The sequence below is a fragment of the Streptomyces sp. NPDC056738 genome (assembly GCF_042790435.1).
In the GTDB taxonomy this organism is placed as follows: domain Bacteria; phylum Actinomycetota; class Actinomycetes; order Streptomycetales; family Streptomycetaceae; genus Streptomyces.
The window spans coordinates 1-57,523 of the sequence record NZ_JBHTZF010000009.1 but is presented as its reverse complement, the minus strand read 5'-3'; the positions used below and the strand labels follow the sequence as shown (position 1 = coordinate 57,523).

At 71.1% G+C, this 57,523-nt stretch carries 50 protein-coding genes and 1 tRNA gene (1 of these 51 cut by a window edge); 41 read left to right on the top strand and 10 right to left on the bottom strand.

Annotation, left to right across the window (positions count from 1 at the left end; genetic code table 11):
• A protein-coding gene (locus tag ACFRIC_RS23690) for a Tat pathway signal sequence domain protein (protein WP_382788907.1) crosses the window boundary here: on the top strand, positions 1–2,665 show its 3' portion. 74 nt of this gene lie to the left of the window's left edge; the window shows 2,665 of its 2,739 coding nt (coding positions 75–2,739); its start codon lies beyond the left edge, outside the window; its stop codon occupies positions 2,663–2,665.
• A 22-nt stretch (positions 2,666–2,687) separates the two neighbouring features.
• Here the strand turns inward: ACFRIC_RS23690 and ACFRIC_RS23685 are convergent, their stop codons facing one another.
• Positions 2,688–5,087: an SCO7613 C-terminal domain-containing membrane protein gene (locus tag ACFRIC_RS23685; RefSeq protein ID WP_382788904.1), complete on the bottom strand. Its 2,400-nt coding sequence runs from the start codon at positions 5,085–5,087 to the stop codon at positions 2,688–2,690.
• Between the two features lie 124 nt (positions 5,088–5,211).
• Between ACFRIC_RS23685 and ACFRIC_RS23680 the strand changes: the two genes are divergently transcribed.
• Together ACFRIC_RS23680 and ACFRIC_RS23675 are read left to right on the top strand one after the other, a co-directional pair.
• The gene (locus ACFRIC_RS23680) at positions 5,212–5,658 is read left to right on the top strand and encodes an SRPBCC family protein (protein ID WP_382788901.1); all 447 of its coding nucleotides are present in this window, start codon (positions 5,212–5,214) and stop codon (positions 5,656–5,658) included.
• A gap of 39 nt (positions 5,659–5,697) precedes the next feature.
• Positions 5,698–5,769, top strand: a tRNA-Val gene (locus tag ACFRIC_RS23675).
• A 95-nt stretch (positions 5,770–5,864) separates the two neighbouring features.
• On the opposite strand, the gene ACFRIC_RS23670 is transcribed toward ACFRIC_RS23675, so the two are convergent.
• On the bottom strand, positions 5,865–6,590 hold the full coding sequence (locus ACFRIC_RS23670; protein ID WP_382788898.1) for a 3'-5' exonuclease: 726 nt from the start codon (positions 6,588–6,590) through the stop codon (positions 5,865–5,867).
• A 170-nt stretch (positions 6,591–6,760) separates the two neighbouring features.
• On the opposite strand from ACFRIC_RS23670, the gene ACFRIC_RS23665 reads away from it, so the two are divergent.
• The 3 genes from ACFRIC_RS23665 to thrS all read left to right on the top strand — a co-directional run bounded on the left by ACFRIC_RS23665 (position 6,761) and on the right by thrS (position 10,651).
• Entirely contained in the window at positions 6,761–7,327 is a 567-nt protein-coding gene (locus ACFRIC_RS23665; RefSeq protein ID WP_037621207.1) for a DUF4365 domain-containing protein, read from the top strand.
• Positions 7,324–8,541, top strand: coding sequence for a hypothetical protein (locus tag ACFRIC_RS23660; protein WP_382788895.1), 1,218 nt, complete (start codon positions 7,324–7,326; stop codon positions 8,539–8,541). The genes ACFRIC_RS23665 and ACFRIC_RS23660 overlap by 4 nt, the downstream gene beginning before the upstream one ends.
• 133 nt (positions 8,542–8,674) lie before the next feature.
• Positions 8,675–10,651, top strand: coding sequence for a threonine--tRNA ligase (thrS, locus tag ACFRIC_RS23655; protein WP_382788892.1), 1,977 nt, complete (start codon positions 8,675–8,677; stop codon positions 10,649–10,651).
• Between the two features lie 52 nt (positions 10,652–10,703).
• Here thrS and ACFRIC_RS23650 read toward each other — a convergent pair whose 3' ends face one another.
• Entirely contained in the window at positions 10,704–11,360 is a 657-nt protein-coding gene (locus ACFRIC_RS23650) for a potassium channel family protein (RefSeq protein ID WP_382788889.1), read from the bottom strand.
• 67 nt (positions 11,361–11,427) lie between these two features.
• On the opposite strand from ACFRIC_RS23650, the gene ACFRIC_RS23645 reads away from it, so the two are divergent.
• Positions 11,428–11,988 carry an HIT domain-containing protein gene (locus ACFRIC_RS23645; RefSeq protein WP_103547824.1) on the top strand — a complete coding sequence of 187 codons (561 nt, stop codon included), beginning with the start codon at positions 11,428–11,430 and terminating at the stop codon, positions 11,986–11,988.
• A gap of 54 nt (positions 11,989–12,042) precedes the next feature.
• Here the strand turns inward: ACFRIC_RS23645 and ACFRIC_RS23640 are convergent, their stop codons facing one another.
• Both ACFRIC_RS23640 and ACFRIC_RS23635 read right to left on the bottom strand, forming a co-directional pair.
• Complete coding sequence (locus ACFRIC_RS23640) at positions 12,043–13,710, bottom strand: hypothetical protein (protein WP_382788885.1); 1,668 nt, start codon at positions 13,708–13,710, stop codon at positions 12,043–12,045.
• Between the two features lie 181 nt (positions 13,711–13,891).
• Positions 13,892–16,087 (bottom strand): elongation factor G-like protein EF-G2, encoded by a 2,196-nt coding sequence (locus ACFRIC_RS23635; RefSeq protein ID WP_382788882.1) that lies wholly within the window; start codon positions 16,085–16,087, stop codon positions 13,892–13,894.
• A gap of 215 nt (positions 16,088–16,302) precedes the next feature.
• Here ACFRIC_RS23635 and pgsA point away from each other — a divergent pair, with 215 nt between their 5' ends.
• From pgsA to ACFRIC_RS23560, 15 genes are all read left to right on the top strand, one after another.
• Positions 16,303–17,025 carry a phosphatidylinositol phosphate synthase gene (gene pgsA, locus ACFRIC_RS23630; RefSeq protein ID WP_382789580.1) on the top strand — a complete coding sequence of 241 codons (723 nt, stop codon included), beginning with the start codon at positions 16,303–16,305 and terminating at the stop codon, positions 17,023–17,025.
• Positions 17,022–17,972, top strand: coding sequence for a phosphatidylinositol mannoside acyltransferase (locus tag ACFRIC_RS23625; RefSeq protein WP_382788879.1), 951 nt, complete (start codon positions 17,022–17,024; stop codon positions 17,970–17,972). The genes pgsA and ACFRIC_RS23625 overlap by 4 nt, the downstream gene beginning before the upstream one ends.
• The gene (locus ACFRIC_RS23620; protein ID WP_382788876.1) at positions 17,969–19,129 is read left to right on the top strand and encodes a glycosyltransferase family 4 protein; all 1,161 of its coding nucleotides are present in this window, start codon (positions 17,969–17,971) and stop codon (positions 19,127–19,129) included. The genes ACFRIC_RS23625 and ACFRIC_RS23620 overlap by 4 nt, the downstream gene beginning before the upstream one ends.
• 170 nt (positions 19,130–19,299) lie before the next feature.
• Complete coding sequence (locus ACFRIC_RS23615) at positions 19,300–19,845, top strand: hypothetical protein (RefSeq protein WP_382788873.1); 546 nt, start codon at positions 19,300–19,302, stop codon at positions 19,843–19,845.
• 122 nt (positions 19,846–19,967) lie between these two features.
• Positions 19,968–20,882, top strand: coding sequence for a pyridoxal 5'-phosphate synthase lyase subunit PdxS (gene pdxS / locus ACFRIC_RS23610; protein WP_037621192.1), 915 nt, complete (start codon positions 19,968–19,970; stop codon positions 20,880–20,882).
• 4 nt (positions 20,883–20,886) lie between these two features.
• Positions 20,887–21,492 carry a pyridoxal 5'-phosphate synthase glutaminase subunit PdxT gene (gene pdxT / locus ACFRIC_RS23605; RefSeq protein WP_382788870.1) on the top strand — a complete coding sequence of 202 codons (606 nt, stop codon included), beginning with the start codon at positions 20,887–20,889 and terminating at the stop codon, positions 21,490–21,492.
• Between the two features lie 76 nt (positions 21,493–21,568).
• Positions 21,569–22,321, top strand: a complete 753-nt coding sequence (locus ACFRIC_RS23600; RefSeq protein WP_382788867.1) for a YebC/PmpR family DNA-binding transcriptional regulator — start codon at positions 21,569–21,571, stop codon at positions 22,319–22,321.
• Positions 22,322–22,453: 132 nt separating this feature from the next.
• A complete protein-coding gene (gene ruvC, locus ACFRIC_RS23595) occupies positions 22,454–23,050 on the top strand; it encodes a crossover junction endodeoxyribonuclease RuvC (RefSeq protein WP_382788865.1) in 597 nt (198 codons plus the stop codon).
• Entirely contained in the window at positions 23,047–23,658 is a 612-nt protein-coding gene (gene ruvA / locus ACFRIC_RS23590; protein ID WP_382788862.1) for a Holliday junction branch migration protein RuvA, read from the top strand. The genes ruvC and ruvA overlap by 4 nt, the downstream gene beginning before the upstream one ends.
• A 97-nt stretch (positions 23,659–23,755) precedes the next feature.
• The gene (gene ruvB, locus ACFRIC_RS23585) at positions 23,756–24,850 is read left to right on the top strand and encodes a Holliday junction branch migration DNA helicase RuvB (RefSeq protein ID WP_382788859.1); all 1,095 of its coding nucleotides are present in this window, start codon (positions 23,756–23,758) and stop codon (positions 24,848–24,850) included.
• A 175-nt stretch (positions 24,851–25,025) separates the two neighbouring features.
• Positions 25,026–25,544, top strand: a complete 519-nt coding sequence (gene yajC / locus ACFRIC_RS23580; protein ID WP_382788856.1) for a preprotein translocase subunit YajC — start codon at positions 25,026–25,028, stop codon at positions 25,542–25,544.
• A gap of 141 nt (positions 25,545–25,685) precedes the next feature.
• Positions 25,686–27,446 carry a protein translocase subunit SecD gene (secD, locus tag ACFRIC_RS23575; RefSeq protein WP_382788853.1) on the top strand — a complete coding sequence of 587 codons (1,761 nt, stop codon included), beginning with the start codon at positions 25,686–25,688 and terminating at the stop codon, positions 27,444–27,446.
• A gap of 1 nt (position 27,447) precedes the next feature.
• A complete protein-coding gene (gene secF / locus ACFRIC_RS23570; RefSeq protein WP_382788851.1) occupies positions 27,448–28,566 on the top strand; it encodes a protein translocase subunit SecF in 1,119 nt (372 codons plus the stop codon).
• Positions 28,563–29,102 (top strand): adenine phosphoribosyltransferase, encoded by a 540-nt coding sequence (locus tag ACFRIC_RS23565; RefSeq protein ID WP_382788848.1) that lies wholly within the window; start codon positions 28,563–28,565, stop codon positions 29,100–29,102. The genes secF and ACFRIC_RS23565 overlap by 4 nt, the downstream gene beginning before the upstream one ends.
• Before the next feature lie 230 nt (positions 29,103–29,332).
• Positions 29,333–31,897, top strand: a complete 2,565-nt coding sequence (locus ACFRIC_RS23560) for a RelA/SpoT family protein (protein WP_382788846.1) — start codon at positions 29,333–29,335, stop codon at positions 31,895–31,897.
• A gap of 89 nt (positions 31,898–31,986) precedes the next feature.
• Here ACFRIC_RS23560 and ACFRIC_RS23555 read toward each other — a convergent pair whose 3' ends face one another.
• Complete coding sequence (locus tag ACFRIC_RS23555; protein ID WP_382788843.1) at positions 31,987–33,216, bottom strand: DUF349 domain-containing protein; 1,230 nt, start codon at positions 33,214–33,216, stop codon at positions 31,987–31,989.
• A gap of 135 nt (positions 33,217–33,351) precedes the next feature.
• Entirely contained in the window at positions 33,352–34,170 is an 819-nt protein-coding gene (locus tag ACFRIC_RS23550) for a peptidylprolyl isomerase (protein WP_382788841.1), read from the bottom strand.
• Between the two features lie 180 nt (positions 34,171–34,350).
• Here ACFRIC_RS23550 and ACFRIC_RS23545 point away from each other — a divergent pair, with 180 nt between their 5' ends.
• Entirely contained in the window at positions 34,351–35,064 is a 714-nt protein-coding gene (locus ACFRIC_RS23545; RefSeq protein ID WP_382788838.1) for an MBL fold metallo-hydrolase, read from the top strand.
• A gap of 10 nt (positions 35,065–35,074) precedes the next feature.
• A complete protein-coding gene (hisS, locus tag ACFRIC_RS23540) occupies positions 35,075–36,337 on the top strand; it encodes a histidine--tRNA ligase (protein WP_382788836.1) in 1,263 nt (420 codons plus the stop codon).
• Positions 36,338–36,437: 100 nt separating this feature from the next.
• On the opposite strand, the gene ACFRIC_RS23535 is transcribed toward hisS, so the two are convergent.
• Positions 36,438–37,283: an ABC transporter permease gene (locus ACFRIC_RS23535; RefSeq protein ID WP_382788833.1), complete on the bottom strand. Its 846-nt coding sequence runs from the start codon at positions 37,281–37,283 to the stop codon at positions 36,438–36,440.
• Positions 37,280–38,146 (bottom strand): ATP-binding cassette domain-containing protein, encoded by an 867-nt coding sequence (locus ACFRIC_RS23530; RefSeq protein WP_382788830.1) that lies wholly within the window; start codon positions 38,144–38,146, stop codon positions 37,280–37,282. Before ACFRIC_RS23530 ends, ACFRIC_RS23535 begins: the two co-directional genes overlap by 4 nt.
• Positions 38,147–38,282: 136 nt before the next feature.
• On the opposite strand from ACFRIC_RS23530, the gene ACFRIC_RS23525 reads away from it, so the two are divergent.
• The 3 genes from ACFRIC_RS23525 (at position 38,283) to rpsD (ending at position 41,350) form a co-directional block, all read left to right on the top strand.
• A complete protein-coding gene (locus ACFRIC_RS23525) occupies positions 38,283–38,927 on the top strand; it encodes a vitamin K epoxide reductase family protein (protein WP_382788827.1) in 645 nt (214 codons plus the stop codon).
• Between the two features lie 112 nt (positions 38,928–39,039).
• Positions 39,040–40,395 carry a replication-associated recombination protein A gene (locus ACFRIC_RS23520; RefSeq protein ID WP_382788824.1) on the top strand — a complete coding sequence of 452 codons (1,356 nt, stop codon included), beginning with the start codon at positions 39,040–39,042 and terminating at the stop codon, positions 40,393–40,395.
• A gap of 340 nt (positions 40,396–40,735) precedes the next feature.
• Complete coding sequence (gene rpsD / locus ACFRIC_RS23515) at positions 40,736–41,350, top strand: 30S ribosomal protein S4 (RefSeq protein ID WP_037621164.1); 615 nt, start codon at positions 40,736–40,738, stop codon at positions 41,348–41,350.
• A 39-nt stretch (positions 41,351–41,389) separates the two neighbouring features.
• On the opposite strand, the gene ACFRIC_RS23510 is transcribed toward rpsD, so the two are convergent.
• Positions 41,390–43,558, bottom strand: a complete 2,169-nt coding sequence (locus ACFRIC_RS23510) for an ATP-binding protein (protein WP_382788822.1) — start codon at positions 43,556–43,558, stop codon at positions 41,390–41,392.
• 161 nt (positions 43,559–43,719) lie between these two features.
• Between ACFRIC_RS23510 and ACFRIC_RS23505 the strand changes: the two genes are divergently transcribed.
• From ACFRIC_RS23505 to nusB, 14 genes are all read left to right on the top strand, one after another.
• Entirely contained in the window at positions 43,720–44,154 is a 435-nt protein-coding gene (locus ACFRIC_RS23505; RefSeq protein ID WP_382788819.1) for a DUF948 domain-containing protein, read from the top strand.
• Positions 44,155–44,161: 7 nt separating this feature from the next.
• Positions 44,162–44,518, top strand: a complete 357-nt coding sequence (locus tag ACFRIC_RS23500) for a DUF6167 family protein (protein ID WP_382788817.1) — start codon at positions 44,162–44,164, stop codon at positions 44,516–44,518.
• A complete protein-coding gene (alaS, locus tag ACFRIC_RS23495; protein ID WP_382788814.1) occupies positions 44,518–47,190 on the top strand; it encodes an alanine--tRNA ligase in 2,673 nt (890 codons plus the stop codon). Before ACFRIC_RS23500 ends, alaS begins: the two co-directional genes overlap by 1 nt.
• Before the next feature lie 11 nt (positions 47,191–47,201).
• On the top strand, positions 47,202–47,666 hold the full coding sequence (gene ruvX / locus ACFRIC_RS23490; RefSeq protein ID WP_328454536.1) for a Holliday junction resolvase RuvX: 465 nt from the start codon (positions 47,202–47,204) through the stop codon (positions 47,664–47,666).
• A 123-nt stretch (positions 47,667–47,789) separates the two neighbouring features.
• Positions 47,790–49,688, top strand: a complete 1,899-nt coding sequence (gene mltG / locus ACFRIC_RS23485) for an endolytic transglycosylase MltG (protein WP_382788810.1) — start codon at positions 47,790–47,792, stop codon at positions 49,686–49,688.
• Positions 49,669–50,517, top strand: a complete 849-nt coding sequence (locus tag ACFRIC_RS23480) for a shikimate dehydrogenase (RefSeq protein WP_382788807.1) — start codon at positions 49,669–49,671, stop codon at positions 50,515–50,517. Before mltG ends, ACFRIC_RS23480 begins: the two co-directional genes overlap by 20 nt.
• Before the next feature lie 42 nt (positions 50,518–50,559).
• Entirely contained in the window at positions 50,560–50,934 is a 375-nt protein-coding gene (locus tag ACFRIC_RS23475) for a hypothetical protein (RefSeq protein WP_382788804.1), read from the top strand.
• A gap of 174 nt (positions 50,935–51,108) precedes the next feature.
• The gene (gene aroC, locus ACFRIC_RS23470; protein WP_382788801.1) at positions 51,109–52,293 is read left to right on the top strand and encodes a chorismate synthase; all 1,185 of its coding nucleotides are present in this window, start codon (positions 51,109–51,111) and stop codon (positions 52,291–52,293) included.
• A complete protein-coding gene (locus tag ACFRIC_RS23465) occupies positions 52,290–52,805 on the top strand; it encodes a shikimate kinase (protein WP_382788799.1) in 516 nt (171 codons plus the stop codon). The genes aroC and ACFRIC_RS23465 overlap by 4 nt, the downstream gene beginning before the upstream one ends.
• Positions 52,802–53,893 carry a 3-dehydroquinate synthase gene (aroB, locus tag ACFRIC_RS23460; RefSeq protein ID WP_382788796.1) on the top strand — a complete coding sequence of 364 codons (1,092 nt, stop codon included), beginning with the start codon at positions 52,802–52,804 and terminating at the stop codon, positions 53,891–53,893. The genes ACFRIC_RS23465 and aroB overlap by 4 nt, the downstream gene beginning before the upstream one ends.
• 192 nt (positions 53,894–54,085) lie before the next feature.
• The gene (locus ACFRIC_RS23455) at positions 54,086–55,009 is read left to right on the top strand and encodes a Pro-rich N-terminal domain-containing protein (RefSeq protein WP_382788793.1); all 924 of its coding nucleotides are present in this window, start codon (positions 54,086–54,088) and stop codon (positions 55,007–55,009) included.
• A 281-nt stretch (positions 55,010–55,290) separates the two neighbouring features.
• Positions 55,291–56,397: an aminopeptidase P family protein gene (locus tag ACFRIC_RS23450; RefSeq protein ID WP_382788789.1), complete on the top strand. Its 1,107-nt coding sequence runs from the start codon at positions 55,291–55,293 to the stop codon at positions 56,395–56,397.
• Between the two features lie 59 nt (positions 56,398–56,456).
• Complete coding sequence (gene efp, locus ACFRIC_RS23445) at positions 56,457–57,023, top strand: elongation factor P (RefSeq protein WP_351862521.1); 567 nt, start codon at positions 56,457–56,459, stop codon at positions 57,021–57,023.
• A 2-nt stretch (positions 57,024–57,025) separates the two neighbouring features.
• Positions 57,026–57,460: a transcription antitermination factor NusB gene (gene nusB, locus ACFRIC_RS23440; protein ID WP_361679097.1), complete on the top strand. Its 435-nt coding sequence runs from the start codon at positions 57,026–57,028 to the stop codon at positions 57,458–57,460.
• The last annotated feature ends 63 nt before the right edge of the window (positions 57,461–57,523 follow it).

The following is a 57,523-nucleotide window of genomic DNA, read 5'->3' as shown; positions in this document are numbered from 1 at the left end:
TCTCGGAACCCCGGACGCGCGGGCCGCCTCGGAAGCGCGGGCCGCCGACGCGGACCCGGTCCGCCTCGACTGGCTGGAGGACGGCGGTCTCGGCGCCGCCCCGGGCTCCACCGTCGGCGTGCCCTGGCCCAGGGGCGCGTACCGGCCGGACCAGACGTTCGCGCTCACGGACGCCGACGGCACCCCCGTGCCCGTGCAGTCCTGGCCCCTCGCCCACTGGCCGGACGGCTCCCTCAAGTGGACCGCCCACGCGATGAGTTCGGACACCGGACCGCTCACGCTGACGGCGGGGGAGGCCGCCGCGCCGGAGCGGAAGGTCACCGTCACCACGAGCGGCGGGGTCGTCTCGGTGTCGACCGGGGTCATCACCGCGAAGATCGGCACGACCGGCTCGGCGCTGGTCAAGTCCGTGACGCGCGGCACGACCGAGATCGCCGGGAACGGCCGCCTCGTCCTCATCCGCCGGCCGGAGATCGAGGACGAGGACCAGGGCACCGTGAAGTCGGAGCGCTTCGAGAGCGTGATCTCCGCGACCACGGTCGAACAGGACGGCCCGGTCCGGGCCGTCGTCCGTGTCGACGGCAAGCACCGCAAGGGGGAGCGGAGTTGGCTGCCCTTCTCGGTCCGTCTGTACTTCTACGCGGGCGCCGACTCCTTCCGCATGGTCCACACGATCACCTTCGACGGGAAACAGGAACCCGGGAAGAGCAGCGGCGACTTCGTGGGCGGGCTCGGCGTCCGCTTCACCGTGCCGATGCGGGACGCCGCCTACGACCGGCACATCCGCGTCGGCGGCGACGGCACGGGCCTGCTGCGCAAGGCCGTCCAGGGCGTCACCGGACTGCGCCGCGACCCCGGAGCCACCGTCCAGGCGGCCCAGTTCGCCGGCGAGAAGCTCGCCGACCCGTCCACCTGGGACCAGCGGGTCACCACCCGGCTCCCGTACATCCCCCAGTGGGGCGACTACACCCTCTCCCAGCTCTCCGCCGACGGCTTCACCCTGCGCAAGCGCACCGGGAAGGGACACGGCTGGATCGCCGCGGGCGGCGGCCGGCGCGCCTCCGGCTTCGGCTACGTCGGCGGCCCGAGCGGCGGATTCTCCTTCGGGCTACGGGACTTCTGGGAGAAGTTCCCCGCCCAGCTCGACATCCGGGGAGCCCACACCGACGAGGCCGAGGTCACCCTCTGGCTCTGGTCGCCCGAGGCGCAGCCCATGGACCTGCGCTTCTACCACGACGGCATGGGCCAGGACACGTACGCGGAACAGCTCGAAGGTCTCAACATCACCTACGAGGACTACGAGCCGGGCTTCGGCACCCCGTACGGCATCGCCCGCACCTCCGAACTGCTCTTCTGGGCCGACGAGTCGACCCCCACGCCCGAGCGGCTCGCCGAACAGATCGGCGCCCTCCGGGTGCTGCCGCAACTCGCGGCGCCGCCCCGGCAGCTGATCAAGGCGAAGGTCTTCGGCCCGGGTCTCTACTCCGAACCCGACCGTTCGACGCCCGCCAAGGCGAGGATCGAGGACCACCTCGACTTCCTCTTCACCTACTACAAGGACCAGGTGGAGATGCGCCGTTGGTACGGCTTCTGGGACTACGGCGACATCATGCACTCCTACGACCCGGTCAGGCACCAATGGCGCTACGACGTCGGCGGCTACGCCTGGGACAACTCCGAACTGTCACCGGACCTGTGGCTGTGGTTCGCCTATCTGCGCAGCGGACGGGCGGACATCTTCCGCTTCGCCGAGGCGATGACCCGGCACACCGGCGAGGTCGACGTCTACCACCTCGGCCGGTGGGCGGGGCTCGGCACCCGGCACGGGGTGCAGCACTACGCCGACAGCGCCAAGCAGCAGCGCATCGCCAACACCACCTACCGGCGCTACTACTACTTCCTCACCGCCGACGAACGCGTCGGCGACCTCATGCGCGCCAACGTCGACTCCGACGAGACCTTCCTCGTCCTCGACCCGAACCGCAAGGTCCGCACCGAGCCGTACACACCGGACCGGCACGCGCTGTCGATCGGCTTCGGCACGGACTGGAGCGGGCTCGTCTCGGCATGGCTGACCGAGTGGGAGCGCAAGGGGCCGCAGTGGGAGAAGGCCAGGGCGCGGGTGCTGTCGACGATGGAGACCATCGCCGCGCAGCCCAACGGTTTCGTCCAGGGCTCGGGACTGTACGACCTCGACACCGGCCGGTTCGCCGTCGCCGGCGCGCCGGTGGTCGGCGTCTCGCACCTGTCCGCCGTCTTCGGCCTGAACGAGCTGTGCGCCGAACTCATCGATCTCGTCGACATGCCCGCCTTCAAGGAGGCGTACCTCGACTACTGCCGCTACTTCAACGCCACCAAGGCCGAGCAGGCCGCCCGCTACGGCAGCAACTTCGGCACCCTGCTGCTCTTCCAGGGCCATTCACGCCTCGACGCGTACGCCGCCGTCCAGACGGACGACGCCCGACTCGCCGCCCGCGCCTGGGCGAAGTTCTACGACTCGGACGGCTACGGCGAGTCCGCGCCCTGGAGGACGGAGGAACTGAGCGGTCCGGTCACGCTGGTGCCGGGCAGCGAGGCCTCCTGGGTCTACACGAACGACACGGCGCTCTACGGCCTCGCCGCCATCGAGAACCTGGCACTCCTCGGGGACCGGATGCCCTCGTGACCGGTCCCCGTGTGACCCGCCTCTAGTCCATCCGCCCCAGCACCTCCCGCACCCGCCGCGCGTCACGGATCCGCTGCTCGTAGGTGGCGCCGAGCCCGAGCAGCAGCAGGCCGGCGAGTGCGGGAGGCGTCCAGCGCGGAAGCGCGTCCACCACCTGCACGATGTACGGGGCGAGTTCGTGCAGGGCGTCCAGGACGAGCACCGCGCCGCCCAGCACCAGCGGGGCCTGGAGCCGGTGCCGGGCACCCAGCAGGGTGACGGCGAGCGCCGCCGCGCCCAGCAGCAGCGGACGCTGCCACTGGCCGTCGCCCCAGGCCGCGAACAGGCTCGGCACGAGGGTCACGGACAGACCCGGCGCGTACGCCGTCCACGACGACACCGAGCTGTCCGAGCGGCGCCTGAACGCGCCCAGGAACAGGGCCGGAACCGTCACCGGCAGGGTGTACGCCTCCGGGGAGCCGACGCCCCAGGACGCGAGCCGCACCCAGGAGGCCAGCACGAACAGCACGGCCGCCGCGTGTCCGACGGAGCGCCGGTCCTTCCGTACGGCCGTGCCCGCGGCGATCAGTCCGCACAGGGCCAGAATCGTGGCCAGCAGGGCGGGTTCGGCCACCGCGAGCGCGATGGCGAGCAGCCCGGCGAGGGCACCGGTGATCTCGATCGACACGGTCGTCGGCACGTCCTCGGTGCGCGCGGCGAGCAGCGCGGCGGCCACGGGCACGGCCAGTACGAGCAGGGCCGTGTGCTGGGGCTGGAGGCCGAGGGAGGCGCCGGCCGCGCAGGCGAGCGCTGTCGCGTACCCGAGCGCTGCGGGCGCCGCCACCGGGGCGAGGCCGGGTCGCGGGGCCGCCGCCGCGAACAGCGCGGTCAGCGCGGCGAGCACCGTCAGGGTCGCGGTCTCGGAGGCCAGCGCGAGGAAGGCGAGACCGAGGGAGGTGATCAGGGCGAGCACGAGCGCCGTCAGCCGGGGGCCGGTCCGGCGGGCGTACCCGAGCAGGCCCGCCGTGATGAGTCCGTGGACGGACAGCGCGGCCGCGTAGGGGAGTTCGAGGGTCGCAGGGAGCACGAACACCGTCGCCCACGCCAGGGTCAGCGCACCGGCCAGGGCGTACGGACGCCAGGCGGCGGCGCGGACGGCCACCGCCAGGACCGCGGCGACGAGCGCGAGCACGAGCGGCGCCGTGACCGCGTCGGCGGGCCAGGGCAGGCCGTACGTCACCGCGTCCCGCGCGTCGGCGGGAGCACCGGACCAGGCGGAGCCGGCCCGGCCGGCCGGGCCCAGCAGGGTGATCGCCACGACGGGCAGGGCCCAGGCCACGGCGAGTGCCCCCACGCAGCCGGAGGCCAGCGCGATCCCGCGGCGCACCGGCGCGGGAAGGCCCGCTCCGGCGACGGCGAGGAGGGCGACGGCGCAGGCCAGATGACCGGGGACCGTCCACTCGTCCGGCAGGGACGTGCGCAGCAGCCCGCCGAACGCGACCACGCCGGTCAGACCCCCGGCCGTCGCGATGCCCGTCGCGGTGTGCGTGCCGAGGCCCGGCTTCGGGGCGCCCCACGCCGCCGTCAGCGCGATCGAGGCGGCGAGGAGGAGGAGCGCCGCCGCACGGGCGGCGGCGCTCGGACCGGCGGACGTCCAGGACAGCCAGCCGGCCGCGAACGTGCCCCAGCCGCCCAGGCCGTAGGCCCCGACGGCGGCCACGGCACGGACGGAACGCAGGGGCACACGCAGGGCGAGCACCGTGTCGAGCGCCGCCGTGACCAGCAGCGCGGCCGTGATCGCGTACGCACCGGCGGAGGCGGCCACCGCCCACAGCAGCAGCGGCGACTGCGCGGCGACCACCGCGGCGGGCAGCGGCAGCCGCAGCGAGGGACGCGCGGCGGGGCCGGCCGTCCGGAGCGGCGCGCCGAGCGCGAGGCCGTACGCGGCCCACACCACGGCCAGCACCGCCGAGGCGAGCGCCGTGTACCCGACACCGTCCGTGCCGGGGAGCGCCACCGCGTACAGGGCGTACGCGTCCAGGACGGTCAGGACGAGACCGGTGCCCGCGAGCGCCTCGGCCGTCGAGCGCAGTCCGCGCCGCAGCAGGGGCACGGGAGCGCCGAGCGCGGCCAGCGTCACCGCGCCGAGCACGAGGGAGCGGCCCGTGATCCCCAGGTGGCCCCAGCCGACCAGGGTGAACGCGACGGCGGCGACCGCCAGCAGGACGCCGCCGAGGAGCAGGAGCACGTTCTGTACTCCGGGCGCGGTGGTCTCGGGCCGCCGGGCACCGGGCACCGGCGAAGCGGTTCGTACGGGCGCCGCCTGGAGCGCGTGGACCAGCCAGGCGCGGCGGGTCAGCAACACGGCGCGGCGCGCGTCGAGTTGCCGCAACTCGGTGTCCAGGAGCCGCAACTCGTCGGCCGGGGACGGGAACTGGGTCATGGTTCGAGAGTGTGGTCCGGGTCACGCCGGGCGGCATGAGCGCGCGTACTCACGCCGTACTCAGATCCGCGGACGCACGAGGCCGGTACTTCCGGCACCCGCGCCGCCGGGGGACACTCGGGCCATGGACTGGACCCACTACCGCTTCCACACCGTGTGGGAGCTGCCCGCGCCGCCGCCGGACGTGTACGCGGTCCTCGAACAGGCCGAGACCTACCCGCTCTGGTGGCCCCAGGTGCGCGAGGTGACCCCCGTCGACGAGCACAGCGGCGTCATCCGTATCCGCTCGGTCCTGCCGTACGACATCACCATCACCGCGCACGCGGCCCGCCGGGACCCGGCGGAGGGCGTCCTGGAGATCGGCATGTCGGGTGATCTCGACGGCTGGGCACGCTGGAGCTTCGACGCGGCCGGCCCGGGAACCCGCGCCCGGTACGACCAGGAAGTGCACGTCACCACGCCCCTGCTGCGGCGGCTCGCCGTGCCGGGACGCCCCTTCTTCCGCGCCAACCACGCCCTGATGATGCGCGCGGGCGAGCGCGGACTGAGGTCCCACCTCACAACGGTTTGAACCGCACCCGCCGGGACCTGTATTGTTCAGTCCGTTCCCGGGCGATTAGCTCAGTGGGAGAGCGCTTCGTTCACACCGAAGAGGTCACTGGTTCGAACCCAGTATCGCCCACCCGGAGAAGACCGGTCCGTCATCGACGGACCGGTTTTTCGTTGTGCGGACGCCGACGCGCCCGGTCGGGTCATGTCCGTTCGGACCGTGCCCGGTCAGGCCGCCGCTGCCAGGTCCGGGCGCAGCGGCCACGCCGGATCCACCGCCTCCGGTGAACCGCTGCGCGCGAACCAGGCCTGCAGCCCGCGCGCCTGCGCCGCGTGCCACACCGCCTGGAGCGTGTGCAGCTCGGACGGCGACAGCCGCTCGAGACGGGCCGAGAAACGGCGCCCCACCGCACGGACGACCTCCATCGAGGCCAGTGCGTCGGCCGCCGCGTCGTGCGCGCCCTCCAGCGGCACCTCGTAGTGCGCGCACAGATCCGTCAAGGTGCGGCGGCCCTTGCGGTAGCGGTCGAGATGCTTGTCGAGGACGCGCGGGTCGAGCACGCGCAGCGACGTCGACTCGAACCAGCGGTCGAGGGACGAGGCCCGATGCCTGCGCAACTCCCGGTCCAGCAGCGTCAGATCGAACGGGGCGTTCATCACCACCAGCGGCCGGCCGGCCGCGGCCTGTTCACTCAGCTCCCTTGCTATCTCCTCCATGACGGGCGACGGCCAGCGGCCGTTGCGCTGCAGATGTTCGTCCGTGAGCCCGTGCACCGCCGTCGCCCCCGCGGGCACCGGCACTCCAGGGTTCACCAGCCATCGGGTCACCCGCGGACGGGCACCCGGGGCGTCCTGGACGACGACGGCGGCCGACACGATCCTGTCGGTCTCGACGTCCACGCCCGTGGTCTCCGTGTCGAACGCGGCCAAAGGGCCCTCGTACCAGCACGTCATACGTACACAACTCCTCGTTCACCCACGGCAGCTGACGTACCGTCTTCTGCCCGTTTGGTGATACCCGGCCCGTTTGCGCCGTACGCCGGAAGGAGACAACAGAGGTACGGGTCTTTGCAGTTCAGCGACCCGTCGCGGGGATACATCAAGCCTGGAAGGCTGTTGGACTCATGGCACTCGCGCAGCCCGAACGGGGCGGGCTGCTGCCCCAGCGGACGGCACCCCATCGCGGCTCACTCGCCACCACCGCCTGCATGGAGACCTTGCAGGTGGGCTACTTGCACGCCGTCGCGGCGGCCGCGGGCTGTTCACTGTCCCAGCCGTTTCCCGACAACGGCATCGACTGGCACGTCAGCCACAGCGCCCCCGGGCACACGGTCGACGACGAAGTCACCATCAAGGTGCAGCTCAAGTGCACGTACCAGATCCCGCCCAACCCCCCGGGGCCCGCCTTCTCCTTCACGCTCGACAACGAGCACCTGGCGAAGCTCGCGCGCACCCCGGTCTCGGTGCACAAGATCCTGGTCGTGATGCTCGTGCCCAGATCCCAGGACGACTGGCTGCGTGCCAGCCACGACCGGCTCGACCTGCGGCACTGCTGCTACTGGATCAACCTCGCCGGACACGCCATCACGGGCCGGCGCCGGACCACCGTCCGCATCCCGACGGCCCGGATCTTCGACGACCGCGCCCTGTGCGAGATCATGACGCGGGTCGGGACGGGAGGCAGACCATGACACACCGCCCCATCGACGAGGCGCTCCGGCCGGTCAGGCCCCACCCCGCCGAAGCCTTCTGGAACGATCCGCCGGCTCCCGACCAGGTGGACCCGGCCGTGCTCGGCGCGCTGCTGCGGCGGCACGGCTGGCAGCGCCGCGGGGGAGCGGCCGGGCGGTACGGCAGGTGGACCCCACCGGGGCCCGGGGGCGGCGGCACCAGCCTGCTGGTGCCGGAGAACCGGGCCTTCCCCGACAGCGACGACCTCCTCGGCGAGGCCCTCGTCGCCCTCTCCCGCAACGGCTCCCCGGCCGCGCGGGACGTGCTCGTCGCCCTCGCCGTGCCCAGCGACGAGATCCGCTGGTGGCGGGACGTGCCGACCGGTCCCGTGGGCGCGGCGCCCTGGACGGTCGAGGAACAGACCCGCGGCGCCGCCCGCCAGATGCTGCTCGCCGGGGCGCTCGCGGCACGCGCGCGTGCCGGCTACTACGGCGCCCGCCACCGCAGGGCGGCCACCGCCTCCCTGGAGAACGTCCTGGTCGGCGCGGAACCGGGCGGGCGGGGCCTCACCGCCTTCGTTCCCGTCACCTCCGGCCGGCCGCTCGCCGTACGGCTGCACGAGGCGCTGTGCGCGGCCCGCGAGGCCATCGACTATCAGCGGGCCACCGGCGGCATGGACGCCTTCGACGCCGCCGTCGAGGCGGGCGTCAGCCATGAACTGATGGAAGCCCTGGTGGCCCTCGTCCGGGGCACCGAGGGCGCCCGCATCACCGTCGAGTGGTCACCCGCCGCGGGCGTCCCCGAGGGCGGCGCGAACCCCGCCGAGCCCGTCGAGTTCTCGCCCGGCGACCTGCCCGTCCTGCGCGAGGCCGGGGCCCGCTATCTGCGCGAGGAGCCGTCCGTGCCGGTACGGCTCACCGGTGCCGTGGTCCGGATGCGCAGGTCGGGTGCGCGCGGGGCCGGCACGGTACGGCTGCGGGTCATCGCCGGCGCCGAGGTCCCGCATGTGCGGATGACCCTCGACGAGGAGGCGTACCGGATAGCGGGCCAGGCCCACCTGGTCGGGCTGCCCGTACGGGTCCACGGCCGGCTGGAGAGCCGGGGCGGCTTCCGCAGGCTCACGGACGCCACCGGCGTCGTACCCGTCCAGGTGGACGAGGCCGAACGGGACCGGCTGATGAAGTCGCTCCAGGAGAATCTGGACTTCTTCGAGGAGGCCTGCACCGAGGACTGAGGCCCGCGTCCGGGGCGGCCCGGGACGCCCTGTCCACAACCGTTTCGCGGAGGGGACCCCGGGCTCGGTAGGATTCGGGGCATTGCCATGCCATCCCGTATGTGGTGTGGACCCCTTCAGTCAGGAGAGACCGGTGTCAGACGTCCGTGTGATCATCCAACGCGATTCCGAGCGGGAAGAACGTGTGGTGACGACGGGCACTACGGCCGCCGAGCTCTTCGCCGGCGAGCGCACCGTCGTCGCGGCCCGGGTCGCGGGCGAGCTGAAGGACCTCGCGTACGAGGTGCGGGACGGCGAGGAGGTCGAGCCGGTCGAGATCTCCTCCGAGGACGGCCTGAACATCCTGCGCCACTCCACCGCGCACGTCATGGCCCAGGCCGTGCAGGAGCTCTTCCCCGAGGCCAAGCTGGGCATCGGCCCGCCGGTCAAGGACGGCTTCTACTACGACTTCGACGTGGAGAGGCCCTTCACGCCCGAGGACCTCAAGGCCGTCGAGAAGAAGATGCAGGAGATCCAGCGGCGCGGCCAGCGCTTCTCCCGCCGCGTCGTCACCGACGAGGACGCCCGCGAGGAGCTCGCGGCCGAGCCGTACAAGCTGGAACTCATCGGCATCAAGGGCTCCGCGTCCTCGGACGACGGCGCGGACGTCGAGGTGGGCGGCGGCGAGCTGACGATCTACGACAACCTCGACGCCAAGACCGGCGAGCTGTGCTGGAAGGACCTCTGCCGCGGTCCCCACCTGCCCACCACCCGCAACATCCCGGCGTTCAAGCTGATGCGCAACGCCGCCGCGTACTGGCGCGGCAGCGAGAAGAACCCGATGCTCCAGCGCATCTACGGCACCGCCTGGCCCTCCAAGGAGGAGCTGAAGGCGCACCTGGACTTCCTCGCCGAGGCCGAGAAGCGCGACCACCGCAAGCTGGGCAACGAGCTGGACCTGTTCTCCATCCCGGACCAGATCGGCTCCGGCCTCGCCGTCTTCCACCCCAAGGGCGGCATCATCCGCCGGGTCATGGAGGACTACTCGCGCCGCCGGCACGAGGAGGAGGGCTACGAGTTCGTCTACACCCCGCACGCCACCAAGGGGAAGCTCTTCGAGACCTCGGGCCACCTGGACTGGTACGCCGACGGCATGTACCCGCCCATGCAGCTCGACGAGGGCGTGGACTACTACCTCAAGCCCATGAACTGCCCGATGCACAACCTGATCTTCGACGCGCGCGGCCGCTCGTACCGTGAACTGCCGCTGCGCCTGTTCGAGTTCGGCACCGTGTACCGGTACGAGAAGTCGGGCGTCGTGCACGGCCTGACCCGTGCCCGGGGCTTCACGCAGGACGACGCGCACATCTACTGCACCAAGGAGCAGATGGCGGACGAGCTCGACAAGACGCTCACCTTCGTCCTGAACCTCCTGCGCGACTACGGCCTCACCGACTTCTACCTGGAGCTGTCCACCAAGGACCCGGAGAAGTTCGTCGGCTCGGACGAGATCTGGGAAGAGGCCACCGAGACGCTGCGCCAGGTCGCCGAGAAGCAGGGTCTCCCGCTGGTCCCGGACCCGGGCGGCGCCGCCTTCTACGGCCCGAAGATCTCCGTGCAGGCCAAGGACGCCATCGGCCGCACCTGGCAGATGTCGACCGTGCAGCTCGACTTCAACCTGCCCGAGCGCTTCGACCTGGAGTACACCGGCCCCGACGGCTCCAAGCAGCGCCCGGTCATGATCCACCGCGCGCTCTTCGGCTCCATCGAGCGCTTCTTCGCCGTGCTGCTGGAGCACTACGCGGGCGCGTTCCCGGCGTGGCTGGCGCCCGTCCAGGCGATCGGCATCCCGATCGGCGACGCGCACGTGGAGTACCTCCAGAAGTTCGCCGCCGAGGCCAAGAAGCAGGGCCTGCGCGTCGAGGTCGACGCGTCCTCGGACCGGATGCAGAAGAAGATCCGCAACGCCCAGAAGCAGAAGGTGCCCTTCATGGTCATCGCGGGCGACGAGGACATGGCGGCCGGCGCCGTCTCCTTCCGCTACCGCGACGGCTCCCAGGAGAACGGCATCCCGCTCGCCGAGGCCATCGCCAAGATCGCGAAGGTCGTCGAGGAGCGCGCCCAGATCTGATCCGGACGGATCAGGTCGCCGCGGCTCGGCCGAGACCCCAGCCCCCGGGAAGCTAGCTTCCCGGGGGCTTCTCGTCGCCCTCGCGCGAGAACCGCTGCAGCAGCCACGAGGAGAACGACCCCGTCACCGCGCCGAGCAGCCCGAGACCGCACGCCATCATGGCGACGGCGATCGTCCGCCCTCGGGGCGTCACCGGCGTCACATCCCCGTACCCGACGGTCGCGAGCGTGGAGGCGGCCCACCACACCGAGTCGCCGAAGGTGACGATCGTCGCGTTCGGCGCCCGGTACTCGGCCTGGTAGACGGCGAGGGCACCCGAGAAGCCGAGCAGCAGGACCGAGATGCTCGCGTAGAAGATCACCCGTGAGTACAGCGGGAGCCGGGGCTCCCCGCGGCGCCGCAGCACCGAGTCGTAGAGCTTGACGACCCGCAGCGGCCGCAGCAGCGGCAGGACGAGCACCACGGTGTCCAGCAGGTGCCGCCGGACGAACCTGCGGCCCTGCCCGCTCAGCCGCCAGCGCACCAGGTAGTCGACGAGGAACACCGCCCAGATGGCCAGGACCAGCGAGACGCAGGCCTCGCGCACCCACGCGGGAAGTCCGTGCCCCAGGACGTGCACCGCGTACCCGGCCAGGAACAGCAGCGACCCGATCGCCAGCGGTACCTCCGTGCGGCGCTCCCAGCGGGTCATCGGGCTGTCGTCGTCCATGGCCACAGCTTGGCCGCAGGCTCCTTTGCCCGGCACCCGCCGACACGCCGCGAACGGGCGAAGCAATATGCTGCAACACATGACGAGTGAGCCGGAGCAGCAGATCGGAGTGGGAACGCAGGACGCGTTCCAGCGCCTTTGGACGCCCCACCGGATGGCTTACATCCAGGGCGAGAACAAGCCCACCGGCCCGGGGGCCGACGACGGTTGTCCGTTCTGCTCGATACCGGCCAAGTCCGACGAGGACGGGCTGATCGTCAGGCGCGGGGAGCACGTGTACGCCGTGCTCAACCTCTACCCGTACAACGGCGGGCACCTGATGGTCGTGCCCTACCGGCACGTCGCCGACTACACGGACCTCACGGGGCCCGAGACCGCCGAACTCGGTGAGCTGACCAAGCAGGCCATGACCGCCCTGCGCACCGCCTCAGGCGCCCACGGCTTCAACATCGGCATGAACCAGGGGACGGTCGCGGGTGCCGGCATCGCCGCCCATCTGCACCAGCACATCGTGCCCCGCTGGGGCGGCGACACCAATTTCATGCCCGTCGTCGGGCACACCAAGGTCCTGCCGCAGCTCCTCGCGGACACCCGCAAGATGCTGGCGGAGGCCTGGCCCACCGCGTAGCCCGGGTCCGGGGCGCCCCTGCCGGGCGCCCCGTCCGTGCTCGGCGGCCCGCCGCTACGCGTCGTACAGGTCGGCCTTGCGCGGTGAGGGATCCTGCACCGCCGTGCTGAGGAACGACGAGCGGTTGCCGAACTTCTCCGTGTCGACGCCGTTCTCCTCGAGGACCTTGATCGCGGCCGTGTGCACCACGCGGAGCACCGGCGTCGCCGCCCGCAGCGCGTCGTCCGCCATGAACCGGTGCCGCCACGGCTGATCGGCCCAGGCGTGCCGCAGCCCGAAGGGCTCGGGCAGCGCCAGACTCCCGCCGATCCAGTTCAGCAGCGGCGGATACCAGGTGAGCGGTGCCCGCGCCGCGAGCCGCACGACCTCGTCCGCGGTGACCAGCGGCAGGTTCACCTTGCGGGTCTCCCAGAACTTGACGGCCTTCGCGACCTCCTTGGTGGGAGCCTCCGGCTTGCTGGTGAACAGCGGGTTCACCGGACCCAGCGCGTGCCCGGTCACCTCGATGCGCAGCGTCTGGTGCAGCACGGTCACCGTGATCATCATCGTGATGATCAACTGGCCGTCCCAGAGCGTCCACTGGACCCCGAGATAGTGCCGGTCCCCGCTGCCGAACTGCTGCTTGTTGCAGATGTCCTGCACCGCGTGCGACTTGATCGTGTACGCGTCCACGTCGGTGCCGCCCGGCCGGGACACCGCCTTCGCGTTCTCGCCGATCGGGGTGACGATCCAGTGCTTTATCGAAGGCGCCGGGAAACCACCGGTGTTGAGCGGGCCGCGCTCCAGCATGCGCAACTGGTCGTGGATGTTGCGGATGACGTCCCAGCTCCGGAACGGATGGATCTCCTTCTTCTCGTCCAGCGCCACCAGGTCCTCGGCGAGCTGCCAGCTCCCCCAGCGGGTGCCCATGCCGAGTATGCCCTTGGGGCCCGCGTAGAAGACCGAGTTGGACTGCTGCTCCGCGGTGAGCCGGGCGAGCGACTGGCGCAGTTGCTCCGCGGCCGTCTCACCGGGGCTGCCGGGAACCGCCTCGGGAATCTTGGCGCCGATGCCGCCGCCCGACAGCAGGCTGTCCCAGCGCTCCCGCAGATCCCTCGCGGTGCGCTCGCAGATCCGCTTCGCCCACAGCCAGCCCACGACCGGCAGGACCACCGCGGCACGCGCGTACCAGGCCCAGAAGCCGGTGAACGGCATGCGGACGAGGAAGAGGACGGCCAGCGCGCCGACCGCGAACAGGAGCGTCGTGCCGAGCGCGGAACCGCGCTTGTCCGCGCGCTTGGCGATCTGCGTGCGGATCTGAAAGACCATCAGCCACACCAGCAGGCCCGGCAGGAACAGCAGTCCGCAGAGCACCATGACGGCGGAGAGCCAATTGTCGCGCTCCCGGCGGATGTTGGTGGCTGCGAGGCAGTGCTCGACGACGACCTGCGGCTCGGTGCCGAACGACTGGATCAGCGGGGCGCGGCCCTTGCCCAGCATGCGGGCCGTGACGGCACCCGAGAAGGCCTCGCCGAGATTCGGCGTGAACAGCTTGAGCCGGCCGGCCTTCACCGTGGACTGGTGCCATTCGTTGTCGGCCTTGAGGATCTCCTCCATCGGGCTGTCGCGGTACGCGGCCGAGGCCAGGGCGAACGTCGCCGCCGTCTGCCCCGCGGAGCCCGTGAGCGGCACCTGCGCCCCGGGAGTGAAATCGAAACCGTCGAACGCCACTTCCGCCCCCATCGCCGCCGCACCCGCTCCTGCGGCCTTCCCGACTTCGGTGTCCCGCACACCTGTTGATCAGGTCTTCGTCTTGATCAGTTCTCAGAGTATCGGCCGCGGCCGACATTCGTCGGCGGACGGCCGAAGCCGCCCACCGACGGATGAAACCCCCCCGCGGGAGTGCCCGGGGCAACCCCGGTCCTCAGGTGCCCGCTTCCTGTTCGCGAAGCCGTTCGGCGATGTGCTGCGGCATGGGTTCGTGCCGCGCGTAGGAGCGGTCGAAGCGCGCGGTGCCGTGCGAGACGGACCGCAGATCGACGGCGTACCGCCCGATCTCGATCTCGGGCACCTCGGCGCGCACCAGCGTGCGCCCGCCGGCCGCCTGCTCGGTGCCGACCACCCGGCCGCGCCGTCCCGACAGGTCGCTCATCACCGGGCCCACGTAGTCGTCGCCGACCAGGACGGTCACCTCCGCCACCGGTTCCAGGAGATGGATGGTCGCCTCGCGGGCCGCCTCGCGCAGGGCGAGCGCGCCCGCCGTCTGGAACGCGGCGTCGGAGGAGTCCACCGAGTGCGCCTTGCCGTCCCTCAGCGTGACCCGTACGTCGATGAGCGGATAGCCGGCGACCACGCCCTTGGCCGCCTGGGCGCGCACCCCCTTCTCGACCGAGGGGATGAACTGCCGGGGCACGGCGCCGCCGACGACCTTGTCCACGAACTCGATGCCCGAGCCGTTGGGCAGCGGTTCGACCTCGATCTCGCAGATCGCGAACTGGCCGTGCCCGCCGGACTGTTTGACGTGGCGGCCGCGCCCGGTGGCCGGTCCGGCGAACGTCTCGCGCAGGGACACCTTATGCGGGACCACGTCGACCTGCACGCCGTAGCGGTTGCGCAGCCGCTCCAGGGCCACGTCCGCGTGCGCCTCGCCCAGGCACCACAGGACGACCTGATGGGTGTTCTGGTTCTGCTCCAGACGCATCGTGGGGTCCTCGGCCACCAGTCGGCCGAGGCCCTGGGAGAGCTTGTCCTCGTCCGCCTTGCTGTGTGCCTCGATGGCGAGCGGGAGCAGCGGGTCGGGCATCTGCCACGGCTCCATCAGCAGCGGGTCGTCCTTGGCCGAAAGGGTGTCCCCGGTCTCGGCCCGGCTCAGCTTCGCCACACTGGCGAGGTCGCCCGCGATGCAGTGGGTGAGGGCGCGCTGCTGTTTGCCGAACGGCGCGGACAGGGCGCCGACCCGTTCGTCGACGTCGTGGTCCTCGTGCCCGCGGTCGGTCAGCCCGTGCCCCGAGACGTGCACCGTCGCGTCGGGGCGGAGGGTCCCGGAGAAGACGCGGACCAGGGAGACCCGGCCCACATACGGGTCGGACGCGGTCTTCACGACCTCCGCGACCAGCGGACCGTCCGGGTCGCAGGCCTTCACCTCGCGGGGCGCGCCGTCCGGTGTGGTCACGGCGGGCGCCGGGCTCTCCAGCGGGGTGGGGAAGCCGCCCGTGATCAGTTCGAGGAGCTCGACCGTGCCGAGGCCCTGCCGGGCTCCGTCGGCGGCGGGCGCGGCGGCCAGCACCGGGAAGAAGCTCCCGCGGGCCACGGCCCGTTCCAGGTCCTGCACGAGTGTCTTGAGGTCGATCTTCTCGCCGCCGAGGTAGCGGTCCATGAGGGTCTCGTCCTCGCTCTCGGCGATGATCCCCTCGATCAGCCGGTTGCGGGCCGTCTCGATGAGCGTCTGCTGCTCGGGCCCCGGATCCGCCTCCTTGCGCTCCCCGGAGGAGTAGTCGAACAACTGCTGGGTGAGCAGGCCGATCAGGCCGGTGACGGGCGCGTGCCCGTCCGGCCCGGCGGCGCCGTGCAGCGGGAGGTAGAGCGGGAGTACGGCGTCGGGGTCGTCCCCGCCGAACGCCTCGGCGCAGGTCGCGGTCATCTCCTCGAAGTCCGACCTGGCCGATTCGAGATGGGTGACCACGATGGCCCGCGGCATCCCGACGGCCGCGCACTCCTCCCACAGCATCCGCGTCGAGCCGTCCACCCCGTCCGAGGCCGAGACGACGAAGAGGGCCGCGTCCGCCGCTCGCAGACCGGCCCTCAGTTCGCCGACGAAGTCGGCGTATCCGGGGGTGTCGAGAAGGTTGATCTTGAACCCGTCCCAGTCGACGGGCACCAGGGAGAGCTGCACCGAACGCTGCTGCCGGTGCTCGATCTCGTCGTAGTCCGAGACGGTGCCGCCGTCCTCCACGCGGCCCGCCCGGTTCACCGCTCCCGCCGTCAGCGCGAGAGCCTCCACCAATGTCGTCTTGCCCGATCCGCTGTGGCCGACCAGCACCACATTCCGTACGGACGCGGGGTGGTCGGCCGCCGTAGCCCTGCCGGCGGCTCCGGGGTGTGTGTTCGCCTTGTCGCCCATGGCCTTGCCTCCCGTGCACGGTGAGGTCTCTGTGGGCGCGGGACATGCCGGGGCCGCGTGCGGCGGCTCCGGTGACGCCCGCGGTCCTTCGAGCTTTGCACTCGCGTCACTGTGCGTCCATACAAGGGACGCGATCGCGCCGTGACACCGGCGGCATCGCGTCGTGACACGGGGGGCGGGTGCCCGGCCATCGCACAAGCGCACGCGTGACTACGATGGGCCAGCCGACGGCCAGCAGGGGCCGCCCGGCGACACCGACCCTCGGGAAGGCCATGCTGAACAAGTACGCGCGTGCATTCTTCACGCGTGTCCTCACACCGTTCGCCGCGTTTCTCGTCCGCCGGGGGGTGAGCCCCGACACGGTCACCCTCCTGGGCACCGCCGGCGTCATGGCGGGCGCGCTGGTCTTCTTTCCCCGGGGAGAGTTCTTCTGGGGAACGATCGTCATCACGCTCTTCGTGTTCTCCGACCTGGTCGACGGGAACATGGCGCGCCAGCTCGGCCGCTCCAGCCGCTGGGGTGCCTTCCTGGACTCCACGCTCGACCGCGTCGCCGACGGCGCGATCTTCGGCGGCTTCGCGCTCTGGTACGCGGGCAACGGCGACGACAACGTCCTGTGCGCCGTGTCGATCTTCTGCCTCGCCAGTGGCCAGGTGGTGTCGTACACCAAGGCGCGCGGTGAGTCGATCGGTCTGCCGGTCGCGGTCAACGGTCTCGTCGAGCGCGCGGAGCGGCTGGTGATCTCGCTGGTCGCGGCCGGTCTGGCGGGTCTGCACACGTTCGGTGTGCCCGGCATCCAGGTGCTGCTGCCCATCGCGCTGTGGATCGTCGCCGTCGGCAGCCTCGTCACGCTGATCCAGCGCGTCGTCACCGTGCGCCGGGAGGCAGCCGAGGCGGACGCCGAGGTCGCCGCCCAGAACACCGAGGCCACCTCGTGACCAGCCTGCGCGACAGGCTGGTCGACGGCGCCTACGCCATGGGCTGGAGCGTCGTCAAAAAGCTTCCCGAGCCGGTCGCCGTGGGCCTCGGCCGCACGATCGCCGACATCGCGTGGAAGCGGCGCGGCAAGGGCGTCCAGCGCCTGGAGAGCAACTACGCGCGCGTGGTGCCGGACGCGACACCGCAGCGGCTCGCGGAGCTCTCCCGGGCCGGCATGCGCTCGTACCTGCGCTACTGGATGGAGTCGTTCCGGCTTCCCGCCTGGAGCGAGGAGCGGGTGACGAACGGGTTCGAACCCAAGGACGTCCACCACCTCACCGAGGGGATCGCCTCCGACCGGGGCGTCATCCTGGCCCTTCCGCACATGGCGAACTGGGATCTCGCGGGCGCCTGGGTCACCACCGGGCTCCGGACGCCGTTCACGACCGTCGCCGAGCGCCTCAAGCCCGAATCGCTGTACGACCGTTTCGTCGCCTATCGCGAGGGCCTCGGCATGGAGGTCCTGCCGCACAGCGGGGGCGCCGCGTTCGGCACGCTGGCCCGGCGCCTGCGCGACGGCGGGCTGATCTGCCTGGTCGCCGAACGGGACCTGTCCGCCTCGGGCGTCGAGGTGGAGTTCTTCGGCGAGACGACCCGGATGCCCGCGGGGCCGGCCCTGCTCGCCCAGCAGACCGGCGCGCTCCTCCTGCCGGTCACGCTCTGGTACGACGACTCTCCCGTGATGCGCGGCCAGGTGCATCCGCCCGTCGAGGTCCCCGCGTCAGGCAGCCGGGCCGAGAAGACGTCTGTCATGACACAGGCGCTGGCGGACGCCTTCGCCCACGGCATCGCCGAGCACCCGGAGGACTGGCACATGTTGCAGCGGCTGTGGCTCAAGGACCTCGACGCAGGGAAGGCTCCCCGCGAGGGGTCCGACGCGCAGGATCCCGAGAAGAGGGCTTCGTGAGGATCGGCATCGTCTGCCCGTACTCCTGGGACGTCCCGGGCGGCGTCCAGTTCCACATCCGCGACCTGGCCGAACACCTCATCGGTCTGGGGCACGAGGTCTCCGTCCTCGCCCCCGCGGACGACGACACGCCCCTGCCCCCGTACGTCGTCTCGGCCGGCCGCGCGGTCCCGGTCCCGTACAACGGCTCGGTGGCGCGGCTGAACTTCGGCTTCCTGTCGGCGGCCCGGGTGCGGCGCTGGCTGCACGACGGCACCTTCGACGTGGTCCACATCCACGAGCCGTCCTCGCCCTCGCTCGGCCTGCTCACGTGCTGGGCGGCCCAGGGGCCGATCGTCGCGACCTTCCACACCTCGAACCCGCGCTCCAGGGCGATGGTCGCCGCGTACTCGATCCTCCAGGCCGCCCTGGAGAAGATCAGCGCGCGCATCGCCGTGAGCGAGTACGCCCGGCGCACGCTGGTGGAACACCTCGGCGGTGACGCCGTCGTCATCCCGAACGGCGTCGACGTCGACTTCTTCGCCCGCGCCAAGCCCAAGCCCGAGTGGCAGGGCGACACCATCGGCTTCGTCGGACGCATCGACGAGCCCCGCAAGGGCCTCCCGGTGCTCATGAAGGCCCTGCCCGCGATCCTGGCCGAGCGTCCCCAGACGCGGCTGCTGGTCGCCGGGCGCGGCGACGAGAAGGAGGCCGTGGAGTCGCTGCCCGCCGAGCTGCGTTCGCGCGTGGAGTTCCTCGGCATGGTCAGCGACGAGGACAAGGCCCGTTTCCTGCGCAGCGTCGACCTGTACATCGCGCCCAACACCGGCGGCGAGAGCTTCGGGATCATCCTGGTCGAGGCCATGTCCGCCGGGGCGCCCGTGCTCGCCGCGGACCTCGACGCGTTCGCCCAGGTCCTCGACCAGGGCGCGGCGGGCGAGCTGTTCGCCAACGAGGACGCGGACGACCTGGCCCGCGCCGCGCTGCGCCTGCTCGCCGACCCGGAGCGCCGGGCCGCCCTGCGCGAGCGGGGGAGCGAGCACGTACGGCGCTTCGACTGGTCGACGGTCGGGGCGGACATCCTGTCCGTGTACGAGACGGTGACCGACGGCGCCGCCGCGGTGGCCACCGACGAACGCACGGGCCTGCGGGCCCGCTTCGGCCTGGCGCGCGACTGACCCCTCTCGGACGGCGGGCCGGGCCCGCGGCCGACACGCGCGGGCCGGCCTCGATCCGGCCCGCGGCCGAGCCACTCCGGGCCCGCCCGGCACGCGCGCGGCTCCGGGGCGGCTCGCCCTGTGCGCGGGCCCCGGTGGGGCGGTGATCGGCACGGGTAGCCTTGCGGCCCGTGACCGCAACCCTGATCTGGATCCTCGTCGGCCTCGTCGTGATCGGCCTCTACCTGAGCTGGACCGCCGGGCGTCTCGACCGGCTGCACGCCCGTATCGACGCCGCCCGCGCCGCCCTCGACGCTCAGTTGCTGCGCCGGGCCTCCGTGGCACAGGAACTGGCCACCTCCGGGGTGCTCGACCCGGCCGCCTCGATCGTGCTCTACGAGGCGGCGCACGCGGCCCGGCAGGCCGAGGAGGAGCAGCGCGAGGTGGCCGAGAGCGAGCTGAGCCAGGCCCTGCGGGCGGTCTTCGGGGAGACCCAGCAGGTCGAGGCGGTACGCGAGGTGCCCGGTGGCGAGGAGGCGGCCGGTGAACTGGCCCAGGCCGTGCGCCGGGTGCCGATGGCGCGGCGCTTCCACAACGACGCCGTACGCGCCGCCCGCGCCCTGCGCCGGCACCGCAAGGTCCGCTGGTTCCGCCTCGCCGGCCACGCCCCGTTCCCCATGGCCTTCGAGATGGACGACGAGCCCCCGACGGCCCTGGCGGACCGCCCGACGAACTGATGGACACGGGAGGGCGGCCAGGAAAACGATCCACCGCCTCCTCATTGGCCCTTGCAGTGGCCTGGTCGCGTCGCGTTTCCTCGGAGCTGCAGAAATCCTCTTTCCCCGAGTGAGGTCAACCCGTGTCCAGCACCCTCCCCAACTCCGCCGAGAACACCGCGATCGGTACCGCCCGCGTCAAGCGCGGCATGGCCGAGCAGCTCAAGGGCGGCGTGATCATGGACGTCGTCAACGCGGAGCAGGCGAAGATCGCCGAGGACGCCGGCGCCGTGGCCGTCATGGCCCTGGAGCGGGTCCCCGCCGACATCCGCAAGGACGGCGGAGTCGCCCGGATGTCGGACCCGAACATGATCGAGGAGATCATCGAGGCGGTCTCGATCCCGGTGATGGCCAAGTCCCGCATCGGCCACTTCGTCGAGGCCCAGGTCCTGCAGTCCCTCGGCGTCGACTACATCGACGAGTCCGAGGTCCTCACCCCGGCCGACGAGGTCAACCACTCCGACAAGTTCGCGTTCACCACGCCCTTCGTTTGTGGCGCCACCAACCTGGGCGAGGCCCTGCGCCGTATCGCCGAGGGCGCGGCGATGATCCGCTCCAAGGGCGAGGCCGGCACCGGCAACGTCGTCGAGGCCGTGCGCCACCTGCGTCAGATCAAGAACGAGATCGCCCGCCTGCGCGGCTTCGACAACAACGAGCTGTACGCCGCCGCCAAGGACCTGCGCGCCCCCTACGAGCTCGTCAAGGAGGTCGCCGAGCTCGGCAAGCTGCCGGTCGTGCTGTTCTCCGCCGGTGGTGTCGCCACCCCCGCCGACGCCGCGCTCATGCGCCAGCTCGGTGCCGAGGGCGTCTTCGTCGGCTCCGGCATCTTCAAGTCCGGCGACCCGGCCAAGCGCGCCGCCGCCATCGTGAAGGCCACCACCTTCTACGACGACCCGAAGATCATCGCGGACGCGTCCCGCAACCTCGGCGAGGCCATGGTCGGCATCAACTGCGACACGCTCCCCGAGACCGAGCGCTACGCCAACCGCGGCTGGTAGTCACATGACCACTCCTGTCATTGGCGTCCTGGCTCTCCAGGGCGACGTACGGGAGCACCTCATCGCCCTGGCCGCGGCGGACGCCGTGGCCAGGCCGGTGCGGCGCCCCGAGGAGCTCGCCGAGATCGACGGCCTCGTCATACCCGGCGGCGAGTCCACCACCATCTCGAAGCTCGCGGTCCTCTTCGGAGTGATGGAGCCGCTGCGCGCGCGGGTCCGCGCCGGCATGCCCGTCTACGGCACCTGCGCGGGCATGATCATGCTCGCCGACAAGATCCTCGACCCGCGCTCGGGCCAGGAGACCATCGGCGGCATCGACATGATCGTGCGCCGCAACGCCTTCGGACGGCAGAACGAGTCCTTCGAGGCGGCGGTCGACGTCCGGGGCGTCGAGGGCGATCCTGTAGAGGGCGTCTTCATCCGCGCACCCTGGGTCGAGTCCGTGGGAGCCGAGGCCGAGGTGCTCGCCGAGCACGGCGGCCACATCGTCGCCGTACGCCAGGGAAACGCGCTCGCCACGTCGTTCCACCCGGAACTGACGGGCGACCACCGCGTGCACGGTTTGTTCGTCGACATGGTGCGCGCGAACCGGACACCGGCGTCCTTGTAGGATCTGTGGGGTCTTCCCAGGCTCTCGACGCCTGGGGGAGTCCGTACAGGTTGGGTTACGCGAAGGAGACAGGCAGATGTCCGGCCACTCTAAATGGGCTACGACGAAGCACAAGAAGGCCGTGATCGACGCCAAGCGCGGCAAGCTCTTCGCGAAGATGATCAAGAACATCGAGGTCGCGGCCCGTACGGGCGGCGCCGACGTGTCCGGCAACCCGACGCTGTTCGACGCCATCCAGAAGGCGAAGAAGAGCTCGGTCCCGAACAAGAACATCGACTCCGCGGTCAAGCGCGGCGCCGGTCTCGAGGCCGGTGGCGCCGACTACGAGACGATCATGTACGAGGGCTACGGCCCGAACGGTGTCGCGGTGCTCATCGAGTGCCTCACCGACAACCGCAACCGCGCCGCCTCCGACGTGCGTGTCGCCATGACCCGCAACGGCGGCAGCATGGCCGACCCCGGCTCGGTGTCGTACCTCTTCAACCGCAAGGGCGTCATCGTCGTCCCCAAGGGTGAACTGACCGAGGACGACGTCCTGGGCGCCGTGCTCGACGCGGGCGCCGAGGAGGTCAACGACCTCGGCGAGAGCTTCGAGGTCCTGTCCGAGGCCACCGACCTGGTCGCGGTCCGCACCGCGCTCCAGAGCGCCGGCATCGACTACGACTCCGCCGACGCCAACTTCGTCCCGACCATGCAGGTCGAGCTCGACGAGGAGGGCGCGCGGAAGATCTTCAAGCTGATCGACGCGCTGGAGGACAGCGACGACGTGCAGAACGTCTTCGCCAACTTCGACGTCAGCGACGAGGTCATGGAGAAGGTCGACGCCTGACCTGGGGCTTGCACGAAGCGACGGGCCGACGGGACACCCCCCGTCGGCCCGTCGCTCTGTCAGTGGCACCCGATAGCCTGCACGAACTGGGGAGACCCCCAGCGACGACCGGCGAGTTCGAAGGAGGCCCGGGTGCGGGTGCTGGGTGTTGACCCCGGGTTGACCCGATGCGGTGTCGGGGTGGTCGAGGGAGTCGCCGGGCGGCCCCTGACCATGCGCGGCGTCGGAGTCGTCCGCACCCCGGCGGACGCCGAGCTCGGCCTGCGCCTGGTCGCCGTCGAGCAGGGCATCGAGCAGTGGCTCGACGAGTACGAACCCGAATTCGTCGCCGTGGAGCGGGTGTTCAGCCAGCACAACGTCCGGACCGTGATGGGCACCGCCCAGGCCAGCGCCGTCGCCATGCTCTGCGCGGCCCGCCGTGGCATCCCCGTCGCGCTGCACACCCCGAGTGAGGTCAAGGCCGCCGTCACCGGCAGCGGCCGCGCGGACAAGGCCCAGGTCGGCGCGATGGTCACCCGCCTGCTCCGGCTCTCCGCGCCGCCCAAGCCCGCCGACGCGGCGGACGCCCTCGCGCTCGCCATCTGCCACATCTGGCGCGCCCCGGCCCAGAACAGACTCCAGCAGGCCGCCGCGCTGATCGCGCCCGACCGGGCCGTCGCGCAGAACAGACTCCAGCGGGCCGCCGCCGCGCAGGCCCGGAACCCAGCATCGAAAGGCCGTACCGCATGATCGCCTTCGTCAGCGGCCCGGTCGCCGCCCTCGCCCCCGACTCCGCGGTCGTCGAGGTCGGCGGAATCGGCATCTCCGTCCACTGCACCCCGGGCACGCTCGCCGGGCTCCGCACCGGACAGCAGGCCAAGCTCGCCACCTCCCTGGTCGTCCGCGAGGACTCCCTGACGCTGTACGGCTTCGCCGACGACGACGAGCGCCAGGTCTTCGAGCTGCTCCAGACCGCCAGCGGAGTGGGCCCGCGTCTCGCCCAGGCGATGCTCGCCGTGCACACCCCCGACGCCCTGCGCCGCGCGGTGTCCACCGGTGACGAGAAGGCGCTCATCGCCGTCCCCGGGATCGGCAAGAAGGGCGCCCAGAAGCTGCTGCTGGACCTCAAGGACCGGCTCGGCGAACCGCTCGGTCCCGGCGGCCCGGCCATCGGCACGCCGGTCACCGCGAGCTGGCGCGACCAGCTCCACGCCGCGCTCGTCGGCCTCGGGTACGCGACCCGCGAGGCCGACGAGGCGGTCGCCGCCGTCGCCCCGCAGGCCGAGGCCGCCGAGGGAACCCCGCAGGTGGGCCAGCTCCTGCGCGCCGCCCTGCAGACCCTGAACCGAGCACGCTGAACGGCCCCGGCCCCCGGGCCGGCCGCGTGCCCCGGAGCGGCCCGCGCCCGGGTCACCGCCGACCGCCCCACCACCACGAGACCGCGAGGCACCACCGATGAACTGGGACGACACGACAGACGAAGCCGCCGGCGAGCGGCTCGTCGGACCCGCCGACGACCGGCTGGTGCGCCCGGTCGCCGACGGCGAGGACCAGGCCGTCGAGGCCGCGCTGCGCCCCAAGGACCTGGACGAGTTCATCGGCCAGGAGAAGGTGCGCGAACAGCTCGACCTGGTCCTGCGGGCGGCCCGCGCGCGGGGGGCCACCGCCGACCACGTCCTGCTCTCCGGCGCACCCGGCCTCGGCAAGACCACCCTCTCCATGATCATCGCGGCCGAGATGGGCGCCCCCATCCGCATCACCAGCGGCCCCGCGATCCAGCACGCCGGAGACCTCGCCGCGATCCTCTCCTCCCTCCAGGAGGGCGAGGTCCTCTTCCTCGACGAGATCCACCGCATGTCCCGGCCCGCCGAGGAGATGCTCTACATGGCGATGGAGGACTTCCGCGTCGACGTCATCGTCGGCAAGGGCCCCGGCGCCACCGCCATCCCGCTGGAACTGCCCCCGTTCACCCTGGTCGGCGCCACCACCCGCGCGGGACTCCTGCCCCCGCCGCTGCGCGACCGCTTCGGCTTCACCGCGCACATGGAGTTCTACGAACCCGCCGAGCTGGAGCGCGTCGTCCACCGCTCCGCCGGCCTCCTGGACGTGGAGATCGGCGCCGAGGGAGCCGCGGAGATCGCCGGCCGCTCCCGCGGCACGCCCCGTATCGCCAACCGCCTGCTGCGCCGCGTACGCGACTACGCGCAGGTCAGGGCGGACGGGATCATCACCCGGGAGATCGCCGCGGCGGCCCTGAAGGTCTACGAGGTCGACGCGCGCGGTCTGGACCGGCTCGACCGCGGGGTCCTCGAAGCCCTGATCAAGCTTTTCGGCGGCGGACCTGTCGGATTGTCCACACTCTCTGTCGCTGTGGGGGAGGAGCGTGAGACCGTGGAAGAGGTCGCCGAGCCCTTCCTCGTACGAGAGGGACTCCTCGCCCGCACTCCCCGTGGCCGGGTGGCGACACCCGCGGCATGGGCACATCTCGGCCTCACGCCGCCCCGCCGGTCGACCGGCGGAAACGGACAAGAGGACCTGTTCGGGGCGTGACGGCGTGCGTACGCACCGGGGCAGGAACCCCGGTGCCATGCTGAGCGTTGTTCCCTGAGTGCGGACTCGCTTAGACTCCGCCGATGCCGCCCTTGTCGACGGCAGACACCCCCCATACATACCCCCATCCAGCAGGCCGCTCACCTGGTGCGGTCGAAGAAGGAAGTTCCGACCCGTGAGTCTCGTGACCCTCCTCCCGTTCATCGTGCTCATCGGGGCCATGTTCCTGATGACCCGGTCGGCCAAGAAGAAGCAGCAGCAGGCGGCTTCCATGCGCAACGAGCTCCAGCCCGGCTCCGGCGTGCGCACGATCGGCGGTATGTACGCCACTGTCAAGGAGGTCAACGACGACACGGTCCTCCTCGACGCCGGCCCGGGTGTCGACCTGCTCTTCGCGAAGAACGCGATCGGCGCCGTCCTCACGGACGACGAGTACAACCGCATCGTGCACGGCATCGAGCACGACCTGAAGGCCGACGGCACCGTCGTGCCGGACGACGCCTCCTCCCTCACCGAGACCGACGAGCCCGCCGCCGACGCCTCTTCCGACGCCTCCGACGACAAGCCCCTCGACCTCGGCAAGAAGGACCTGGGCGACAAGCCGGCCGACGCCGTCGTCGAGACGAAGGCCGACGAGCCCGTCGCCGACGAGGCGGAGCCGAAGAAGACCGACGGCGAGGCCGGCGCGAAGTAGTCACGACCCGGGAGCCCGGCGCGATCCGCTCGCGCCCCACACCTCCCGGGACGTGCTGTTCTCGCACGGAGTCCCGACACCATGGCATGGCCGTCCACGCGCTCACCCGGCGCAGGGCGGCCCGAGAGGGAGTACGAGAAGGTGGCAGCACCGAAGAAGGGCCGGAGCGCGAGCGCCCAGAGCAGGCCGGGGCGCTCGCTGGCCCTGATCCTGATCGCCATCGCGGCGCTCACCGGAGGGATGTTCGCCTCCGGGCAGACCACTCCGCGTCTCGGCATCGACCTCGCCGGCGGCACGAGCATCACGCTCACGGCGAAGAACGAGCCGGGTCAGCCCAACGCGATCAACAAGACCAACATGGACACCGCGGTCGACATCATGAACCGCCGTGTCAATGGGCTCGGTGTCTCCGAGGCCGAGGTTCAGACCCAGGGTTCCGACAACATCATTGTCAACATCCCCAAGGGCACGAACTCCGAGCAGGCCCGCAAGCAGGTCGGCACCACCGCCAAGCTGTACTTCCGCCCCGTGCTGACCACGGACGTCTCCGGTGCCGCGGCGTCGTCCAGCCCGTCGCCGAGCGCCTCCAGCAGCTCCTCCGGCAAGGCCGGGGACAAGGCGACCTCGTCCTCCTCGTCCTCCGCGACGCCGTCCGCGTCCGCCACCACCCAGGGCCGCGTGGTCAGTGACGCCCTGAAGGCGGGCTCGTCGCCGTCCGCGAGCGGCACCCCCAGCTCCTCGGCCTCGCCCTCCACGAGCGCCTCGCCGTCCGCGAGCGTGGACCCCGCCACCGCCAAGCTCCAGGCCCAGTACGAAGCGCTGGACTGCACCGACAAGGCCGTCCGCGCCACGGCGGGCACCGGCGCCAAGCCGACCGAGCCGACCGTGGCCTGCGGCCAGGACAAGAACTCCTCCGGCCAGTGGCAGAAGTACATCCTCGGCCCGGCCGAGGTGGCCGGTACGGACATCAAGAAGGCCGGCGCGGTCTTCGACACGCAGAGCGCCGCGGGCTGGAAGGTCACCATGGACTTCACGTCCGGTGGCTCCAAGAAGTTCGCCGCCATCACCGGCAAGCTCGCCCAGAACCAGCCCCCGCAGAACCAGTTCGCGATCGTCCTCGACGGACAGGTCGTCTCGGACCCCTCGGTGGCCCAGTCGCTGAGCGGCAGCGCGGAGATCTCCGGCAGCTTCTCCCAGACCGAGGCCGAGGACCTGGCCAACATGCTGAAGTACGGCGCCCTGCCGCTCAGCTTCAAGGAGTCCAGCAGCACCACGGTCACCGCCGCGCTCGGCGGTGAGCAGCTCCACGCCGGTCTGATCGCGGGCGCCATCGGCCTCGCCCTGGTCGTCCTCTACCTGGTGATCTACTACCGGGGCCTGTCGGTCATCGCCATCGCCTCCCTGGGCGTCTCGGCGATCCTCACGTACGTGCTCATGGCGCTGCTCGGCCCGGCCATCGGCTTCGCGCTGAACCTCCCGGCCGTCTGCGGCGCGATCGTCGCGATCGGCATCACGGCGGACTCGTTCATCGTGTTCTTCGAACGCATCCGTGACGAGATCCGCGAGGGCCGCACCCTGCGTCCGGCCGTCGAGCGCGCCTGGCCGCGTGCCCGTCGCACCATCCTGGTCTCCGACTTCGTGTCGTTCCTCGCCGCCGCGGTGCTCTTCATCGTCACCGTCGGCAAGGTCCAGGGCTTCGCGTTCACCCTCGGTCTGACCACGGTGCTCGACGTCGTCGTGGTGTTCTTCTTCACCAAGCCGCTGATGACCCTCCTGGCCCGCAGGAAGTTCTTCGCGGAGGGCCACCGCTGGTCCGGCCTCGACCCGAAGCGACTGGGCGCCAAGCCGCCGCTGCGCCGCACCCGTCGCGCGTCCGCCCCCGTCGACACGAAGGAGGCGTGAGATGTCGAAACTCGGCACCCTCGGCGCCCGGCTCCACCGCGGCGAGATCGGCTACGACTTCGTCGGCAAGCGCAAGATCTGGTACGGCATCTCGATCCTGATCACCATCACGGCCATCCTCGGCCTGACGGTGCGGGGCCTGAACATGGGCATCGAGTTCCAGGGCGGCGCCGTCTTCACCACCACCGGGAAGAGCAGTGTCTCGGTGACTCAGGCCGAGACGTTCGCGGAAGAGGCCTCCGGCCACGACGCGGTCGTCCAGGGGCTCGGCAACGGCGGCCTGCGCATCCAGATCGCCGGCATCGACACCGACAAGTCCGACGCGATCAAGCAGAAGCTCGCCACGGACCTGAAGGTCAATCCCGAGGACATCAACGCCGACCTCGTCGGTCCGAGCTGGGGTGACCAGATCGCCAACAAGGCCTGGGAGGGCCTGGCGATCTTCATGGTCCTCGTCGTGATCTACCTGGCGATCGCCTTCGAGTGGCGCATGGCCATCGCGGCCCTGGTCGCCCTGATCCACGACATCACCATCACGGTCGGCATCTACGCCCTGGTCGGCTTCGAGGTCACCCCGGGCACCGTGATCGGTCTGCTCACGATCCTCGGTTACTCGCTCTACGACACGGTCGTCGTCTTCGACAGCCTCAAGGAGCAGACGAAGGGCATCACCAAGCAGACCCGCTGGACCTACAGCGACGTCGCCGACCGCTCGATCAACAGCACCCTGGTGCGTTCCATCAACACCACGGTGGTCGCGCTGCTGCCGGTCGCCGGCCTGCTGTTCATCGGCGGCGGCGTGCTCGGCGCCGGCATGCTCAACGACATCTCGCTGTCGCTGTTCGTCGGCCTCGCGGCCGGCGCGTACTCCTCGATCTTCATCGCCACGCCGCTCGTCGCCGACCTCAAGGAGCGCGAGCCGGAGATGAAGGCCCTGCGCAAGCGGGTCCTGGCCAAGCGCGCCCAGGCGGCCGCCAAGGGCGAGTCCCTGGAGCCGCAGGCCGCCGAGCCCTCGTACGAGGACGACGAGGACGACGTCACCCCGGCGGTCGTCGGTCCCCGCAACCAGCCCGCGTCCCGCTCCCGCGGCCGCGGCCGTCCCTCGGGGAAGCGCCGATGACCGGCATCGAGGAGCTGCTGACCAGCCGCATCCGTGACGTGGCCGACTACCCGGAGCCGGGTGTGATGTTCAAGGACATCACCCCGCTCCTGGCCGACCCGGCCGCGTTCGGTGCGCTGACCGGCGCCCTGGCGGACATCGCCGTGCGCACCGGCGCCACCAAGATCGTCGGTCTGGAGGCGCGCGGCTTCATCCTCGGAGCCCCGGTCGCCGTCCACGCGGGCATCGGCTTCATCCCCGTGCGCAAGGCGGGCAAGCTCCCCGGAGCGACCCTGTCGCAGGCGTACGACCTGGAGTACGGCTCCGCCGAGATCGAGGTGCACGCCGAGGACCTGAGCGGCGCCGACCGCGTCCTCGTCGTCGACGACGTCCTCGCCACCGGCGGCACCGCCGAGGCATCCCTCCAGCTCATCCGCAGGGCGGGCGCCGAGGTCGCGGGCCTCGCCGTGCTGATGGAGCTGGGCTTCCTGGGCGGCCGCGGCCGTCTGGAGCCGGCCCTGGCAGGAGCTCCCCTGGAGGCGCTGCTGACGGTCTGAGGACCGCGCGCACGCCACCCGGGAGTCCGCTCCCGGACAGGCCCCCGAAAGGCCTGAGGCACCCGTAGGACACCCTGGAGGCGGGCCCGGAGGAATCCGGCGCCCGCCTCCGGCGTTCCCCCTGTACGAGGCCGCCCCCGGCGGCCGACAGCGAGTCCGGCACGAAGGATCGCTACCATGGGGTTTCCGGAGCCTGACCGGGGGACCCGGATCGCGCACGAGGAGCCCTCTTGCCAGACGAGGCCCAGCCACTCGCCCCCAGCGCGGAACGCCTGGGGCGAACCGCCTCCACCCAGCCCGAGCCCGCCTCGGGCCCTGCGGAGAAGCCCGCACGGAACGGAGCGAGCGGGCCGGTCGAGCACGCCCAGTCCGCGCCCGACGGAACGGCGGCCGAGGCGTCGCGCCCCAAACCGGCCCCGCCCGAGCGGCCCGTGAACACCCCGGCGGTCCGGCCCGCGGCAGCGCAGCCCTCCCGCTCCGGCGGCTCCTCCAACCGCGTCCGGGCCCGCCTCGCCCGTCTCGGCGTGCAGCGCTCGAACCCGTACAACCCCGTCCTGGAACCGCTGCTGCGGATAGTGCGCAGCAACGACCCCAAGATCGAGACGTCCACGCTCCGGCAGATCGAGAAGGCCTACCAGGTCGCCGAGCGGTGGCACCGGGGCCAGAAGCGCAAGAGCGGCGACCCGTACATCACGCACCCGCTCGCCGTCACCACCATCCTCGCCGAGCTGGGCATGGACCCGGCGACGCTCATGGCCGGTCTCCTGCACGACACGGTCGAGGACACCGAGTACGGCCTGGACCAGCTCCGCCGCGACTTCGGCGACTCCGTCGGCCTCCTCGTCGACGGCGTCACCAAGCTGGACAAGGTCAAGTTCGGTGAGGCCGCGCAGGCCGAGACCGTGCGCAAGATGGTCGTCGCGATGGCCAAGGACCCGCGCGTCCTGGTCATCAAGCTCGCCGACCGCCTGCACAACATGCGCACCATGCGCTATCTCAAGCGCGAGAAGCAGGAGAAGAAGGCGCGCGAGACCCTGGAGATCTACGCGCCGCTCGCCCACCGCCTGGGCATGAACACCATCAAGTGGGAGCTGGAGGACCTCGCCTTCGCGATCCTCTACCCCAAGATGTACGACGAGATCGTGCGCCTGGTCGCCGAGCGCGCCCCCAAGCGCGACGAGTACCTCGCCATAGTGACCGACGAGGTCCAGTCGGACCTGCGCGCGGCCCGCATCAAGGCGACCGTCACCGGCCGCCCGAAGCACTACTACAGCGTCTACCAGAAGATGATCGTCCGCGGCCGTGACTTCGCGGAGATCTACGACCTGGTGGGCATCCGCGTCCTCGTGGACACCGTCCGCGACTGCTACGCGGCACTCGGCACCGTGCACGCGCGATGGAACCCGGTCCCCGGCCGGTTCAAGGACTACATCGCGATGCCGAAGTTCAACATGTACCAGTCGCTGCACACGACGGTCATCGGCCCCAACGGCAAGCCCGTCGAACTCCAGATCCGTACGTTCGACATGCACCGCCGCGCCGAGTACGGCATCGCCGCGCACTGGAAGTACAAGCAGGAGACCGTCGCCGGGTCCTCCAAGATCCGCACCGACGTGCCCCGGGCCGCCAAGGGCAGCGCCGGCCAGGACACGGTCAACGACATGGCGTGGCTGCGCCAGCTCCTCGACTGGCAGAAGGAGACCGAGGACCCCAGCGAGTTCCTGGAGTCCCTGCGCTTCGACCTGTCGCGCAACGAGGTCTTCGTCTTCACGCCGAAGGGCGACGTCATAGCGCTTCCGGCCGGTGCGACACCGGTGGACTTCGCGTACGCGGTGCACACGGAGGTCGGCCACCGGACCATAGGGGCACGGGTCAACGGACGCCTCGTGCCGCTCGAGTCCACCCTGGACAACGGCGATCTGGTCGAGGTCTTCACCTCCAAGGCGGCCGGCGCGGGCCCCTCCCGCGACTGGCTCGGCTTCGTGAAGTCGCCGCGCGCCCGCAACAAGATCCGCGCGTGGTTCTCCAAGGAACGCCGCGACGAGGCCATCGAGCACGGCAAGGACGCCATCGCCCGCGCGATGCGCAAGCAGAACCTGCCCATCCAGCGGATCCTCACCGGCGACTCCCTGGTCACGCTCGCGCACGAGATGCGCTACCCCGACATCTCGTCGCTGTACGCGGCGATCGGCGAGGGCCATGTCACCGCCCAGAGCGTCGTCCAGAAGCTCGTGCAGGCACTCGGCGGCGAGGAGGCGGCCACCGAGGAGATCGACGAGTCCGTACCCCCGGCGCGGGGCCGCGGCCGCAAGCGGCGCAGCAACAACGACCCGGGTGTCGTCGTCAAGGGCGTCGACGACGTGTGGGTCAAGCTCGCCCGCTGCTGCACGCCGGTGCCGGGCGACCCGATCATCGGGTTCGTCACCCGCGGCAGCGGCGTCTCGGTCCACCGCAGCGACTGCGTGAACGTCGACTCGCTCTCGCGCGAGCCCGAGCGCATCCTCGAGGTCGAGTGGGCGCCCACCCAGTCCTCGGTCTTCCTGGTCGCCATACAGGTCGAGGCCCTGGACCGGTCCCGGCTGCTGTCGGACGTCACCCGTGTCCTGTCCGACCAGCACGTCAACATCCTGTCCGCGGCCGTCCAGACCTCCCGGGACCGTGTCGCCACCTCCCGGTTCACCTTCGAGATGGGCGACCCCAAGCACCTGGGACACGTCCTGAAGGCCGTACGGGGCGTCGAGGGCGTCTACGACGTGTACCGCGTGACATCGGCCCGCAGGCCCTCCGAGGCCTGACGCCGGAGACATGAGAAGGGGCTCCCGTACGGTGCGTACGGGAGCCCCTTCACATGGGTGCGGCGGGTGTCAGCCGGTGCGGCGGTGTGTCAGCCGCCGAACTCCTGAAGACCCTTCAGCGCCTGGTCCAGCAGCGCCTGACGGCCGTCCAGCTCCCGCTGGAGCTTGTCGGCCTTCGCGGTGTTGCCCGCGGAGCGCGCCGCCTCGATCTGGCCCTGGAGCTTGTCGACGGCGGCCTGGAGCTGACCGGTCAGACCCTCGGCACGCGCGCGTGCCTCCGGGTTCGTCCGGCGCCACTCGGTCTCCTCCGACTCCTGGAGAGCCCGCTCCACCGCGTGCATCCGGCCCTCGACCTTCGGGCGGGCGTCGCGCGGCACGTGGCCGATGGCCTCCCAGCGCTCGTTGATGGAACGGAAGGCCGCACGGGCCGCCTTCAGGTCCTGCACCGGGACGAGCTTCTCGGCCTCCTCGGCCAGCTCCTCCTTGAGCTTCAGGTTCTCCGTCTGCTCCGCGTCACGCTCGGCGAACACCGAGCTGCGCGCCGCGAAGAAGACGTCCTGGGCGCCGCGGAAGCGGTTCCACAGGTCGTCCTCGTGCTCGCGCTGGGCGCGGCCCGCGGCCTTCCAGTCCGCCATCAGCTCGCGGTAGCGGGCCGCCGTCGGGCCCCAGTCCGACGAGCCGGACAGCGACTCGGCCTCGGCGACCAGCTTCTCCTTGGTCTTGCGGGCCTCCTCGCGCTGCGCGTCCAGCGACGCGAAGTGCGCCTTGCGCCGCTTGGAGAACGCCGAGCGGGCGTGCGAGAAGCGGTGCCACAGCTCGTCGTCCGACTTGCGGTCGAGTCGCGGCAGCCCCTTCCACGTGTCCACCAGCGCACGAAGCCGCTCACCGGCCGCCCGCCACTGGTCGCTCTGCGCCAGCTCCTCGGCCTCGACGACCAGCGCCTCCTTGGCGTGCCGCGCCTCGTCGGACTGCTTGGCCCGCTGGACCTTGCGCTCCTCACGGCGCGCGTCGACCGTCGCGACGAGCTTGTCCAGCCGCACCTTGAGCGCGTCCAGATCACCGACCGCGTGGTGGGCGTCCACCTGCTCGCGGATGTGATCGATGGCGGTCTGGGCGTCCTTCGCCGACAGGTCGGTGGTCTTCACTCGCTTTTCGAGGAGGCCGATCTCGACAACCAGGCCTTCGTACTTGCGCTCGAAGTAGGCCAGCGCCTCATCAGGGGTGCCTGCCTGCCAGGATCCGACGACCTGCTCGCCGTCGGCCGTACGCACGTACACGGTCCCCGTCTCGTCGACGCGGCCCCACGGGTCGCTGCTCACAGCGCCTCCTCCACATGATGCCTGTGGGGGGCTTCGGAGCCCCCTGGCATCGTCCACAGTTTCGTCACGGCCAACATAGGCGACCGGCGGGGCGGCTGTCCGCATCCCGCGCGACCGAAATTCAGCAGCGTACGGTCAGGATTTCGTCACGGTCAGCTTGTTGACGACGACCGTCGCGTTCGGCGCGCCGTCGCCCTGGCCCGTGCTCTCGCCGGCGGCCGCGATCTTCTTGAGAACCGTCATGCCGGACTTGGAAATAGTTCCGAACGGTGTGTAGCTGGGCGGAAGCTGACTGTCCTGGTACACCAGGAAGAACTGGCTGCCGCCGGTGTGCTTCTGGCCGGTGTTGGCCATGGCGATCGTGCCCGCCGGGTACACGTTGCCCTTGAGCGTCTTGTCCTTCAGATTCTCGTCCGGAATCGTGTAGCCGGGACCGCCGCTGCCCTGGGCCGTCGGGTCACCGCACTGCAGGACGTAGATCCCGTTGGTGGTGAGCCGGTGGCACTTGGTGTGGTCGAAGTAGCCCTTGCCCGCGAGGAAGGCGAACGAGTTCACCGTGTGCGGGGCGGCGGACGCCTTGAGGGCGATGTCGATGTCACCGCACGTCGTCGCCATCTTCATGGAGTACGCGGCGGACGTGTCGATGGTGACCGCCGGCTCCTTCTTCCACGTGAGCGACTTCACCTTGCCCTCGGCCGGCTTCTCGCACGGATCGGGCGCCTTGCTCGGCGGCGTCGCGCTGGGCGTCGCCCCGGCCGCGCTCGCCTTCTTGTCGTCGCTCTTGAAGAGCCCGGTCGCGTAGGCCGTCGCACCGCCCGCGACGAGCACGCCGACGACCGCCGCGATCACCGCGTTGCGGGTTTGGGTCCTCCGTCGAGCGGATGTGCGGCGCTGCTGCTGTCGCAAGAACTTCTCCCGGGCGAGCTGACGCCGCCGCTGTTCCTGGCTGACCACCGGAATTCTCCTCGTGCGTCTCGTACGTCGAGTGGGACGCGTGCGTCGCCTGAGCCGACCACCCGCGTGTGCCCCGTACCGTATATGGGTTCGCTGAGGAATCGGCAGCGCCGGTAGGCTCTGATCCACAGCCAACCGCCCCGTACGACACCAGCGCGTACGCCACCACGAAGGACGATCGTGCTCATTGCCGGGTTCCCCGCCGGGGCCTGGGGGACCAACTGTTACCTGGTCGCCCCCGCCGCGGGTGAGGAGTGCGTGATCATCGACCCGGGCCATCAGGCCGCCCAGGGAGTCGAGGACGCGCTCAAGAAGCATCGGCTCAAGCCCGTCGCGGTCATCCTGACCCATGGCCACATCGACCATGTCGCCTCGGTCGTCCCGGTGTGCGGAGCGCACGACGTTCCGGCCTGGATCCACCCCGAGGACCGGTACATGATGAGCGACCCGGAGAAGGCGCTCGGACGGTCCATCGGCATGCCGCTGATGGGCGAGCTGACCGTGGGGGAGCCCGACGACGTGCGGACGCTGACCGACGGCGCGGAGCTGAGGCTGGCGGGCCTCGACCTCTCCGTCGCGCACGCGCCGGGCCATACGAAGGGGTCGGTGACGTTCCGGATGCCCGAGAGCGCGGACATCCCGTCCGTGTTCTTCTCCGGGGATCTGCTCTTCGCCGGCTCCATCGGACGCACCGACCTGCCGGGCGGCGACATGGACGAGATGCTCGACTCGCTGGGCCGCGTGTGCCTGCCCCTCGACGACTCGACCGTGGTGCTGTCCGGCCACGGCCCCCAGACGACCATCGGCCAGGAGCGCGCCACCAACCCGTATCTGCGGCAGGTGGCGGCCGGCCTGGGAGCGGACCCGACCTCCGCTCCACGACGAGGAATGTGACAAGACTTCCGTGAGCACCTTCAGGGCCCCCAAGGGCACGTACGACCTCATCCCGCCGGACAGCGCCAAGTACCTCGCGGTCCGCGAGGCCATCGCGGCCCCGCTGCGCAACTCCGGCTACGGCTACATCGAGACGCCCGGTTTCGAGAACGTCGAGCTGTTCGCCCGCGGTGTCGGTGAGTCCACCGACATCGTGACCAAGGAGATGTACGCCTTCGAGACCAAGGGCGGCGACAGGCTGGCGCTGCGCCCCGAGGGCACCGCCTCCGTGCTGCGCGCGGCCCTCGAGGCCAACCTGCACAAGGCGGGCAACCTCCCCGTCAAGCTCTGGTACTCGGGCTCGTACTACCGCTACGAGCGTCCCCAGAAGGGCCGTTACCGCCACTTCTCCCAGGTGGGCGCCGAGGCGATCGGAGCCGAGGACCCGGCGCTCGACGCCGAGCTCATCATCCTGGCGGACCAGGCGTACCGCTCGCTGGGCCTGCGGAACTTCCGCATCCTGCTGAACAGCCTGGGCGACAAGGAGTGCCGTCCCGTCTACCGGGCCGCGCTGCAGGACTTCCTGCGCGGCCTGGACCTCGACGAGGAGACGCTGCGCCGCGCGGAGATCAACCCGCTGCGGGTGCTCGACGACAAGCGCGAGGACGTCCAGAAGCAGCTCGGCGGGGCACCGCTGCTGCGCGACTACCTGTGCGACGCCTGCAAGGCCTACCACGAGGAGGTGCGCGACCTGATCACGGCCGCGGGCGTCTCCTTCGAGGACGACCCGAAGCTGGTGCGCGGTCTGGACTACTACACGCGCACGACCTTCGAGTTCGTGCACGACGGCCTCGGCTCGCAGTCCGCGGTCGGCGGCGGCGGCCGTTACGACGGGCTGTCCGAGATGATCGGCGGCCCCGCGCTGCCGTCCGTCGGCTGGGCGCTGGGCGTCGACCGCACGGTACTGGCGCTGGAGGCGGAGGGCGTGGAGCTCGAACTCCCCTCGTCCACCAGCGTGTTCGCGGTGCCGCTCGGGGAGGAGGCCCGCCGGAAGCTCTTCGGCGTGGTCACCGAACTGCGCCGGGCCGGTGTCGCCGCCGACTTCTCGTACGGCGCGAAGGGGCTCAAGGGCGCGATGAAGAACGCGAACCGCAGCGGGGCCCGCTTCACGGTCGTCGCCGGTGAGCGGGACCTCGCCGAGGGCGTCGTGCAGCTCAAGGACATGGAGTCCGGTGAGCAGACGGCGGTCGCGGTCGACGCGATCGTGTCCGAACTGCGCGCGCGCCTGGGCTGATCCGGCCGCTCCCGCCCGGTGGGCCTCCCACCGGGCGGGTCCTCGCCCGGCACCGGACCTGTCCGGGTCCGCACTGGGGTGGGGTGCCCGGCCGGAGCCGTCAGCCGTCGCGGCGGTTCTTCCAGCGGAAGGTCAGCAGACACAGCAGCAGGCCTCCGACGCACCACGCCCCGAGCACCAGCGCGACGCGCCCGAACTCCCAGTCGCCCGCCTGCTCCAGCACCTTCGCGGAGTCGGGCAGGAACACCCCGCGCAGCCCCTGGCACATCCACTTGAGGGGGAACAGCGCGCCGATGTTCAGCATCCAGTCCGGGATGGTGTCGACGGATATGTAGACGCCGGAGATGAACTGGAGGACGAGGAAGGGCAGGACGACCACCGAGGTGGCGCTCTTGCCGGACTTCGGAACCGAACTGATCGCGATGCCGAGCAGGGCGCAGGCCGTCAGACCCAGGACGAAGATCCAGCCGAAGTCCGCCCACCGGCCGGCGTCGGAGGGCAGATCGACGCCGTACAGCGTGGTGCCGACGGCGAGCAGGATCGCCGTCTCCAGGGCACCGGTCACCAGAACCAGCCATATCTTGCCGAAGAAGTACGCGGCCGGCGGCATCGGTGTGCCGCGCAGCCGGCGCAGCACCCTCTCGTCCCGTTCGATCGCGATCGAGATGCCGAGGGACTGGAAACTGGTCGACATGATGCCCGCGGCCATCATCGCGGGGACGTAGAGCTGGGACGCGGTGATGCCCGCGCCCTTCACGTCGTTGCTGAAGATCGACGCGAACAGGAACAGGAAGACCACCGGGAAGGCGAAGGTGAAGACCACCTGGTCCCGCTGGCGGAAGAACTGCTTGAGCTCCAGGCCTCCGCGGCGCAGTCCCAGCCCCCAGGCGCCGGGCAGCCGGCCGGACGCGTCCTTCGTGCCGGGTCGTACCTCGGTCGTGGTCATCGCGCGTCCTCCTGGCCGGTCAGCCGCAGATAGACGTCCTCCAGGGTCGGGCGGCTCACCCGCAGTCCCGGGATCTCGCCGTCGAAGCGGCGGGTGAGGTCGGCCACCGTCTTCGTGGGCGTCCCGGTGCGCTCGCTGCGCGGGCTGCCGTCGGCCTCCGTCCACGCGACCGTGGCCTCGCTGCCGAACCGCTCGCGCAGCGCGGCCGGTTCGCCCTCGGCGACGACGCGGCCCCGCGCGACGACCGCCAGCCGGTCCGCGAGTGCCTCGGCCTCCTCCAGGTAGTGCGTGGTCAGCAGGATGGTGGTGCCCTCGTCGGCCAGTTTGCGGATCAGCTCCCAGAACTGCCGTCGCGCCGCCGGGTCGAAGCCCGTGGTCGGCTCGTCCAGGAGCAGCAGCTCGGGCCCGCCGATCACTCCGAGGGCCACGTCGAGCCGCCGGCGCTGACCGCCCGAGAGCGACTTGATCCTGCTGCCCGCCTTCGCCTCGAGACCGACCAGACCGATGACTTCCTCGGGGTCGCGGGGATTCGGGTAATAACGGGAGAAATGCCGCACCGTCTCGCCCACCGTCAACTCGGCGGGCGCGGATTCGTCCTGCCAGACGATTCCGACGCGTGAGCGCCACGCGCGCGTGCCCGTCTCCGGGTCCGAGCCGAGCACGGAGACCTCGCCCGCGTCCCGCCGGCGGTTGCCCTGGAGGATCTCCACGGTGGTGCTCTTGCCCGCTCCGTTCGGTCCGAGCAGGCCGAACACCTCGCCCCGCCGGATGCCCAGATCGATGCCGTCGACCGCGGTCACGTCCCCGTACTGCTTGCGCAGCCCCCGTACGTCCACCGCGAGTCGCTCCGCGTGAGTTGTCATGCGGAAGAGCATCTCCCCGAACCGAACCTTCCGGGGCGCCCGTGCGTACCTTCTTATGGCCACCGAACGGTGGGCGGCCGGGCGGGTGCGGCACAATGAGCCTGCCCGCAGGCCCCTTCGAAGCTACGGAAACGGCGTGATGAACAAGACGACAGTCAAGGACGTCCCGACCGGTCAGGAACGCCCTGCCGCCACCCCCGCGCGCACGGTCGGCGGCAGCCGCGCCCTCGCGGTGCTGCTGGTGATCACGGGCGCGGCCGGTCTCCTTGCCGCGTGGGTCATCACGATCGACAAGTTCAAGCTGCTGGAGAACCCGAACTTCGTCCCGGGCTGCAGCCTGAACCCGGTGGTCTCCTGCGGCAACATCATGAAGAGCGAACAGGCCTCGGCCTTCGGCTTCCCGAACCCCATGATGGGGCTCGTCGCCTACGGCATCGTGATCTGCGTCGGCATGAGCCTGCTCGCCCGCGCGACCTTCCCGCGCTGGTACTGGCTGACCTTCAACGCGGGCACGCTCTTCGGCGTCGCGTTCTGCACCTGGCTCCAGTTCCAGTCGCTGTACCGGATCAACTCGCTCTGCCTGTGGTGCAGCCTGGCCTGGGTCGCCACGATCATCATGTTCTGGTACGTGACGTCCTTCAACGTCCGCAACGGCTTCCTGCCCGCCCCGGGCTGGCTCAAGGGCTTCTTCGGCGAGTTCACCTGGGTCCTGCCGGCGCTGCACATCGGCATCATCGGCATGCTGATCCTGACCCGCTGGTGGGACTTCTGGACGAGCTGACCGGCTGACGGGCCGACGGGCGGGCGCGTCGACGGGCCGGTCGCGGCCCCGACCGAGGCCGCGGTCCACGGCCCGGCGGGGATTGTCAGTGGTGTGACATAGGGTTTTGGACGTGGAGCCCGACCTGTTCACCGCCGCCGCAGAAGAACGCCAGGAGAAGGACCCGTCCAGCAGTCCTCTCGCCGTGCGGATGCGCCCGCGCACCCTCGACGAGGTCGTGGGGCAGCAGCATCTGCTGAAGCCGGGCTCGCCCCTGCGCAGACTGGTCGCCGAGGCCGACGGCGGCCCGGCCGGACCGTCCTCGGTGATCCTCTGGGGCCCGCCGGGCACCGGCAAGACGACCCTCGCGTACGTCGTCTCCAAGGCGACCGACAAGCGCTTCGTGGAACTCTCCGCGATCACCGCGGGCGTCAAGGAGGTCCGCGCGGTCATCGACGGCGCCCGCCGCGCCGCCGGGGGCTACGGCAAGGAGACCGTCCTCTTCCTGGACGAGATCCACCGCTTCAGCAAGGCCCAGCAGGACTCGCTGCTCCCGGCCGTGGAGAACCGCTGGGTGACCCTGATCGCCGCGACCACCGAGAACCCGTACTTCTCGGTGATCTCGCCGCTGCTCTCCCGCTCCCTCCTGCTGACCCTCGAAAGCCTCACCGACGACGATCTGCGCGGCCTGCTGCGCCGGGCGCTCGCCTCGGAGCGCGGCCTCAAGGACTCCGTGGCCCTGCCCGGCGACACCGAGGACCATCTGCTGCGCATCGCCGGCGGTGACGCCCGCCGCGCCCTGACCGCCCTGGAGGCCGCGGCCGGCGCGGCCCTCGACAAGGGTGAGCCGGAGATCACCCTCCAGACCCTGGAGGCGACGGTCGACCGCGCCGCGGTGAAGTACGACCGCGACGGCGACCAGCACTACGACGTGGCGAGCGCGCTCATCAAGTCCATCCGCGGCTCCGACGTGGACGCCGCCCTGCACTACCTCGCCCGGATGATCGAGGCGGGCGAGGACCCCCGCTTCATCGCCCGCCGCCTGATGATCTCCGCCAGCGAGGACATCGGCCTCGCCGACCCGAACGCGCTGCCCATAGCCGTCGCGGCCGCGCAGGCCGTCGCGATGATCGGCTTCCCGGAGGCCGCGCTCACCCTCAGCCACGCCACCATCGCCCTCGCGCTGGCCCCCAAGTCCAACGCCGCGACCACCGCCATCGGCGCCGCGCTGGAGGACGTCCGCAAGGGACACGCCGGTCCGGTGCCGGCCCACCTGCGCGACGGCCACTACAAGGGCGCGGCCAAGCTCGGGCACGCCCAGGGGTACGTGTATCCCCACGACCTGCCCGAGGGCATCGCGGCCCAGCAGTACGCGCCCGAGGAACTCAGGGACCGGGAGTACTACACCCCGACCCGGCACGGCGCCGAGGCGCGCTACGCCGACGCCGTGGAGTGGACCAGGAAGCGCCTCGGTAGAGGGCGCTCCTGAGCACCCTGTACGATGGCTCGAAGCGCTGCGTCCCGTGTCCGGCTCCGGTCGGCACCACCAGAACGGGACATCCAGCCGGAGCCCCTGCCACCACGGGGGGATTCCAGGAGCGTCGCGCACCGTCGAAGGTGTCGCGGGCAACCCACCACCACCCGGAACTCCGGGACCGGTCGGTGGGTCACTCGCGTGCTGCACGTATGTGCCCAGACCCAGGAGCGGCTGCCCGCCCCGTCCCCGTGGATCTCCACGGCGGCGAGGAGGGTTTCCCGGGCTGCGGATTGCGACCTCCCCTAACCCTGGTGAAGCCGTATTCGCATCGGAAACATGAGGTGTTTGGTTCATGGCGAACCAGTCCCGCCCCAAGGTCAAGAAGTCGCGTGCGCTCGGTATCGCGCTGACCCCGAAGGCTGTCAAGTACTTCGAGGCCCGCCCCTACCCGCCGGGTGAGCACGGCCGTGGCCGCAAGCAGAACTCGGACTACAAGGTCCGTCTGCTCGAGAAGCAGCGTCTGCGCGCGCAGTACGACGTGTCCGAGCGCCAGCTCGTCCGCGCCTACGAGCGTGCCTCCAAGGTCCAGGGCAAGACCGGTGAGGCCCTGATCATCGAGCTGGAGCGTCGTCTCGACGCGCTGGTCCTGCGTTCGGGCATCGCCCGCACGATCTACCAGGCCCGCCAGATGGTCGTTCACGGCCACATCGAGGTCAACGGCCAGAAGGTCGACAAGCCCTCGTTCCGCGTCCGTCCCGACGACGTCGTGATGGTCCGCGAGCGCAGCCGCAGCAAGACGCTGTTCGAGGTTTCCCGCGCCGGTGGCTTCGCCCCCGACGGCGAGACCCCGCGCTACCTCCAGGTGAACCTCGCCGCCCTGGCCTTCCGCCTGGACCGTGAGCCGAACCGCAAGGAGATCCCGGTGATCTGCGACGAGCAGCTCGTCGTCGAGTACTACGCCCGCTGATCTTTCGACAGCGGACGCGGTACCACCCAAGCGTCGGCGTCAGCCCGTCGTCTCCCCGCCCTTCGAGGTGGGCGAAACGGCGGGCTTTCGCACGTCCGGGGGCAGCCTGCGCGGCGAGGGCACCGCACCCAGCGGCGGCACCCCGGCCCCGCCCAGCGCCCGGGCGACCGCCGCGTCCTGCCCGAGCAGCCCGCCCGCCCGTACGCACTCCTCGTACCGCTCGTCACCCAGCTCCTGCCGGGCCAGGGCCGCACAGCGCTCGTGCGGCGCGTTGTAGTACGCCGAGCCGAACAGCGGCAGACCCACCGACGGCCACATGCGCGCCGCCGCCCCCTGGAGCACCGCGGCCTCGGCTGCGTCCCCCTCCACCACCGTCACCAGGGCGAGCAGCTCGACCGCGAGCACGGCGCCGAGCAGATCGTGGAAGCTGTGCGCGATCCCCAGGCCCTGCTCCAGCAGACCGCGCGCCCGCGCCGGATCGCCCTCCGCCTGCGCCTGGTACGCGAGGACGTACAGCGCGTACGCCAGCGCCCAGCGCTCCCCGTGGTCCTCGCACACCCCGCGGACGTCCTCGCACAGTTTCACCGCGCCCGGCATGTCGCCCTGGAAGGCGAGCGCCATGGCCAGCTCGATCTGGCCCATCAGCACATTGCTGTTGAGCTCGCCGATCTCGTGATACCGGTCCAGCGCCGAGCGCAGCAGCCTCTCGGCCCGCGCCATGTCGTCCGTGACCAGGGCCAGACAGCCGGTGCGATGCTCGGCGTACGCCACCGCGACGGCGTTCCCGCAGCGCTCCGCCTCGTCGCGGCACTCCTGGAGCGCGGACAGCGCGGGCACCGAGTCGCCCTGGAGGACCGCCACGTAGCCGAGCACCCACAGGGCCTTCAGCCGTGACTGGTCGCGGTCGCCGTCGAGTTCGACACTGCGCTCCAGCCAGTGCCGCCCCTCCGAGAGACGGCCGCAGCCGACCCAGTAGAACCACAGGGCGCCCGCCAGGTACTGGCCCAGATGCGCGTCGTCGGGTTCGCCGAGCGAATACTCCAGCGCGCAGCGCAGATTCGGCAGTTCCGTCTCGACGCGCACCGCCACCTCGGCCTGCCGCGGCGAGAACCAGTCCAGCTCGCACCAGGTGACCAGGCCCATGTACCAGTCGCGGTGGCGACGGCGCAGCCGCTCCGCGTCGCCCGTCGCCGCCAGCCAGTGCGCCCCGTAGGCCCGGACCGTGTCCAGCATCCGGTACCGCACTCCGGCCGCGGTCTCCTCGCGCGCGAGGACCGACTGCGCGAGCAGTTCGCCGAGCACGTCCAGCACGTCGTCGGCGTGCAGTCCGTCCCCGCTGCACACGTACTCCGCGGCCTCCAGGTCGAACTGCCCGGCGAACACCGACAGGCGCGCCCACAGCAGCCGCTCTCCCGGTGTGCACAGTTCGTGGCTCCAGCCGATCGCCGTCCGCAGGGTCTGGTGCCGCGGCGGCGCGTCGCGCACACCGCCGGTCAGCAGCCGGAACCGGTCCTCCAGGCGGGCGAGCAACTGAGCGGGGGAGAGGGCGCCGACGCGGCCCGCCGCCAGTTCCAGCGCCAGCGGGATCCCGTCCAGCCGCCGGCACAGCTCCCGGACGTCGGAGCCGTTGCCCTCGTCCAGCGCGAAGCCGGGCACCCGGGCCGCCGCCCGGTCCGCGAACAGCTCCACGGCCTCGGCCTCGTCCAGCGGCGCCAGCGGGAACACCCGCTCGCCCGCGATCCCCAGCGGTCTGCGGCCCACGGCCAGCACCCGCAGTCCCGGCGCCCGCCGCAGCAACTCGCCCACCAGCGCGGCGCTCACGTCGACCAGGTGCTCGAAGCCGTCCAGGACCAGCAGGAGCCTGCGCCCGGCGACATGGTCGAGCAGCACCCGGCGCGGCGGCTTCGCCGTGTGGTCCGTCAGCCCGAAGGCCTCGGCCACGGCGTACTCGACGAGTTCCGGGTCGTGCACCGCGGACAGGTCCACGTGCCACACCCCGTCGAGCGGGTCCGTCGCCGCCGCCGCGTGGGTGGCGAGGCGGGTCTTGCCGACGCCCCCCATGCCGGTCACGGTGACCAGACGGACCGCCTCCAGCGCCTCGGCCAGCCGCGCGAGCTCCGCGGAGCGCCCCACGAACGCGTCGAGTTCCAGGGGCAGATTGCCGGGTACGGCAGGACCGGAGTGTCGGCCGGGGTGAGAACGCTGCATGAGATACGGAGCGTACTGACCCGTTAGCGCTCCGTACAATCGGTTCGCGCAACTCCACACTCCGGAGCGGATAAATGCGGTACGGAGCCCCGGCCCCGGCGCGATAGGCTCGGGTGACGACTTTTCGATGTTCAGGCACACAGTCAGGGAGCGGGTGCACAGTGTCCGGTGGTGAGGTGGCCGGGATCCTGGTGGCCGTCTTCTGGGCGATCCTGGTCTCCTTCCTCGCCGTCGCGCTGGTGAGGCTGGCCCAGACGCTCAGGGCGACCACCAAGCTCGTCGCGGACGTGACCGACCAGGCCGTCCCGCTCCTGGCCGACGCCTCGGCGGCGGTGCGCTCCGCGCAGACGCAGATCGACCGGGTCGACGCCATCGCGTCGGACGTCCAGGAGGTCACGTCGAACGCCTCGGCGCTGTCGACGACCGTCGCCTCCACGTTCGGCGGCCCGCTGGTCAAGGTCGCGGCGTTCGGGTACGGCGTGCGCCGGGCCATCGGAGGCCGTCGTGACAATGTGCCCGACAAAGCGCCCCGGCGTACCGTGATCGTGGGCCGCGCCGTCCCGTCCACCCGGCGGGGAAAGCGGAAGAAGGACTGACGCAGCGATGTTCCGCCGTACGTTCTGGTTCACCGCGGGCGCAGCCGCGGGTGTATGGGCCACCACCAAGGTCAACCGCAAGCTCAGGCAGCTCACCCCCGAGAGCCTCGCGGCGCAGGCCGCGAACAAGGCGATCGACGCGGGCCACCGCCTCAAGGAGTTCGCGCTCGACGTCCGCGACGGGATGGCCCAGCGAGAGGCCGAACTCGGCGAGGTGCTCGGTCTGAACGCGGACCCGGATCCCGAACTGCCCACCCAGCGCCGTATCGCCGCGATCGGCGGCGGCGAGCAGTCCGGCAACAACAAGCAGATCAAGTACATCGACAACACGACGTACTCGTACAACCGGAATGAGGACCACTGATGGAGTCGGCTGAAATCCGCCGCCGCTGGTTGAGCTTCTACGAGGAGCGCGGTCACACCGTCGTCCCTTCGGCGTCGCTCATCGCGGACGACCCGACTCTGCTCCTGGTCCCCGCCGGCATGGTCCCCTTCAAGCCGTACTTCCTCGGCGAGGTCAAGGCCCCCTGGGCGCGCGCCACCAGCGTGCAGAAGTGCGTGCGCACGCCCGACATCGAAGAGGTCGGCAAGACCACGCGCCACGGCACGTTCTTCCAGATGTGCGGCAACTTCTCCTTCGGCGACTACTTCAAGGAAGGGGCCATCACCTACGCCTGGGAGCTGCTCACCACGCCCCAGGACAAGGGTGGTTACGGCCTCGACCCCGAGCGTCTGTGGATCACGGTCTACCTCGACGACGACGAGGCCGAGACCATCTGGCGCGACAAGATCGGCGTCCCGGCCGAGCGCATCCAGCGCCTGGGCAAGAAGGACAACTACTGGTCCATGGGCGTCCCGGGCCCCTGCGGTCCGTGCTCCGAGATCAACTACGACCGCGGTCCCGAGTTCGGTGTCGAGGGCGGCCCGGCCGTCAACGACGAGCGCTACGTGGAGATCTGGAACCTGGTCTTCATGCAGTACGAGCGCGGCGAGGGCACCTCGAAGGACGACTTCGAGATCCTCGGCGAGCTGCCCAGCAAGAACATCGACACCGGCCTCGGCCTCGAGCGCCTCGCGATGATTCTGCAGGGCGTGCAGAACATGTACGAGATCGACACCTCCATGGCGGTCATCAACAAGGCCACCGAGCTGACGGGTGTCGAGTACGGCGCCGCCCACGCCTCCGACGTGTCGCTGCGTGTGGTCACCGACCACATGCGCACCTCCGTGATGCTCATCGGCGACGGCGTGAGCCCCGGCAACGAGGGCCGCGGCTATGTGCTGCGCCGCATCATGCGCCGCGCCATCCGCAACATGCGCCTGCTCGGCGCCACCGGACCGGTCGTCAAGGACCTCATCGACGTCGTCATCGGCATGATGGGCCGGCAGTACCCGGAGCTGGTCACCGACCGGCAGCGGATCGAGACCGTGGCCCTCGCCGAGGAGGCCGCCTTCCTCAAGACCCTGAAGGCCGGCACGAACATCCTCGACACGGCCATCACCGACACGAAGTCGTCGGGTGGCACGGTCCTCGCCGGCGACAAGGCCTTCCTGCTCCACGACACGTGGGGCTTCCCGATCGACCTCACCCTCGAAATGGCCGCCGAACAGGGCCTGTCGGTGGACGAGGACGGCTTCCGCCGCCTGATGAAGGAGCAGCGGGACAAGGCCAAGGCCGACGCCCGCGCCAAGAAGACCGGCCACGCCGACCTCGGCGCCTACCGCCAGATCGCCGACGCCGCCGGTGAGACCGACTTCGTCGGCTACGACGGCACCGAGGCCGAGTCGACGATCGTCGGCATCCTCGTGGACGGCGTCTCCTCGCCGGCCGCCACCGAGGGCGACGAGGTCGAGATCGTCCTCGACCGCACCCCGTTCTACGCCGAGGGCGGCGGCCAGATCGGCGACACCGGCCGCATCCGGGTCGACACGGGCGCCGTCATCGAGATCCGTGACTGCCAGAAGCCCGTCCCCGGCGTGTACGTCCACAAGGGCGTCGTCCAGGTCGGCGAGGCCACCGTCGGCGCCAAGGCCCAGGCCACCATCGACGTACGCCGTCGCAAAGCCATCGCCCGCGCCCACTCGGCCACGCACCTCACGCACCAGGCGCTGCGCGACGCCCTGGGCCCGACGGCCGCCCAGGCCGGCTCCGAGAACCAGCCCGGCCGCTTCCGCTTCGACTTCGGCTCCCCGTCCGCCGTCCCGACGGCCGTGATGACGGACGTCGAGCAGCAGATCAACGAGGTGCTCGCCCGCGACCTGGACGTCCAGGCCGAGGTCATGAGCATCGACGAGGCCAAGAAGCAGGGCGCCATCGCCGAGTTCGGCGAGAAGTACGGCGAGCGCGTCCGCGTCGTGACCATCGGCGACTTCTCCAAGGAGCTGTGCGGCGGCACGCACGTGCACAACACCGCCCAGCTCGGCCTGGTGAAGCTGCTGGGCGAGTCGTCCATCGGCTCCGGCGTGCGGCGCATCGAGGCCCTCGTCGGCGTCGACGCGTACAACTTCCTGGCCCGTGAGCACACGGTCGTCGCCCAGCTCCAGGAGCTGGTCAAGGGCCGTCCGGAGGAGCTTCCGGAGAAGGTCTCCGCCATGCTCGGCAAGCTGAAGGACGCCGAGAAGGAGATCGAGAAGTTCCGCGCGGAGAAGGTGCTCCAGGCCGCCGCCGGACTCGTCGAGTCCGCTCAGGACGTGAACGGCGTCGCCCTGGTTACCGGCCAGGTCCCGGACGGCACGGGCGCCGACGACCTGCGCAAGCTGGTCCTCGACGTGCGGGGCCGCATCCAGGGCGGACGCGCCGTCGTCGTGGCCCTGTTCACGGTCGTGGGCGGCAAGCCCCTGACGGTCATCGCCACCAACGAGGCCGCCCGCGAGCGCGGTCTGAAGGCCGGTGAGCTGGTCCGCGGCGCCGCCAAGACCCTCGGCGGCGGCGGTGGCGGCAAGCCGGACGTCGCCCAGGGCGGTGGCCAGAACCCGGCCGCCGTCGGCGAGGCCATCGACGCGGTCCAGCGCCTCGTCGCCGAGACGGCCAAGTAAGGGCCGCGGACATGCGCAGAGGACGTCGGCTCGCGATCGACGTCGGGGACGCCCGGATCGGGGTCGCCTCGTGCGACCCCGACGGGATCCTCGCGACGCCGGTGGAGACGGTTCCGGGGCGTGACATCCCGGCCGCCCACCGCCGACTGCGGCAGCTCGTCGAGGAGTACGAGCCGATCGAGGTCGTCGTCGGTCTCCCTCGCTCCCTCAAGGGGGGCGAGGGCCCTGCCGCGGTCAAGGTCCGTGCCTTCGCCCAGGAGCTCGCGGAAGGGATTGCTCCTGTTCCGGTTCGGCTCGTGGATGAGAGGATGACCACGGTCACGGCCAGTCAGGGACTGCGCGCCTCGGGCGTGAAGTCGAAGAAGGGCAGGTCGGTCATCGACCAGGCGGCAGCCGTCGTGATCCTGCAGCAGGCCCTGGAATCCGAACGGGTGTCAGGCAAGTCGCCCGGCGAGGGCGTCGAAGTGGTCATGTGATCGCGATACGGTAACGTTCCGCCCGATGCGGTGGTGTTCGAACAGCCGTCGCACAGTGAAGAGGCGGACGGGAGCCGGGCCAGACGAGCCGGCCGCTGCCGGCTCGCGGCTCGTAGGGGATCGATGACTGAGTATGGCCGGGGCCCTGGCTCCGAACCGTGGAATCCGGAGGACCCGTTGTACGGGGACCTCGGATGGGGCGGACAGGCCGCAGAGGGCCAGTCCGCCTACGACGGCGGCCAGCCGCAGCACTATCCGCAGCAGCAGGGCGACTGGGGCCAGGGGCAGCAGTACCAGGGCCAGCAGCAGTACCCGGCGCAGGGCCAGCACGGCCAGTACCCCGGTCAGCAGCAGTACCAGGGCCAGCAGCAGTACCCCGGTCAGGGGCAGCAGCAGTACCCGGGGCAGGAGCAGCAGTACCAGGGTCAGGGACAGCAGCAGTACCAGGGCCAGCAGCAGTACCCCGGTCAGGGCCAGCAGCAGTTCAACAACGACCAGGGCCAGGGGCAGCAGCAGTTCAACGGCCAGGGCCAGGGTCAGCAGTACCAGGACCAGGGTCAGCAGCAGTTCAACGGCCAGGGGCAGCAGCAGTACCCCGGCCAGGGCCGGCAGCAGTACGCCGACAGCGGCACCGGTGCGCAGCCTCAGGTGCCGTACACGGGCGATCCCGCCGACCCCTACGCGGGCCAGTACGCGGCCGAGCAGCCGGACTCGTACAACACCCCGGACGCCTATCCGCCGCCCGAGCCGCCCGCCCGGCGCCGTGCCGAGCCGGAACCCGAGCCGGACTGGGACCCGGGACCGGACCAGGGCGAGCACGCCTTCTTCTCCGGTGAGGACGACGAGGACGACGACTTCGACGAGGACGACGACCCGAAGAAGGGCCGTGGCCGCGGGGACCGCAAGCAGCGCGGTGGCGACAAGGAGCGCGGCGGCAAGGGCAAGAAACGCCGCAGCGGCTGCGCCTGCCTGGTGGTCGTCATGGTCTTCGGCGGCGGTCTCGCGGGAGCCGGGTATTTCGGTTACCACTACTACCAGAATCGTTTCGGCGCGGCCCCCGACTTTTCCGGCGAGGGGACGGGGCAGGTTCCCGTCGAGATCGGCAAGGGCGAGGGCGGTTATGTCATCGGCCAGAAGCTGAAGGCCGCCGGTGTCGTCAAGAGCGTGGACGCGTTCGTGCACGCTCAGGGAGAGAATCCCAAGGGCAAGTCGATTCAGGCCGGGGCCTACCTTCTGCGCAAGGGGATGTCGGCCAAGAGCGCCGTCGAGCTGATGCTCGACCCCAAGAGCCAGAACAACGTGACCGTGCCGCCCGGTTTCCGCAATGCCCAGGTCTACACGTTGATCGACACGAAACTCGGACTCGCCAAGGGCACGACGAGCGCCGTCGCGAAGAAGAAGTACAAGACCCTCGGGCTGCCGAGCTGGGCGAACACCGACAAGGACATAAAGGACCCCCTGGAGGGGTTCCTCTACCCGCTCACGTATCCCGCGGCCAAGGGCATGAAGCCCGAGGTCGTGCTGAAGAGCATGGTCGCGCAGGCCAACAAGAGGTACACGGCGCTGGGGCTCGTGGCGAAGGCGAAGGCGCTCAAGCTCGACAGCCCCCTCCAGGTGGTCACGGTCGCGAGCCTGGTCCAGGCCGAGGGCAAGACGCACGACGACTACCGCAAGATGGCCGAGGTCGTCTACAACCGTCTGAAGAGCACCAACACCGAGACCAATCAGAAGCTGCAGTTCGACTCGACCTTCAATTACCTGAAGGGCCAGAGCAAGATCAATATCGGCGAGTCCGAGATCAACAGCAATCCGGACCCGTACAACACGTATTACCACCGCGGTCTGCCGCCCGGTCCGATCGGCAATCCGGGCGACGACGCCTGCAGGGCGGTGTTCAATCCCACGAAGGACGGCTGGATGTATTTCGTGGCGACCGACGGTCAGAACAACACGGAATTCGCCAAGACGCTGGCCCAGTTCGAGAAGCTCAAGGAAAAGTTCAATGCCAGCTCGGGCAACTGACGCGTCCCGGGCGGCTGTGCTCGGTTCACCGATCGCGCACTCCCTCTCGCCGGTGCTGCACCGCGCCGCGTACCGGGAACTCGGTCTCGGTGCGTGGACGTACGACCGCTTCGAGGTCGACGAGGCGGCGCTGCCCGCCTTCGTCGAGGGCCTCGGAGCGGAGTGGGCCGGGCTGTCGCTGACGATGCCGCTCAAGCGGGCCGTGATGCCACTGCTCGACGAGATCAGCGAGACGGCCGCCTCCGTCGAGGCGGTCAACACCGTCGTGTTCACCGAGGACGGGCGGCGCGTCGGCGACAACACCGACATCCCCGGAATGGTCGCGGCGCTGCGTGAGCGGGGGATCGAGCAGGTCGAGTCGGCCGCCGTCCTCGGGGCCGGCGCCACCGCCTCCTCCGCGCTGGCCGCCCTCGCACGGATCTGCACCGGCGAGGTCGTCGCGTACGTGCGGAGCCCGGAGCGGGCCGCCGAGATGCGCGAGTGGGGCGAGCGGCTCGGTATCGAGGTGCGCACCGAGGACTGGGCCGACGCCGAACGGGCGCTGCGCGCGCCGCTGGTGATCGCCACGACTCCGGCCGGGACCACGGACGCGCTGGCGGCCGCCGTCCCCGGGAGCCCGACGACCCTTTTCGACGTGCTGTACGACCCCTGGCCGACCGACCTCGCGGCGCGCTGGTCCGCGTACGGCGGGGCCGTGGTCGGCGGCCTCGACCTGCTCGTCCACCAGGCGGTGCTCCAGGTGGAGCAGATGACCGGGCGGCAGCCGGCCCCCGTGGTCGCCATGAGAAAAGCGGGGGAACACGCGCTCGCTTCCCGTAATATCCGCTGAGGTCCGCAGGGAGCGGAGCACGGGGTAGGGGGAGTCAGGTACATGACCAGCGTGTCCGACGGGGTGCCACTGGCGTCCGGCAAGGGTGAGATCTTCGAGCTCGTCCTGAAGTTCATGCCCGACTGGGTGCAGGTCACGGTGCTCGCGCTGATCGTGCTCGCCGTCCTCGGCTCGTGGATCCTGAAGCTCACGCGCAAGATCCGTTACTGGCGTGCCGTGCGGGCGGGTGTGCCCGTGCACGCGGCGGCGCAGTACGGACAGGGGCGCGGCGCGGACTACCTGGGCGCCTACGCGCCACAGCAGAACCAGCAGAACCAGCAGGGCGGGCCCGCGCAGACCCCTGCTCCGGCCGGGCCGAGCGGTGCCGACTTCCTCGGCAGCTACGCGCCGGGTCAGGGGCAGGACGCCGCGCGCTGAGCCCTCCGTCCGTGTCCGGCCGTCCCGCCTGATGGACCTGCGGCCGGTTCCGGCGCCAGGACGTGGGAGGATCGGACATGGCGGGCCTGGGCCGCGCACCCGGTCGCGCCGTCGCCGTACGCGAGCACACGTGTACGCAGCAGCAGTACCAGGGCGCGAGCATGAGGAGCACCGTTGAGCAGGTTGCGCTGGCTGACCGCGGGGGAGTCCCACGGTCCCGCACTTGTCGCGACGCTGGAGGGCCTTCCCGCCGGCGTGCCGATCACCACGGAGATGGTGGCGGACCACCTCGCCCGGCGGCGCCTGGGCTATGGACGCGGTGCCCGGATGAAGTTCGAGCGTGACGAGGTCACCTTCCTCGGCGGCGTCCGGCACGGTCTGACCCTCGGCTCCCCGGTCGCGGTCATGGTCGGCAACACCGAATGGCCCAAGTGGGACCAGGTCATGGCGGCCGACCCGGTGGACCGGGAGATCCTCGACGGTCTCGCCCGCAACGCACCCCTGACCCGCCCGCGTCCCGGTCACGCCGACCTCGCCGGCATGCAGAAGTACGGCTTCGACGAGGCCCGCCCGATCCTGGAGCGCGCCTCCGCCCGCGAGACCGCGGCCCGGGTCGCCCTCGGCGCCGTCGCCCGTTCGTACCTGAAGGAGACGGCCGGGATCGAGATCGTCTCCCACGTCGTCGAGCTCTGCTCCGTGAAGGCCCCGCAGGGTGTGTACCCCACCCCGGCCGACGTCGAGAAGCTCGACGCCGACCCGCTGCGGTGCCTCGACGCCGACGCCTCGAAGGCGATGGTCGCCGAGGTCGACCAGGCCCACAAGGACGGCGACACCCTCGGCGGCGTCGTCGAGGTCCTCGCCTACGGCGTTCCCGTGGGCCTCGGCTCGCACGTCCACTGGGACCGCAAGCTCGACGCCCGTCTGGCCGGGGCCCTGATGGGCATCCAGGCGATCAAGGGCGTCGAGATCGGCGACGGCTTCGAACTCGCCCGCGTGCCCGGCTCCCAGGCCCACGACGAGATCGTCGGGACGCCCGAGGGCATCAAGCGGACGTCGGGTCGCGCCGGCGGCACCGAAGGCGGCCTGAGCACCGGCGAACTGCTGCGCGTCCGCGCCGCGATGAAGCCGATCGCCACCGTGCCGCGCGCGCTCGCCACCGTCGACGTCGCCACCGGCGAGGCCGCCAAGGCCCACCACCAGCGCTCCGACGTCTCCGCCGTGCCGGCCGCCGGCATCGTCGCCGAGGCCATGGTCGCCCTCGTCCTCGCGGACGCGGTGGCCGAGAAGTTCGGCGGCGACTCGGTCACCGAGACCCGCCGCAACGTCCGGTCGTACCTCGAGAACCTGGCCATCCGGTGACCGCCCCACGGCTGGTCCTGGTCGGGCCGATGGGGGTCGGGAAGTCGACCGTGGGCGCGCTCGTCGCCGAGCGGCTCGGCTGCGTCTACCGGGACACGGACGACGACATCGTGGCCACCGAGGGCCGCGCCATCGCCGACATCTTCGTCGACGAGGGCGAGCCCGCCTTCCGCGCGATCGAGAAGCGGGCGGTGCGCACGGCACTCGCCGAGCACGACGGAGTCCTGGCCCTGGGCGGCGGTTCGGTCCTCGACGCCGACACCCGCGCCCTGCTCGCCGGCCACCAGGTCGTCTACCTCTCCATGGACGTCGAGGAGGCGGTGCAGCGCACCGGACTCAACGTCGCCCGGCCGCTGCTCGCCGTCAACCCGCGCAAGCAGTGGCGCGAGCTGATGGAGGCACGCCGCCACCTGTACACCGAAGTCGCCCGCGCGGTCGTGGCGACCGACGGCCGCACCCCCGATGAGGTCGCCCAAGAGGTCCTCGACGCACTGGAGTTGAAGGAAGCATGAGCGAGGCTGTGACCCGTGTCCAGGTCGGCGGCACCGCGGGCACCGACCCCTACGAGGTCCTGATCGGCCGTCAGCTCCTCGGCGAGCTCGGCGGGTTGATCGGCGACAAGGCCAAGCGTGTCGGTGTCATCCACCCCGAGGCGCTCGCCGACACCGGCGAGGCGCTCCGCGCCGACCTGGCGGAGCAGGGCTTCGAGGCCGTCGCCATCCAGGTGCCGAACGCCGAGGAGGCCAAGACCGCCGAGGTCGCCGCCTACTGCTGGAAGGCGCTCGGCCAGTCCGGCTTCACCCGCACCGACGTCATCGTCGGTGTCGGCGGCGGCGCCACCACCGACCTCGCCGGATTCGTGGCCGCGACCTGGCTGCGCGGGGTCCGCTGGATCGCCGTCCCCACCACCGTGCTCGCCATGGTGGACGCGGCGGTCGGCGGCAAGACGGGCATCAACACCGCCGAGGGCAAGAACCTCGTCGGCGCCTTCCACCCGCCCGCGGGCGTGCTGTGCGACCTGGCCGCGCTCGACTCGCTGCCGGTCAACGACTACGTGTCCGGGCTCGCGGAGATCATCAAGGCCGGCTTCATCGCCGACCCGGTGATCCTGGAACTCATCGAGTCCGACCCCGCGGCGGCCCGTACGCCCGAGGGCCCGCACACCGCCGAGCTGATCGAGCGCTCCATCAAGGTCAAGGCCGAGGTCGTCTCCGGCGATCTCAAGGAGTCGGGGCTGCGCGAGATCCTCAACTACGGCCACACGCTGGCCCACGCCATCGAGAAGAACGAGCGCTACAAGTGGCGGCACGGCGCGGCGGTCTCCGTCGGCATGCACTTCGCCGCCGAACTCGGCCGCCTCGCGGGCCGGCTGGACGACGCGACGGCCGACCGGCACCGCACGATCCTGGAGTCCGTGGGTCTCCCGCTGAGCTACCGCTACGACCAGTGGCCGAAGCTCGTGGAGAACATGAAGGTCGACAAGAAGTCCCGGGGCGACCTGCTGCGCTTCATCGTCCTCGACGGACTGGCCAAACCGACCGTCCTGGAGGGCCCGGATCCGGCCGTCCTGCTCGCGGCGTACGGCGAGGTCGGCGAGTAACGGGCGCCGCCCCGCGGGGCCGTATGGCCCGAAGGGCACCTGCTCAGCCCGTTTTGCCTCTCCTCACCGGGCACTTCGCACCGTCCCCGGCCGTTCACACAACGGCGGCCGGGGAAGGTACCGTTCGGTAGCGACGGGACCGGCGTCCCGTCGCGACGCGCACATCGCCTGTACGAGACGGAGTGGCACCGGATGCAGCACGCAGTGGGGGCTCCGCTGCCGCCCCATCAGCCGGGGCAGGGGCCGGCCGCCGGATGGTCGCCGGCCGGACAGTACCCGGGGCAGCAGGGCCCCGCGCCCGCTCCCGGTTTCGCCGGAGCGCCGGTGCCGCCCGGAGCGCCACCCGCGCAGGCGCCCCAGCATCACCTGCCACCGCATCAGATGCCCCCGCAGCCGCCGCAGCACCCGTCGGCGCAGCCTCCGCCGCATGCCTCGGCACAGCCGCCGCACCCGCCCGTGCCGCCCGCGCCGGACACCACCGGGCATGTCCGGCTGCCTCCGGGCGTCTCGGTCGCCATGCCGAGCCCGCCGCCCGCCACGGGCGCGCCCGACCCGGCGGCGACGACGCTCGCGGTCCTGCTCATCGGCCCCGCGGGCGCCGGGAAGACCAGTGTCGCCAAGTACTGGGCGGACCACCGCCGGGTGCCCACGGCCCACATCAGCCTCGACGACGTACGCGAATGGGTGCGCTCGGGCTTCGCCGACCCGCAGTCGGGATGGAACGACCATTCCGAGGCGCAGTATCGTCTCGCCCGCCGCACCTGCGGCTTCGCCGCCCGCAACTTCCTGGCCAACGGCATCTCGTGCATCCTGGACGACGCCGTCTTCCCGGACCGCCCGGTCGTCGGCCTCGGCGGCTGGAAGCGGCACGTGGGGCCCGGTCTGCTGCCGGTCGTGCTCCTGCCGGGCCTGGAAGTGGTCCTGGAGCGCAACGCCGAGCGCTCGGGCAACCGCAGGCTCAGCGACGAGGAGGTCGCCCGCATCCACGGCCGCATGGCCGGCTGGTACGGCTCCGGGCTCCCGATCATCGACAACTCCCAGCTCGACGTCGCGGCCACGGCCCGTGTCCTGGACGACGTCCTGGCCCGTTCGATCGCCAGCCCGCCCCAGTGGTGAGGGTTCGGCGTGCCGCGGTGCTGAAAGGGTTCGGCGCGCGGTCGTGGTGACGGGGCCGGGCCCGCGGCACGGGTGAAACGGTTCGGCCGTCGGCGGGCCCAGGGGTTCGGGTCCTGCCGGTGACCCACGCGGCCTCGCCCACCGGCGGTGCCGCGCGGAGCGGAGCGTGGCGGTGCCCGAAGGGTCCGGCTCGGGCCCTGTGACCGGTCCGTCCGGGCGCCGGGATACCCGTCCGGCCCTCTGAACCGGCGACATCCGGCCACCGCTCGTAGGCTCGGTTCATGCCAGAGGTGTACGCGACCCGCAGAGAGCGGCTCCGGGAGCGTTGTGCGGCGGGCGGCAGCGCGGCGGCGCTCGTCACCCGACCCGCCAACGTGAGGTATCTCGCCGGTGCCGCGCCGCTCGGCGCGGTGCTGCTGCTCGGCGGCGACGAGGACATGCTGCTGTGCGCAGGCCCGCCGTCCGGCGAAGCCATGGAAGGGCGCCCCGACGAGGCGCTGGAGGTCCGGGTGCTGCCGCGTGCCGGCGGAGACCCGGCCGTCGCCGCCGCCGGACTGGCGGCGGATCAGGGAGTGGAGTCCCTCGCGGTCGAGGAACACCACCTCACCGTGACCCGGCACCGCGCCCTCGGATCGGTCGCGCCCCGGCTGCTCCTGGCCGATCTGGGCGGAGCGGTCGAACAGCTCCGGGTGATCAAGGACGAGGAGGAGATCTCCGCACTGCGGATCGGCGCGGAGATCGCCGACCAGGCGCTCGGTGAACTCCTCGAATCGATTCTCGTGGGCCGCACGGAACGCCATCTCGCCCTGGAACTGGAACGCCGGCTCGTCGACCACGGTGCCGACGGGCCCGCCTTCGCGACCTCGGTCGGCACCGGTCCGAACTCGGGACGCCGCGGCCACCGGCCCACCGACCGGCGTGTCGAGGAGGGTGACTTCCTCTCCGTCTGCCTCGGCGCGACCTACCGCGGCTACCGGTGTGAGATCGGTCGTACGTTCGTGATCGGCACCTCGCCGGCCGACTGGCAGATCGAGCTGTACGACCTCGTCTTCGCCGCCCAGCGCGCCGGCCGGGAGGCGCTGGCACCCGGCGCCGCCTACCGGGACGTGGACCGCGCGGCCCGCCAGGTACTGGACTCCGGGGGGCATACGGAAGGCCTTCCCTCCCTGACGGGGCACGGTGTCGGGCTCGAAATCGACGAGGACCCGCAGCTTGCCCCCGCGGCCATGGGTAAACTGGACGCTTGCGTGCCGGTCACCGTCGAACCGGGGGTCCACCTTCCGGGCCGGGGCGGTGTCAGGATCGATGACACGCTCGTCGTACGCCCTGAGGCGGACGGCGGACCCGAGCTACTCACCATCACGACCAAGGAACTGCTCGCGCTCTAGCTTCCGGGCTACGCGCGTGCGCCGGGGTCGTCCACGTCAGTCCAGGAGATTCCGCAACCGTGGCTTCCACGAACGACCTCAAGAACGGCCTGGTGCTCAAGCTCGACGGAGGCCAGCTCTGGTCCGTCGTCGAGTTCCAGCACGTCAAGCCCGGCAAGGGCCCGGCCTTCGTGCGCACCAAGCTGAAGAACGTGCTCTCCGGCAAGGTCGTCGACAAGACGTTCAACGCCGGCGTCAAGGTCGAGACGGCCACGATCGACAAGCGCGACATGCAGTTCTCGTACATGGACGGCGAGTACTTCGTCTTCATGGACATGGAGACCTACGACCAGCTCATGGTCGACCGCAAGGCCGTCGCCGACGCCGCCAACTTCCTCATCGAGGGCTTCACGGCCACCGTCGCCCAGCACGAGGGCGAGGTGCTCTTCGTCGAGCTGCCGGCCGCCGTCGAGCTGGTCGTCCAGGAGACCGAGCCCGGCGTCCAGGGCGACCGCTCCACCGGTGGCACCAAGCCCGCCACCCTGGAGACCGGTCACCAGATCCAGGTCCCGCTCTTCATCACCACCGGTGAGAAGATCAAGGTCGACACCCGCACCAGCGACTACCTCGGCCGGGTGAACAGCTAACCGTGGCTGCCCGCAACACGGCCCGCAAGCGCGCCTTCCAGATCCTCTTCGAGGGCGACCAGCGCGGTGTGGACGTCCTCACGGTCCTCGCGGACTGGATCCGGCACTCCCGGTCCGACACCCGGCAGCCGCCGGTCAGCGAATACACGATGGAACTGGTCGAGGGCTACGCCGGCAAGGCGCGGCGCATCGACGAGCTCATCGCGCAGTACGCCGTCGGCTGGACGCTGGACAGGATGCCGGTCGTCGACCGCAACATCCTGCGCCTCGGTGCCTACGAGCTGATCTGGGTCGACGAGACCCCCGACGCCGTGGTGCTCGACGAGGCGGTGCAGCTCGCGAAGGAGTTCTCCACGGACGAGTCGCCCTCGTTCGTGAACGGACTGCTGGGCCGGCTGAAGGACCTGAAGCCGTCGCTCCGCCGCGACGAGGACTGACCGACAGCCAGAGCCGTACGCCCCGAGGGTGCGTACGGAACGCCGGAGGGCCCGCAGCGATCT

Excerpts from the sequence above, each read along its gene's own strand:
- ACFRIC_RS23685 (WP_382788904.1), bottom strand. The coding sequence starts at position 5,087 with ATGACCCAGTTCCCGTCCCCGGCCGACGAGTTGCGGCTCCTGGACACC.
- ACFRIC_RS23680 (WP_382788901.1), top strand. The coding sequence starts at position 5,212 with ATGGACTGGACCCACTACCGCTTCCACACCGTGTGGGAGCTGCCCGCG.
- ACFRIC_RS23670 (WP_382788898.1), bottom strand. The coding sequence starts at position 6,590 with ATGACGTGCTGGTACGAGGGCCCTTTGGCCGCGTTCGACACGGAGACC.
- ACFRIC_RS23665 (WP_037621207.1), top strand. The coding sequence starts at position 6,761 with ATGGCACTCGCGCAGCCCGAACGGGGCGGGCTGCTGCCCCAGCGGACG.
- ACFRIC_RS23660 (WP_382788895.1), top strand. The coding sequence starts at position 7,324 with ATGACACACCGCCCCATCGACGAGGCGCTCCGGCCGGTCAGGCCCCAC.
- ACFRIC_RS23650 (WP_382788889.1), bottom strand. The coding sequence starts at position 11,360 with ATGGACGACGACAGCCCGATGACCCGCTGGGAGCGCCGCACGGAGGTA.
- ACFRIC_RS23645 (WP_103547824.1), top strand. The coding sequence starts at position 11,428 with ATGCTGCAACACATGACGAGTGAGCCGGAGCAGCAGATCGGAGTGGGA.
- ACFRIC_RS23640 (WP_382788885.1), bottom strand. The coding sequence starts at position 13,710 with ATGGGGGCGGAAGTGGCGTTCGACGGTTTCGATTTCACTCCCGGGGCG.
- ACFRIC_RS23635 (WP_382788882.1), bottom strand. The coding sequence starts at position 16,087 with ATGGGCGACAAGGCGAACACACACCCCGGAGCCGCCGGCAGGGCTACG.
- pgsA (WP_382789580.1), top strand. The coding sequence starts at position 16,303 with ATGGGCCAGCCGACGGCCAGCAGGGGCCGCCCGGCGACACCGACCCTC.
- pdxT (WP_382788870.1), top strand. The coding sequence starts at position 20,887 with ATGACCACTCCTGTCATTGGCGTCCTGGCTCTCCAGGGCGACGTACGG.
- ACFRIC_RS23600 (WP_382788867.1), top strand. The coding sequence starts at position 21,569 with ATGTCCGGCCACTCTAAATGGGCTACGACGAAGCACAAGAAGGCCGTG.
- ruvA (WP_382788862.1), top strand. The coding sequence starts at position 23,047 with ATGATCGCCTTCGTCAGCGGCCCGGTCGCCGCCCTCGCCCCCGACTCC.
- ruvB (WP_382788859.1), top strand. The coding sequence starts at position 23,756 with ATGAACTGGGACGACACGACAGACGAAGCCGCCGGCGAGCGGCTCGTC.
- secF (WP_382788851.1), top strand. The coding sequence starts at position 27,448 with ATGTCGAAACTCGGCACCCTCGGCGCCCGGCTCCACCGCGGCGAGATC.
- ACFRIC_RS23565 (WP_382788848.1), top strand. The coding sequence starts at position 28,563 with ATGACCGGCATCGAGGAGCTGCTGACCAGCCGCATCCGTGACGTGGCC.
- ACFRIC_RS23535 (WP_382788833.1), bottom strand. The coding sequence starts at position 37,283 with ATGACCACGACCGAGGTACGACCCGGCACGAAGGACGCGTCCGGCCGG.
- ACFRIC_RS23530 (WP_382788830.1), bottom strand. The coding sequence starts at position 38,146 with ATGACAACTCACGCGGAGCGACTCGCGGTGGACGTACGGGGGCTGCGC.
- rpsD (WP_037621164.1), top strand. The coding sequence starts at position 40,736 with ATGGCGAACCAGTCCCGCCCCAAGGTCAAGAAGTCGCGTGCGCTCGGT.
- ACFRIC_RS23510 (WP_382788822.1), bottom strand. The coding sequence starts at position 43,558 with ATGCAGCGTTCTCACCCCGGCCGACACTCCGGTCCTGCCGTACCCGGC.
- ACFRIC_RS23500 (WP_382788817.1), top strand. The coding sequence starts at position 44,162 with ATGTTCCGCCGTACGTTCTGGTTCACCGCGGGCGCAGCCGCGGGTGTA.
- alaS (WP_382788814.1), top strand. The coding sequence starts at position 44,518 with ATGGAGTCGGCTGAAATCCGCCGCCGCTGGTTGAGCTTCTACGAGGAG.
- ruvX (WP_328454536.1), top strand. The coding sequence starts at position 47,202 with ATGCGCAGAGGACGTCGGCTCGCGATCGACGTCGGGGACGCCCGGATC.
- mltG (WP_382788810.1), top strand. The coding sequence starts at position 47,790 with ATGACTGAGTATGGCCGGGGCCCTGGCTCCGAACCGTGGAATCCGGAG.
- ACFRIC_RS23480 (WP_382788807.1), top strand. The coding sequence starts at position 49,669 with ATGCCAGCTCGGGCAACTGACGCGTCCCGGGCGGCTGTGCTCGGTTCA.
- ACFRIC_RS23475 (WP_382788804.1), top strand. The coding sequence starts at position 50,560 with ATGACCAGCGTGTCCGACGGGGTGCCACTGGCGTCCGGCAAGGGTGAG.
- aroB (WP_382788796.1), top strand. The coding sequence starts at position 52,802 with ATGAGCGAGGCTGTGACCCGTGTCCAGGTCGGCGGCACCGCGGGCACC.
- ACFRIC_RS23455 (WP_382788793.1), top strand. The coding sequence starts at position 54,086 with ATGCAGCACGCAGTGGGGGCTCCGCTGCCGCCCCATCAGCCGGGGCAG.
- ACFRIC_RS23450 (WP_382788789.1), top strand. The coding sequence starts at position 55,291 with ATGCCAGAGGTGTACGCGACCCGCAGAGAGCGGCTCCGGGAGCGTTGT.